The organism is Streptosporangium sp. G12 (genome assembly GCF_052983175.1).
Genome location: NZ_JBRIQO010000005.1, coordinates 170,882 through 227,205, shown reverse-complemented (window position 1 = coordinate 227,205; position 56,324 = coordinate 170,882). Strand labels below are relative to the sequence as shown.

The following is a 56,324-nucleotide window of genomic DNA, read 5'->3' as shown; positions in this document are numbered from 1 at the left end:
GGCGCGCGGCTCGTCGCGCACGATGTCGACCTCCACGCCGTCGTCGAGGTCGTCCACGTTGATCGTCGCAGGCGCGCGACGCTCGTGCAGCGCGAGGACGGTGAAGACGGACTCGATGCCGCCGGCGCCGCCGAGCAGGTGACCGGTCATCGACTTGGTGCCGCTGACCAGGGGGTGGTCGCCGATGACCTCCTTGATCGCCATCGTCTCCACCACGTCACCCGCGGGGGTGGAGGTGGCGTGCGCGTTCACGTGCTTGATGTCCTGGCCCGTGAGGCCGGCGTTCTCCAGGACGCGGCGCATGGCCAGCATGATCCCGGCGCCGGTGGGCTCGGGCTGCGCGATGTGGTGGGCGTCGGCCGAGTAGCCGACGCCGGCGGCCACGGCGTAGATCGTGGCGCCGCGCGCGCGGGCGTGCTCCTCGGACTCCAGCACCAGGATGCCCGCGCCCTCGCCGAGGACGAAGCCGTCGCGGCCCTTGTCCCACGGCCTGGAGGCGCGCTGCGGCTCGTCGTTGCGGGTGGACATGGCGCGCATGGCGGCGAAGGAGCCGATGTTCAGCGGGTGGATGGCCGCCTCGGTGCCGCCGGCCACGACCACGTCGGCCCGGCCGGAGCGGATCATCTCGATGGCGTACCCGATCGACTCGGCGCCGGTGGCGCAGGCGCTCACCGTGGCGTGGACGCCGGCGCGCGCGCCGACCTCGATGCCGATCCAGCCCGCCGCGCCGTTCGGCATCAGCATGGGGACGGTGAACGGTGAGAGCCGCTGCCAGCCCTTCTCCTTGAAGGTGTCGTAGGCGGCGAGGATCGTGGTGATGCCCCCGATACCGCTGCCCACGACGACGCCGAGCCGCTCGGGGTCGACCTTGTCGATCGCGGCGTGTGCCCACGCCTCGCGGGCCGCGACCAGGGCGAACTGCTCGGTCCGGTCCAGCCGCCGTGACTCCGGCCGGGGCAGGACCTCGGTCGGGTCCACGGCGGAGAGGCCGGCGAACTTCACCGGGACGGAGTCGACCCAGTCGGCCGTGATGGTGCTTATCCCCGACTGACCGGCGAGGAGCGCCGACCAGGTCGAGGCGACGTCTCCACCGAGGGGCGTGGTCGCGCCGAGCCCGGTGACGACGACACGTACCTGGTCTGTACTCACTGCTGCGCTCCTTGTGAATCGCTGGTCAAATCGGTCGGGGGAGAAAGCCTGGACGTCTCAGTTCTGGATGAAGTTGATGACGTCCTTGACGGTCTTGAGGTGCTTGAGCTGGTCGTCCGGGATCTCGACGCCGAACTCGTCCTGAGCGGCGACGGCGATCTCGACCATGGACAGCGAGTCGATGTCGAGGTCGTCGACGAAGCTCTTCTCCGGGGTGACCTCGGTGGCCGGGATCCCGGTGATCTCATTGATGATCTTGCCGATACCGGCGAGGATCTCCTGCTCGGTCAGAGCCATGTCGCGTGTTCTCCTTGCGATCGGTTTTCTTCTTTGTTTCCCGTGCGGCGGGGCCGCGCGGAAGCTCTAGGGGATCTCGATGACCTGGCCCGCGTAGGTCAGGCCCGCGCCGAAGCCCAGCAGCAGGGCGAGCCCGCCCGACCGCACCTCGCCGCGCTCGATCATCCGGGACAGGGCCAGCGGGATCGAGGCGGCGGAGGTGTTGCCCGCCAGGACGATGTCCTTGGCGACGACGGCGTTGTCCGCGCCGAGCCTGCGGGCGATCGCCTCGATGATGCGGAGGTTGGCCTGGTGGGGCACGAAGGCCGCGAGATCGGCCGGGTCCACCCCGGCGCGGTCGCAGATCTCCTTGGCGATGGGGTGGAGTGCGGTGGTCGCCCAGCGGAACACGGTCTGGCCCTCCTGGTGCAGGAAGGAGTCGCGGTCCTTGATGATGATCGCGTCGAACTTGTCGCCGGCGCTGCCCCACACGACGGGGCCGATGCCCGGGGTGTCGGAGGGACCGACGACCGCGGCGCCCGCGCCGTCGGCGAAGATCACCGCGGTGGCCCGGTCGGTCCAGTCGATCCACTGGGAGAGCTTCTCGGTGCCGACGACGAGCACGTGGGTGGCCGAGCCCGCGCGGATCGCGTCGTTGGCGACCGCGAGCGCGTAGCAGAAGCCCGAGCAGGCGGTGTTGACGTCGAACGCGCCGGGGGCGTCGATGCCGAGCCGCGTGGCCACCCGGCCGGCGGCGTTGGGGATCTGCGTCTCCAGCGTGCAGGTGGCGACGATCACCAGGTCGATGTCGGAGGCCGCCAGGCCGCTCGCGGCGAGGGCCTTGCCGCCCGCCTGTACGGCCAGGTCGATCTCGGACTCGCTGTCCGGGGCGATCCGGCGTTCCTTGATGCCGACGCGGCTCTGGATCCAGGCGTCGTCGGTCTCCATGGTCGCCGACAGGTCGTCGTTGGTGACCACGTTGGAAGGCTGGTAGTGACCGAAGGCCAGGATCCTCGCGCCCGGCGCGCCCTGTGAGATCTTCATTCGTCGATCACCGTTCCTCATGCGACCCGAGGGCGGCTCGCGCGGCCTCCAGGTCGTCGGGGGTCTTCAGGGCGACGGTCGTCACCCCGCGCAGAGCACGCTTGGCCAGGCCGGTGAGCGTGCCGCCGGGGACAAGTTCGATCATCGTGGTGACACCGCGCTCGGCCATCGTGGCCATGCAGGCGTCCCAGCGCACCGGGTTGGCGACCTGGGTGACCAGGCGCTCCATGAACTCGGCGCCGCTCGTGACCGCCGCGCCGTCGCTGTTGGACAGCAGCGTGACGGAGGGGTCGGCCGGCGTGAGACCCGCGGTGGCCTCGCGCAGGTGGCTCGCCGCGGAGGCCATGTGCTCGGTGTGGAACGCGCCGGCGACCGACAGCGCGATCACCCGGGCCCGCGCGGGCGGCTCGGCCTTGAACGCGGCCAGCTGCTCCAGCGTGCCGCCGATCACGATCTGCCCGGCGCCGTTGATGTTGGCGGGGGTGAGCCCCTTGTCGGCGATGGCCGCGAGGACCTCCTCCTCGACGCCGCCGAGAACGGCGGACATGCCGGTCTCGGTGATCGTCGCGGCCTTGGCCATGGCCTGGCCGCGCTCGCGGACGAGGCCGACGGCCTGCTCGGGGGTGATCACTCCGGCCAGGGCGGCGGCGGTGAACTCGCCCACGCTGTGCCCGGCGACGATGTCGGGAGAGGCCCCGAGAACCTCGGCGACCGCCAGGCCGGCGGCCACGAGCAGTGGCTGCGCGACGGCGGTGTCACGGATCTCGTCCGCGTCGGCGGTGGTTCCGTAGGCGATCAGATCGAGGCCGGCCAGCTCCGACCAAGCGGTCAGCCGATCGGCCACGCCCGGGAGTTCGAGCCATGGACTGAGAAAGCCTGGAGTCTGGGCACCCTGGCCCGGAGCGACGATGACGAGCACAAAATCCAGCCTGCCCTGTAGGGGTTCACTACATGGATAGAGATCCAGACGAAGTTTGTCCCTACTTCTTTGTAGGGAAGCTACAGCGAGAGTTTCGCAAAGGTTGAGTAAAGAGCTCTAAGCCAACGGCGTTTCGGACAGACGCCCGAGAATCAGCCCCACCTGGAGGGTGAAGGCGGATCGCCCCTCGGTCGGCTGGTAGCCGGTCAACTCCGTGATCTTACGAAGACGGTAGCGCACCGTGTTCGGATGGACGAACAACAGCCGGGCCGTCGCCTCCAGGGAGGTGCCCTGCTCCAGATAGGTCGCGAGGGTGTCGAGGAGCGGCGTGCCGATCAGCGGCAGGTAGACGTTCTCGATCAGCTGCGCCCTGGCGTCGCCGTCGCCGTCGATGGCCCGCTCGGCCAGCAGGTCCTCGGCGTGGACCGGCCTGGGCGCGTCCGGCCACCCCGCGGCGGCCCGCAGCCCGGCCATCGCCGCCCGCGCCGAGCTGGCGGCCGAGTGCAGGTCGGCCACCTCCGGCCCGATCACGATCGGGCCGGGGCCGAAGCGCGGCACCACGTGCCTGGCCGCCGCGGCGACGCTGTCCGCCCCGCCCACGATCACGATCAGCCGGTCCCCCTGCACCCCGGCCAGCATGTCCAGGCCCGACCTGCGGCCCCGGTCGCGCAGCGCGTCGATCACCGCCTGCGGGTCGTCGTCCGGGGTCTGCCCGGCCAGCACCACGACGGGGGCGGAGGTCCAGCCGAGCGCGGCGGCCCACGAGTGCAGGCCGTCGTCGACCTCGCCCCTGACCAGGGCGTCCACGATCAGCGCCTCCAGCCGCGCGTCCCAGGCCCCGCGGGCCTCGGCCTCCCGGGCGTACACCTGCGCGGCGGCGAACGCGACGTCGCGGGTGTAGCGGAGCATCGCCTGCTGGAGCTGGTCCTCCCCGCCGGGCGCGGCCAGGTCCCCGGTCTGCGCCTCGACCACCTCGACCACGACCCGCACGATGTCGACGGTCTGCTGCAGCGAGATGGACCGCTTCAGCTCCCTGGGCGCGGTGCCGAAGAACTCGATGCTGGGCGTCGGGCGGCCCTCGCCGGCGTGCTGGAACCACTCCACGAACGCGGCGATCCCGGCCTGGGCCACCAGCCCGACCCAGGATCTGTCCTCGGCCGACAGGGCACGGAACCACATGAGCCGGTCGTCCATCCGGGACATGGCGGCCGTGCCCAGCGTGCCCATGGCCCGCTCCAACCGGCGGGTGGTGTCCTCCCGGATCCGGTCGGAGTCGAGATCACTCCCGTCTTCCCCGGTCACGACGTCGCTGTTGCTGAACCCTCGCTCGTTCCGCTCCCTCACGCCACTAAGAGTGCCAGGTCGCGCGAGATGCGCCAGCCGCGGCCACGGACAGCGCGCGCTCCCCGGTCTTGTACGTCCCGCACGAACCGGTCTCGTACGTCCGCCGGGGCGCGGACGTACGGAACGGGGTGGGCGCGGCCGGACGGCCGGTACGGGGGCTCAGATGACCGCGACGGCGGTGATCAGACCGATCGCCAGGTGGGTGACCGCGAGCAGCCGGGCGCCCGGCTGGAGCTCCGGCTCCGTGACCAGCTCGCGCACCGAGATGCCGGCCACCTTGTCGAACGCGAGCATCGCCACGGTCTGCACGGCGATGCCGACCAGGCCGAAGACCAGCGTCGCGAGCAGGCCCTCGTGCAGGGCGCCGCCCGAGGACCAGATGGAGGCCGCCACGATCAGCCCGACGGCCGCCAGCCCCGAGCCGGTGAGCAGGGTCGCGTTGGGGTTGCGCTCCTCCTTGATGAGCTTGCTGAGCTTGCCGGGGGTGACCAGGTCGATCACGTAGAAGCCGACGATCAGCAGGATCACGCCGAGCGCGGCGTACGAGGCGATCGCGAGCGCGCCGCGCCCGAGGGTCTCGGCGAGCGAGATCGTCACGTCGGACAGCGCGGGCGGCGTGGGCGGCGCGGGGGTGGGACTCATGTGTCGTTTCTCTTTCCGGGACTCAGAGCTCGATGCGGTGCGGGACGAATGACGACGTGTCGTCGGTGATGAACCCCGAGGTCTCGCGGATGCCGGCACCCGCCGCCTCGTCGTGGACGACCCAGGCGCCGAGCACGGGGCGCCAGCCCTCGAAGACGGGCAGCGCCTGGAACTCCTGGTAGACGTATCCCTCGGCGCCGTAGCCGCCGGGGGTCTCGACGTGCTCGCCGGGGGTGACGATCCGCATGCCGGCGCCCTCGCGGCCGAGCAGCGGCTTGACGATGTACGAGGACATGTCGCGGGGACCGTCGAGGTAGGCGGGCAGCAGGTTCGGATGCTGCGGGTACAGCTCCCAGAGCACCGCGAGCAGCGCCTTGTTGGACAGCAGCATCTTCCACAGCGGCTCGATCCAGGTCGTCGAGGCCTGCTGGCGCACCGCCCGCGTCCCGAACGGGTCGGCGACGGCCCACTCCCACGGGTACAGCTTGCAGAGCGAGCGGATCACCCTGCGCTCCATGTCGACGAAGCGGAGGTTGAGATCGTCCCAGCCGATGTCCTCCATGGCCACCGCGACGGTCTTGAGCCCCGCCTGGTCGGCGGTCTCCTGCAGGTAGGCGAGGGTCATCACCTCCTCGCCCGACTCGTCCATGTTGGTCCAGGCGAAGTGCGTGGGCCCGGTGGGCAGGCCGGTCGAGATCTGCTGCCACCTGGCGATCAGCCGCTCGTGGATGGAATTCCACTGGTCGTCGTCCGGGTAGCGGTCGCGCAGCCAGAACCACTGCACCACCGAGCTCTCCAGGAGGCTGGTGGGGGTGTCGGCGTTGTACTCCAGCAACTTGGCGGGGCCGGTCCCGTCGTAGCGCAGGTCGAAACGGCCGAACAGGTGCGGGTCGTTCCGCTCCCAGGAGGCGGCGATCTCCGGGGCCAGCCACTCGGGGATCGCGAAGTCGGCGTAGCGGCCCTTGGCGACGACGTGCTCCACGGCGTGCAGGCACATCCGGTGCAGTTCCTCGACCTGGTTCTCCAGATCGAGGACCTCGTCCATGGAGAAGACGTACTGGACGGTCTCGTCCCAGTACGGGCGGTCGAGGCCTGCCGGATGGGCCGAGCGGTGGTAGGCGAGGCCGTGGCCCTCGATGACGCTCTCCCAGTCGTCGCGGGGGAGCGAGGTCTCGCGTCTCATCTCCTGCTCACCTGCTGCTCATCGGGCCGGATCAGCTTCCGCCGCCCGATCCGCCGCGCCCGCCGAAGCCGCCCCGCTGGATCACCGTGCCCTTACGGGTGGTGATGTGGACGTCCGAGGGACGCACGGTGGTGCCCTTCCGGATGTGGGCTCCGGACCTGATGCCACCGTAGTACCAGCCGTAGGCGCCCCGTGACCCGTAGTAGTGCCTGTCGTCGTCGCAGTGGTCCTCGTCCACGACCGCGTAGGTGCCGTCCGGCTGGCGGCTGTTGAGGTCGACGCACTCGGCGCCCACCTCCTCGTAGTCCTCCTGCGCGGAGCAGTAGCCGATCAGGAGCAGGGAGACGACACCGATCCCGGTGATGGTGACCGCCTTGGAGGCCTTGAAACCCGAGGACTTGGGAGGCGTTTTCCCCGAAGGGTTCCGCGGTGCGGCCATTGGGTGTTGTGGTCGTGCGGCCATCGAGCTCCAATGAGATACGTCGCCACAGGTTATCGAGGTGGTTTTGTCTGTTCAACCGTCATCCGGATCTTTCGCGGGAAATCGCCGGGGCCCGGGCTCACAGCCGTACGGTGACCACCAGCCCTCCGCCGGGACGGGGACGGGCCTCGGCGGAGCCGCGGTGGGCCTGGGCGATCGCGCGGACGATGGACAGGCCGAGACCGGCGCCCCCGGCCGAGCCGGTGCGGTCGTGGTCGAGGCGGCGGAACGGCTCGAAGAGGTCCTCGACCCGACCCGAGGGGACGACGCGGCCGGTGTTCTCCACGGTGACGACGCTTCCCCAGCGGTCGCCGCGGGTGCGCAGGACGACCAGGGCGCGCTCGTCGTTGTACTTCACGGCGTTGTCCAGCAGGTTGCCGATCATCCGCTCCAGGAGCACCGGGTCGCCCTCCGCCGGGGCCGGGCACAGGTCGGCGGTCGTCTCGGGAACCGAGGCCATCGCGCTCGCCGCGAGCTCGGCGAGGTCCACGGGCAGGCGTTCCACCGGCTCGCGCTCGCTCTGCGCCAGCAGGAGCAGACCCTCGATCAGCCGCTCCTGGCGGGCGTTGGCGTTCAGCAGCTCGGTACCGACCGTCCTGACCTGCCGGGGCAGCTCGGGGTCGGTCATGGAGACCTGGAGCAGCGCCCGGTTGATCGCCAGGGGGGTGCGCAGCTCGTGGGAGGCGTTGGCGACGAACCTGCGCTGGCTGTCGAAGGCGCGGCTGAGGCGTTCCAGCATGGAGTCGAAGGTGTCGGCCAGGTCCCGGATCTCGTCGCGGGGGCCTCCCAGGGCGATCCGCTCGTGCAGGGTGCTCTCCGACAGGCGGCGGGCCGCCTCGGTCATCGTCTGCAGCGGGGCCATCGCCCGGCGGGCCACGACCCAGCCGATCCCCAGCCCGGCCACCCCGACGATGGCGACCGCCAGCAGGGACCACTGGAGCATCGATCCCATCACGTCCTCGCGGTACTGGGCCCGCGCGTCGCTGACGGCCCGCAGGAAGAGCGTGTCCTTGGGCACCGACATCATCACGGACGGCTGCGCCGACGGTTTCAGGGCCGCCAGCGCCTCCGGGACCCCCTGGATGGTCATCTTCGCGGGCCGGGAGAGCACGTCCCGCACGAACAGGTAGTTGACCCCGACGAGCACGACCCCCACCCCGAAGAACAGGCTGCCGTAGACCAGGGTCAGGCGCAGCCGCACCGAGACGCGCCGCGAGGTCAAAGCCGGTATCCCGACCCGGTCACCGTCTCCACCACCGGCGGGGCGCCGAGCTTCTTGCGCAGGGTCATCACGGTGACCCTGACCGAGTTGGTGAAGTAGCTGATGTTCTCGTCCCATGCCTTCTCCAGGAGGTCCTCGGCGCTGACCAGGCCGCCGTCGGCACGCATCAGGATTTCCAGTACCGCGAACTCCTTGGGGCTCAGCGCCACGTACCGGCCGTCGCGGAAGACCTCGCGGCGGCCGGGGTCCAGGGTGATGCCCGCCCTGCTCAGCACCGGCGGCACCGACTGGGGAGACCGGCGGGCCAGCGCGCGCAGCCGGGCGACCAGTTCGGGGAAGTCGAAGGGTTTGGTGAGGTAGTCGTCGGCGCCGATCGACAGGCCCTCGACCTTCGAGCGCAGGTCACCGGCGGCGGTCAGCATGATGATCCTGGCGGGGATCCGGCCGGCCACGAGGCGGCGGCAGACCTCGTCCCCGTGCAGCACCGGCAGGTCCCGGTCCAGCACGATCACGTCGTAGTCGTTGACCGCCGCCCGCTCCAGCGCCGCGTCGCCGTCGTAGACGACGTCCACGGCCATGGTCTCCCGGCGCAGGCCGGTCGCCACGATGTCGGCGAGCACCCGCTCGTCCTCCGCAATGAGCACTCGCATGGGTGTCATCCTGCTTTTCCGTGGCTAAACACCGGATAAAGGGTCCCCGGCCCGCGCCGTTCAGGCGGTGCTGAGGGCGAGGGTCGGCGACATGCGCGCCGCGCGCATCGCGGGGTAGATCCCCGCGACGGTCCCGACCAGCAAGGTCGCCCCGGCACCGCCCGCCAGGGCCCAGAGGGGAACCACGGCGGGCAGGCCGCCCACGGCCGCGTACCCGACCGTCACCAGCGTCCCCAGCACCGCTCCCGCGGCGCCGCCCGCGCCGGACAGCAGCAGCGACTCGGCCAGGAACTGGGCGCGCACCTGGCCCCTGGTGGCGCCGAGCGAGCGCCGCAGGCCGATCTCCCCCCGGCGCTCCAGTACCGAGATGACCATGGTGTTGGCCACCCCCACCCCCCCGACCAGCAGCGCCACCCCGCCGAGGCCGAGCAGCAGGCCGGTGAGAGCCCCGTCGGCCGCCGCCTTGGCCACCAGCGCGTCGGACGGCCGGCTGACCTCCACCTCCTCGGGGTTCTCCGGGTTGACGGTCCTGGGCAGCACCTCCCGTACGTCGCCGACGGCCTCGTCGGCCGAGCGGGTGTAGAGCGTGGTCGGGTGGCCGTCGAAGCCCAGGTGGGTACGGGCGGCCTCGAAACCGGTCAGTACGGACCGGTCGATCTCCGGGGCGAGCGGCGAGGGGGCCAGCACTCCGACGACCGTCCACCACTGCCTGCCGATCCAGACCTGGTCGCCCACGTCCCGCAGGCCCAGCCGCGAGGCCGCCACCGCTCCGAGCACCACCGCCCGCTGCTCCGCCGTCGCCCGGTTGAGCCAGGCGCCTCGCTCGACCCGGGTCTGGAGCGTGGCCGGCAGGTCCAGCGAGGCCGCCCGGACGGCGATCCCGCCGGTGTGCTCCCGGGGGATCGCGGCGGTCCGCCGTACGCTCTCGCCGGTGTCGCCCGTGGCGCTCGCGCTCGTCACAGGGCCGATCCCGGCGGCCATGGCGACCGACCTCTCGGGCAGCGTGGCCGTGTCGCCGAAGAGGGTCCGGCCGGGGGTGACGGTGAGCAGGTTCGTACCGAGCCGGTCGAGCTCGTCGAGGAGCCTGGCCTTGCTGGAGGAGGAGATCCCGACGACCGAGACCATGGTGGCGACGCCGAGCGCGATGCCGAGCGCCGACAGCACCACCCGTCCCGGCCGGGTCCGCAGCCCGGACGCCCCCACCCGCAGCAGGTCCGCCCAGCCGAGCCGCCCCGGCACCAGGTCACGCCCGGTCCCGGCGCTCATGCCGTACCCCCCGTGCTCCCGGTGCTCCCCGCGAGGGTCACACCGGGAGGCCGCTCGTCGGCGACGATCGAACCGTCGCGCAGCCTGACGCGGCGCGGGGCGGCGGCGGCCACCTCCTCGTCGTGGGTGATGATCGCCACGGTGGTGCCGGAGGCGTTGAGCTCGCGCAGGATCGCCAGCACGTCCTGGCCGGAGGAGGTGTCGAGGTTTCCCGTCGGCTCGTCGGCCAGCAGCAGCGACGGTCCTCCGGCCACCGCCCTGGCCACCGCGACCCGCTGGCACTCGCCACCGGACAGCTCGTGCGGCCGGTGGGCCAGCCGGTGCCCGAGACCGACGCGCCCGAGCGCTTCGGCGGCCCGTTCCCGCCGTTCCCGGCGCGGGGTGCCGCCGTACAGCATCCCGTCGGCGACGTTGTCGAGCGCGCTGACCCCGGCGGCCAGGTGGAACCGCTGGAAGACGAAGCCGATGTGCCGGGCGCGCAGCGCGGACAGCTCCCTGTCGGGAAGCGTTCCGGCGTCGTGCCCGGCGATGCGGACGGTCCCGGCCGAGGGGCGGTCGAGAGTGCCGATCAGGTGGAGCATGGTGGACTTCCCCGATCCCGAGGGGCCGACGATGGCGACGAGCTCGCCCGCGTCCACGCGCAGGTCCACACCCCGCAGGGCGCGCACCCCGCCCGGGTAGCTCTTCTCCGCCCCCGACAGCTCGATCACCGGCCGTCGCCCGGCCCGCGCGGCGGGGTCCTGGGAGATGGGGTCCTGTGCGGCCGGTGCCTGCGCGGCCCGGTCCTTTACGGCGGGGTTCCGGGAGGCCGGGTCCTGCGCGGCGGGGAGAGACGGTCGTTCGAGGTTCCGGCTCATGACCGCGGGACCTCGGCCTTCATGCCCTCGGCGAGACCGCTCCCCGAGACCTCGACGCGGCCCGCCGCGAACAGGCCGGTCTCGACCGGGACGATCCGGCCACCCGCCAGGCGCAGGCCGTACCCGCCCTCGCGCAGGGCGAGCAGGGCCTCGACCGGTACCGACAGCACGTCCGCGCGCCGCTCGCTGCGGAGGTTCACCGTCACGGGGGCCTGGTCGAGGCGGCCGAGGTCACCGGGGTCGTCCAGGGTGACGTCGAGGTCGACGGTGGACTCGCCGGTCGGCTGCCCGTTCTGTTGCACGGGCTCGGCGACCGTGCCGACCGAGGTGATCCTGCCCCTGCCCTCGCCGCCGCCCGGCAGGTCCACCGTCACCCGGGCGCCGATCCTGGCGAGCCGCTGGTCGTCGGAGTCGAGGTCGACGTGGACGACCCTGCGGGTGCTCGTCGTGGTCACCACGGACCGGCCGGCCGCGGTCCCGGCCTCCGCGACCACCTCGGCGATCCTGACCGGGCCCGAGGCGACCGCGACCTGCGCCGCGCCGACCGTGCCGGTCTCGGCCAGGCCCGCCTCCTCCTGCCACTCCCGTACGGCCTGCTCGGTCCGCCAGGAGAAGTCGCCGTCGACGGTCCCGGGGTCGTGGCCGAGGGCTTTGAGGTTGCGTTCCAGCTGCTCGACGTCCTTGCCGCCGGTCCCGGAGGACAAGGTGCGGTATATCGGTATGTCGCCGTACATGAGGATCACCGGTCTGCCGTCCACCCGGTAGAGCCAGCCGCCCCGGCGCACGACGGCGCCCGCCTTCCTGACCCGGGTCACCGTTCCGGGGGCGTGGTTGGGCAGCTCTCTGCGGCCCGCGTAGCCGAGCATGCCGTCCACCGCCTTGGTGTCCACCAGATCCGAGCGGGTGATCTCGGCCACCGGCGCCGGGGCCGCCGAGGCGGCGGCCGGGGCTCCGTCCTGGCCGGTCAGCGCGACCGCGGTCACGCCTCCCGCGCCGAGGAGGACCGCCGCGGCCGTCCCGGCGAGGACCCCGCCCCGCCTCACGGCCGCCTCCCGAGACCGCCGCCGGGCAGGTGCTCCTGGCAGGCGTCGATCGCCTTCCTCGTCCGCGGCGACTGCGGGTCCATCCCCTCGCCCCCCATGCGGACCGGCCCCCCCGAGAAGTCGGGGTCCTTCATGTCGACCCCGTTCTCCCGCATGCACCGGGCGAACCTCAGGAGGGCGTCCTGGGTCTTCGGGTCGTTCAGCATTTTCTTTCCGGAACCGATCGGATTGTATTTCCGGCAGGCATCCGACGCCTTTTTCAGGGTCGCTTCGTCGGTTTTTCCGTGCAGCATCACGTTGCCGCCGCCCGGTTCCGGATCGGGCATGTCGACCCCGTTCTCCCGCATGCACTGGGCGAATTTCAGCCCGTCGGCCTGCGACGACGCGGAAGACGACGCGGAGGGGGCGGCCGAGGCGGCCGTTTCCCCGGCGGAGGCGACCTTCGCGCCCTCCGCCTGCCCGCACCCGGCCAGCGTCGCCAAAGAGATGAGCGCCGCCGCTGTCACGTATTTGTTCATCGCCATTCCCTTCGTATGGGAACAGGTATAGCGAAGACCCTGTTAAACATTCCTTAAGCGAATTCGCTTAACTCGCCTTTACGTCCGCCGTCCGGTGGAGGAGGGTGATCGCCGCCGTCCGGGTGTGTAATGTTCTGGCAAAGCGCAGGGGGCGAGGGGTTCGCGGTGCCGGAGATCAGACCGTTGCGGCCGGGGGACCCGCCGCGACTGGGGAAGTACGAGCTCAGGGGCAGGCTGGGGGAGGGCGGGCAGGGGGTCGTCTACCTCGGGGAGTCCGAGGACGGCGAGCGCGCCGCCGTCAAGCTGCTGCACGTGCGCTTCACCGAGGAGACCCACGCGCGCTCCCGCTTCGCCCGCGAGCTGGCGGCGGCCCGCAGGGTGGCCGCCTTCTGCACCGCCCGGGTGCTCGCCGCCGACCTCGACGGCGAGGCGCCCTACATCGCGAGCGAGCTGATCGAGGGCCCCTCGCTGCGCGAGATCGTCGAACGCGACGGGCCACTGGCCGGGGAGGCGCTCGAACGCCTCGCCGTCGGCACGGCCACCGCCCTGACCGCGATCCACCACGCGGGCATCGCGCACCGCGACTTCAAGCCCGACAACGTCATGCTCGCCACGGACGGCCCCCGCGTCGTCGACTTCGGCATCGCGAAGATCATCGACGAGAGCGGGACGATCACCACCCGCGCGGTCGGCACCCCCGCCTACATGGCGCCCGAGCAGATCGCCGGAGAGCGGGTGGGGTTCCCCGCCGACGTGTTCGCCTGGGGCTCGACCATCCTCTTCACCGCCACCGGCAGGGCTCCCTTCGGGAGCGACACGATCGTGGCGACACTCAACCGGGTCATCAACCACGAGGCCGACCTGAGCGGCCTGCCCGACGGGCTGCGCGAGGTCGTCGCCGCCTGCCTGCACAAGGACCAGAGGCTCCGGCCCACCTCGGACGTGCTGCTGAAACGCCTGCTCGGCCACCCGGTGGACGAGGAGGAGACCCCTCAGGCCTCGCAGGAGGAGCTGGCCGAGGGAGCGAAGGCCGCCACCGGGGACCTGACCCGGCAGGAGGAGCCGGCCGGGTCAGGTCCCCGGTGGCGGCGCCGGTCCGCGGCCGTCGCCGCGATCGCCGGCGGGGTCGTGGTCCTCGGCGTGGCGGGTGTCCTGCTGGCCGTCGAGCTCGGCATCGCGCAGGGCGACCGGATCGAGCCCACCCGTCCACCGGCCGCCCAGCCGTCGGCGTCCCCCTCGCCGTCGGCGGCCCCGGAGGTCTCCACCGGCTCGCCGCTGCTCGACCGGATCAGGGACACCGGCAGGCTCCGGGTGGGGTTCAGGAAGGGCCTGCCGGGGATCTCGCTGGGGGAGGACCCGCCCCGGGGGTTCGAGGCCGACGTGGCCGCCCACCTCGCCACGGCCCTGGGGGTGCCCGGCGGCGGGCTCGAATTCCTGCCCGTGGGGTTCGGCGACCGCGAGAGGGACGTGGAGAGGGGCAGGGTCGACCTCGTGATCGCCAACTTCTCGATCGACGGCGCCGACCGCGGCCGCGTCGCCTTCGCCGGGCCGTACTACATCGCCCACCGCGACGTGCTCGCCCGCGCCAGCGAGAGGATCGACACGCTGAAGGACCTGCGCGGCAAGAGGATCTGCCTGTCACCGGGCCAGACCACGGGCACGATGATCCGCGAGAGGGGCGTCGACTTCGTCGACGTACGGGGGCTCGACCCCGCGCAGTGCGCGTCCCAGGTGGCCGACGGCAGCGCCGACGCCATGGTCGGCGACGACCTGCTGATCGCCGGCTTCGGCGCCCGGCTGCGCGACGTCAAGGTCGAGATCGCCGGTCTCAGGCTCACCACCGAGAGGTACGGCGTCGCGCTCAGGTCCGGAGACCCCGTGGCGTGCCGGAAGATCAACGAGGTGATCACCTCGATGTACGCGGACGGGACCGTGGAGCGCCTGCTCGAAGAGCACCTGGGCAGGGTCGGCTTCCGCTTCGAGACCGCGCGGCCGCGCCTGGAGACCTGCTGAGGTACGCCCGCTTCGAGACCGCGTGACCCCGCCTGGAGATCTGCTGAGTCCGCCCGTCTCGAGACCGGGCCGTTCCGCATGGAGACCCGCCGAGGCCCGGCGGGGATCCGCCGGGCGCCTCCCGGGAAGTCGCGTCACGAGCCGGTGCAGACGACCCCCCTGTCCGGGACCTTCCCGTCGATCAGGTAGGCGTCGATCGCCTTCTTGACGCACGTGTCACCGGACAGATAGGCGCCGTGTCCCTCGCCCTTGTAGGTCACCAGCACGCCCGTCCTGAGCTCCGCCGTCAGCTTCGGCGCCCACTCGTACGGCGTGGCGGGGTCGCCGGTGCCGCCCACCACCAGGATCGGCGCCGAGCCCGTGGCGTTGATCCGCCTGGCCTCGTCGCTGCCGGGGACCGGCCACATCGAGCAGATCAGGCCCATTCCCGCGCCGCCGAACAGCGGGGAGACCTTCAGCGTCTCGTCCTCCAGCGCGTTCAGCTGCTCGGGGGTGGGCCGCTCCGCGGTGTCCGCGCAGCTGATCGAGGGGAAGCTGCTCATGAGCGTCGTGTAGCTCCCGTCGGGCTGGCGGCCGCTGTAGCTGTCGGACAGCGCCAGCAGGATCCGCCCGTCGCCCTTCGCCGCCTGGTTCAGCGCCTGGTCCAGCAGCGGCCAGGTCATCTTCGAGTACAACGCGGCGGCGATGCCGGTGCCCGCCAGTCCCTGCGTCAGGAGACGCTTGCCGACCTTGAGCGGCTTGTCGTTCAGCTCGTCCATGAGCTTCATGACGTTCTTGTCGGCGATGGTCGCGTCACTGCCGATCTCGCACTCGCGGGGCTGCTTCACGCAGTCCTTCAGGAAGGCCTCGTAGGCGTGCTGGAACCCCTTCGTCTGGACCATCGTGCGCGTCTCCAGGGTGACGCTCGGGTCCAGCGGGGCGTCCAGCACGAACCGGCCCACGTTCTTCGGGAACCTGGTCGCGTAGACCGCGCCGAGCTGCGTCCCGTACGAGATGCCGAAGTAGTCCAGCTGCTGCTCGCCCAGGGCCGCGCGGAGGCGGTCCATGTCCGCGGCGGCGTTCACGGTGCCGATGTAGGGCAGCAGCCTGCCCGAGGTCTGCCGGCAGGCCGTCACGAACTCCTTGGTGGTCTCCCGGCTCTTGGCGCGCTCGGCCTCGTTGGCGGGCAGGGTGTCCATCGCGGTGAACCGCTCTATCACCGCGCTGTCCCCGCACCTGACACCGGCGCTGCGGCCGACCCCGCGCGGGTCGAAGCTGACCAGGTCGTAGCGGCTGTTCAGGGTGGTGAAGGCCTTGGCGGCCTGGCTCATGGTGTCGACGCCCGAGGCGCCGGGGCCGCCGAAGTTGAAGACCAGCGAGCCGATCCGTCTGCCGGGGTCCGTGGCCTTGACGCGGATGACGGCGATCTCGATGGACTCGCCGCCCGGTCTGGCGTAGTCGAGCGGGACCTTGAGCTTCCCGCACTGCTGGGCGATGTCCTGCTTCGAGGGGGTCGCACCGCCGGGCCGCTTGATGTCGGTGCACCGGCCCCAGGCGATCGTCTCCGCGGGGGTGGCCGTCGTCGGAGTGGCGACCGGTCCGGAGGTGTCCGAGACGGTCCCGCCCTCGACGGTCCCGCCTCCGCCGGCCCCGTCCCCGCCGGAACCGCCACCGCAGGCGGAGAGCACGGTCGACAGGGCCGTGACCGTCGCGGCCACTCTAAGGATTCTTGCCATGGAACAGCTCTCCCCTGGAATCGTTCGCCGGGGGGAGCGATTAACACTAACCGGGCGGGCCCTCCATGGAAAAGGAGAACCCGCCCGGGGACGATCAAACTCCCATGGACTGGGTGTCGTTGCTCTCGGCGCCCGCGGCCTCGGTCACGCCGTTCTTCAGGTGGTACATGGAGATGGCGTCGCCCAGCACCTCCTGGTCGAGCTCGCCCCGGTTGACCAGCTGGGTGAGCACCGCCAGGGTGATCGAGGCCGCGTCCACGTGGAAGTGGCGGCGCAGCGCCGACCGGGTGTCCGACAGGCCGAAGCCGTCGGTGCCGAGCGAGCTCCAGTCACCGGGAACCCACTGGGCGATCTGGTCCTGGACCGCCCGCATGTAGTCGCTCACGCCCACGAACGGCCCCTGGGCCCCCGACAGCGCCTGCGTGACGTACGGCACGCGCTTCTCGGCGTCGGGGTTGAGCATGTTGTGCTCCTCGGCGGCGAGCGCGTCGCGGCGCAGCTCCGCCCAGGAGGTGGCCGACCACACCTCGGCCGCCACGCCCCAGTCCTCGGCCAGCATCCGCTGGGCCTCCATGGCCCACGGCCCGGCCACGCCGGACGCGAGGATGTTGGCCTTCGGCCCGGACACGGACGGAGCAGGGGCGAACCTGTACAGGCCCTTGAGCAGGCCCGCCACGTCCAGGTCCGCGGGCTCGGCGGGCTGGAGGTAGGGCTCGTTGTAGACGGTCAGGTAGTAGAAGACGTTCTCCGGCTCCTCGCCGTACATCCTCCGCAGGCCGTCCTTGACGATGTGGGCCACCTCGAACCCCCACGACGGGTCGTAGGAGATCGCCGCCGGGTTCGTCGAGGCGATCAGCGGGGTGTGGCCGTCCTCGTGCTGCAGGCCCTCGCCGTTCAGCGTGGTGCGGCCGGCGGTGGCGCCGAGCAGGAAGCCCCGGCCCATCTGGTCGGCGAGCTGCCACATCTGGTCGGCGGTGCGCTGCCAGCCGAACATCGAGTAGAAGATGTAGATCGGGATCATGTGCTCGCCGTGCGTGGCGTACGACGAGCCGACCGCGATCGTGGAGGCCATCGAGCCCGACTCGCTGATGCCCTCGTGCAGGATCTGACCCTCGGTCGACTCCTTGTACGACAGCAGCAGCTCGCGGTCGACCGCCTCGTACGTCTGACCGTGCGGCGAGTAGATCTTCGCCGTCGGGAAGATCGCGTCGAGACCGAAGGTGCGCGCCTCGTCCGGGATGATCGGCACGAACCGGTGGCCGATCTCCTTGTCGCGCATGAGGTCCTTGAGCAGGCGGACGAACGCCATGGTGGTGGCGACGTTCTGCTTGCCGGAGCCCTTCTTCAGCTGCGCGTAGGCGGCGTCGCCGGGAAGCGTGACCGGCTTGGCGCGCATCACGCGCTTGGGCAGGAAACCGCCCAGAGCCGCGCGCCGCTCCTTCATGTACTGGATCTCGGGGTCGTTCTCGCCCGGGTGGAAGTACGGGGGGAGGTCGCCCTCGAGGGCGGAGTCGGGGATCGGCAGGTAGAGCCGGTCGCGGAACTCCTTCAGGTCGGCCTTCGACATCTTCTTCATCTGGTGCGTCGCGTTGCGCGCCTCGAAGTCCTTGCCGAGGGTCCAGCCCTTGATGGTCTGGGCGAGGATGACCGTCGGCTGGCCGACGTGCTCGCGGGCCGCCTTGTAGGCCGCGTACACCTTGCGGTAGTCGTGGCCGCCGCGCGACAGCTTGCGGATGTCCTCGTCCGACAGATGCTCGACCATCTTGCGCAGGCGCGGGTCGTCACCGAAGAAGTTCTCGCGGATGTATCCGCCGGTCTCGACGGAGTACGTCTGGAACTGGCCGTCGGGGACGGTGTTCATCTTGTTGACCAGCACGCCGTCGACGTCGGCCGCCAGCAGCGGGTCCCAGTCGCGGCCCCAGACGACCTTGATGACGTTCCAGCCGGCGCCCCTGAAGTAGGACTCCAGCTCCTGGATGATCTTGCCGTTGCCGCGCACCGGGCCGTCGAGGCGCTGCAGGTTGCAGTTGATGACGAAGGTGAGGTTGTCGAGCTCCTCACGGGCCGCCAGGCCGATCGCGCCGAGCGACTCGGGCTCGTCCATCTCGCCGTCGCCGAGGTAGCACCAGACGTGGCTGCGGCTGGTGTCCTTGATCTTCCGGTTCAGCAGGTAGCGGTTGAACCGGGCCTGGTAGATCGCCCCGATCGGGCCGAGACCCATGGAGACCGTGGGGAACTCCCAGAAGTCGGGCATCAGGCGCGGGTGGGGGTAGGAGGGCAGGCCCTTGAACCCGTGCGAGAGCTCCTGCCGGAAGGCGTCGAGCTGCCCCTCGTTGAGGCGGCCCTCCAGGAAGGCGCGGGCGTAGATGCCCGGCGCGGCGTGGCCCTGGAAGAAGACCTGGTCGCCGGACTCGCCGTGATCCTTGCCGCGGAAGAAGTGGTTGAAACCCACCTCGTAGAGGGACGCGGCGGAGGCGTAGGTGGCGATGTGCCCACCGACGTTGGTGCGGGCGTTGGCCCGGGTCACCATCACGGCCGCGTTCCAGCGCGTGTAGGCGCGGATCCGGCGTTCGACGTACTCGTCGCCGGGGAACCAGGGCTCGCGCTCCGGCGGGATGGTGTTGATGTAGTCGGTGCTGCGCAGGCCGGGCACCCCGACCTGGTGTTCGCGGGCGCGCTCCAAGAGCCGGAGCATCAGATAACGGGCCCGAGTGCGACCTTCCGTCTTTATGACGTTGTCGAGCGACTCGAGCCACTCCTGGGTCTCGCTGGGGTCGACATCAGGAAGCTGGCTGGGTAGGCCGTCGCTGATGATCGAGAAACGCTGGCGTCCGGAAGCCACTGGGTCTCGCCTTCCGAGGATGGACTTTTGTCTGGTGTAGGTCGTCTTCCATCCTGGTCGCTTACCCCGGAAAGTGCATCTCTACTTACCGGTAACCAGGAGATCCCTGCTGGCAGTGATACGAAAGTGGCCTAGACCACCGATGGTAGGACGAATCGCCACCAAAGGTTACATCGAGGTTCCCCCTTTTTTACAGGTTCCCGTACCCCTGGGAATCCGGGACCCGCCGTCTCGTCTGTCCTGTCGCCCGTTCTGTAAGGTCCTCCGGGGTGCCAGGGAGCTCCGTGAGGTCCTCCGGGAAGCGTTGCGAGGCCCTCCCGGGAGCCGGGTGAGGTCCTCTCGGAAACTCCGTGAGGCCCTCCGCGGAGCGGAGAGTGCCCTCCCGCCGCGCGATGTGCTCGGACATCGTGGTCGAGACCCTCACTTGTACGCAACGTACGATCCTCTCCTGAAGTGCCCTTCCGGGCGCCTTCCGCACCGGCTTTCGCCCTGTTTCCCGCTACTTTCCCGTTACCTCTTCCGGTCGAAGGCCGGCCGCGGCTTCCGGTGAGGGTTCGGCCGCGGCGGGATCGGGCTCGCCGTCCCGTGGCTCTCCCCTTGGTTTTCTCATGGTTTTCCTCGCGGGGGGAGTGCGGAGGAGGCAAGGAGGGGGCGGGGATGAGGGCAGGGGTGGGCACCCGGCCCGCGGTGCCGCGTGCCGAACTGGTAACGATTCGTCCACCGGCCGGGAGCGGTTCGCGGACGGCATCCGGGAGGGGAAAGCCGCGGACCACTCCCCGGGTCGCCCTCGACCGCGGCGAGACCCCTGTCCGGCGAGTCCTCGCCGGCCGGAACCGACCGGAGCCGACCGGAGCCGACCGGGACCGGATGGGGCCGGTTGGGACCGGATGGGGCCGGTGCCGCGCGATGCGAGACCGGCGGATCGGTGGCGCCGGCCCGCCCGGAGAGGGAGATCCCGATCGAGGCCGCGCCGGGTATCCGCGCGCCGCGACCGCCCTGTTCCCGTAATCGATCCACCTGATCCGCCCCGGTGAACGCCGGGCCGGCGGAGAGGGCCGCCACGACCGTCACGGCATCTGCGGCGGCCGGCGCGCGAGGCCGTCGTCGGACCCCGTGGCCCGGACCCGCCACATCCGGCCGGGACATCCCGAAACCGCACCCGGCTTCTCCTGTCGGCTTCTCCTGCCGGGGGAACGGTCCAGGCGCGGGCATTCCGGGAACCGGACACGGCGATCTTGCCGCCGTGCCGGCAGGGCATCGGGCGGCGGCGGGGACCACCCGTCGCCCCCGGGACAGGGTGCGGTCGTCATCGCAGCTCACGATGGATCGTAGGATCGGTATGTGAGATCTCAGACGATCGAGGTGGTAACGGGTTCCCGGGAACGGGTGCACGACATCACCTCCGAGTGCGAGAGCTTCGTCCGGTCATGTGGGGGCGACGGCCTGTTGAACGTCTTCGTGCCCCACGCGACCGCGGGGGTCGCGCTGCTGGAGCTGGGCTCAGGCAGCGACGACGATCTGCTCGCGGCCCTGGAGGCTCTGCTTCCGGCCGACGACAGATGGAGGCATGCGCACGGATCACGAGGGCATGGACGGTCGCATGTCATGCCCGCCCTCATTCCGCCGTACGCCACCGTCCCGGTTCTCTCCGGGCGGCTCGCGCTGGGAACCTGGCAGTCCATCGCCGTGGTGGATCTCAACGTCGACAATCTGGAACGCCAGGTCCGTTTGTCATTTTTGTCGGACTAATTCATACGTAGCCCAGTCGTTGCCGTGGCGACCGTTGACGACTGAGGGTCACAGCGTGTGGACTGTGCCGAAGCACTCTGAGCACCGTGTGATTGCGGGGCCATTCAAGCAGGAGGGACAAACGTGAGCGCGACCGCGGGTCAGGCGCAGGGCGAACGCGGCCTGGCCGAACGACTCGGCCTCAAGCCGGGTCAGGTGGTGCAGGAGGTCGGATGGGATGAGGACACCGACGACGATCTGCGCGACTCCATCGAGGAGCTGACCGGTAACGAGCTGGTCGATGAAGACTTCGAGGACGTCGTCGACGTCGTGCTGCTCTGGTGGCGTGACGGTGACGGCGATCTGTTCGACGCCCTGAGCAGCGTGGTGACCAACCTCACCGACGGCGGCCAGATCTGGCTGCTCACTCCCAAAGCCGGCCGGGACGGGCACGTGGAGCCGAGCGACATCGGGGAAGACGCGACCACTGCGGGTCTTTCGCAGACCAGCAGCATCAGTGCCGCTCCCGACTGGTCGGGGACGCGTCTGGCGACGCCCAAGGCGCGCCGCTAAGGGTCCGCCCTGCCGTACGGCTCACGCGGGCCGTACGGCAGGATGATGACGCCTGCCGTCAGCCGAGGAAAGGAGCCCCGATCATGGCGATCGAGGTGGGTGGCCAGGCTCCCGACTTCGAGCTGAGGGACCAGCACGGCACCCCGGTCAAGCTTTCCGAACATCGGGGCAAAAAGATCGTGCTGATCTTCTACCCTCTCGCCTTCAGCGGCGTCTGCGGCAACGAACTTGACGCCGTCCGCGACGAATTCGGCGCCGACATGCCGGAAGACATTAAAATTCTTACGATTTCAGTTGATTCAATCTTCGCTCACCGCGCGTGGGCGGATCAGCGGGGCTACGCCTTCTCACTGCTCTCCGACTTCTGGCCGCACGGACAGGTCGCGCGGGCATACGGTGTATTCGACGACGAGAAGGGCTGCGCGGGACGCGGGACCTTCATCATCGACGGCGAGGGTGTGGTCCGCTGGCGTGTCGTGAACCCGGTTTCGCGGGCCCGCGACGTCGCCGAGTACCGCAAGGCGCTCGCCGAACTTCCCTAAGCGGTGATCCGGCGGACGCCCGCTCGCGAGGTGCCTGCCGGTCCGACCTCTCGGAGGCGATCATGCCCTGCTTCTCCTGCGGGGCCAGGCAGACCGACCCGATCCGTGGTGCCAGTCCGTGGACGCGCGGGGTGCGCGACGAGACACAGGTGCTGATCTGCCCGGACTGCCGGCGCACCCACGAAGCCGACCTCGACACGTGCTCCTCGTGCGGCTCCGTCGCACTCATCTGCCGGTTGGGCGAGGTGGAGTGCCGCTCCTGCGGCTCGGTGCGTCCGGCGCGAGGCGACGGCAGCCTGGCCGCCTCCTACGCGCCCGGCCTGGCCGACGAGGTGGAGGCCGCCCTGGCCAGGGTCCTGCGCCGGGTCCCCTGAGGACCCACCCGGCCCCGGCCGTTCCCGGAGCCGTCCGGGCGCGCATCGGACGCGGGCGTGTCCCTGCCAGACGGGGGCGGATCCCCGGGCGGCGGGCGGCCCGCCGGTACCGCTCGCCTGCCCGCCCGTACGGGGGAGATCCCTCCGTTCCGACGTGCCGGGCGTGCGCTAGTGTCGGGCTCGGTCCCGCCCCTTCGACCCGCTGGACAGGTGCATGAGCTCCTTCGTTGTTGCCCTTGACGTCGGTGGAACGTCGATGAAGGGCGGCCTCGTCACCCGTTCCGGCGAGATCCTCCGCACCGACCGGCGCGCCACCCCGCGCGACAGGGGGCCGGCGGCCGTCATCGCGACGATCCGGTCCTTCATCGACGACCTCGCCGCCGCGGGGGGCGGCACTCCCGAGGGGGTCGGTCTCGCCGTACCCGGCCTGGTCACCGCCGAGGCGGCTCTCTACTCCGCCAACATCGGCTGGCGCGACGTCCCGGCGACGGACCTCGTCCCGCTGGACGTCCCCGTCATGCTCGGGCACGACGTCCGCACCGGTGGTCTTGCCGAGAGCGTCCTCGGTGCGGGCCGAGAGCTCTCCGACTTCCTGTTCCTGCCCATCGGCACCGGTATCGCGGGTGCCGCGATCCTGCACGGCGAGCCGTACGGCGGGAGCGCGGGATGGGGTGGCGAGATCGGCCACATCCCGGTCTTCCCGGAGGGCGAACCGTGCGCCTGCGGCCAGATCGGCTGCCTGGAGACCTACGCCTCCGCCTCCGCCGTGGCCCGTCGCTACTCCACCCGCGCCGCCTCTTCCCCCGCCCTTCCCTCCTCCACCGGTACCTCACCCGTCGCCGTCCCGGTAACCGCTGAGCGGGTCGCCGCCCTGACCGCCTCCGGTGACCCGCTCGCCACGGAGATCTGGGGAGACGCGGTCGAGGCGCTCTCCCTGGCCCTGGCCACCTACACGCTTCTCCTCGACCCCTCCGCCATCGTTCTCGGCGGCGGCCTCGCCGAAGCGGGCACCCTCCTCTCCGCCCCCTTGGCCGAACGGCTCCGGCAACGCCTCGCCTTCCGTCAGGCCCCACCCCTGCGCCACGCCGCCCTCGGCGTGTCCGCCGGCATGCTCGGTGCCGCCCTCCTCGGCTGGCGCGCCGCCGGCTTCACCGACGCGGGAACCACGTGGTCTCTCGATGTACTGAAGTCCCCCCGGGTGGCGTAAAGTGTTATCCCGTCTGTCCAACGGGATTCCCCGGGCGCTTAGCTCAGCGGTAGAGCGCTCGCCTTACAAGCGAGATGTCACTGGTTCGAACCCAGTAGTGCCCACCAGCCAAAACGCCCCGTATCCGATCTTCGGAACGGGGCGTGAGTGACTAACTGGGTTACTAACTCCCGAAGATGTCGTCCATGGCCTCCGCCCCCTGCATGAGCACCGGCCGGATCTGCTTCCGATAGACGGTCTCGGTGACCACCGTGTTCCGGTGCCCGACGAGCCGGGAGATGTCCTCGATCGGGACGCCCGAGTCCGACAGCAGCGAGACGAAGCTGTGCCGCATCTCGCGGGGAGTCCAGTCGGTGCCACGGAGTCCCGCCTTCTCAATGATCTTCCGTACGTCGCGCCGCACGTTGCCCGCGCTCATGGCGGTGCCCTTCGAGGTGGAGAAGACGAGATCCGTCTCCGTCCCCGCCTTCTCCTGCTCTTCCCGGAGCGTCCGCAGCGCGTCCACGCACCGCCGGGGGAGCTTGAGGGAACGGCGCGACTTGACGGTCTTGGTGTCTCCCTTCTGCCGCACGGACCGCCACACGTAGATCGCGAACTGCTCGTTCTCCCACCCTGTCTCGGTGACGGGACTGTACGGTTTTCGGTGTAACTCCTGATCAAGGAGATACACCTGATGAGTACTGTGATTCAGGCATCCGCAGACACGGACCTGGAGGAAGCCGCGGTGACGCGGAAAGACGAGACCTCGGACCGAGAGCTGGTCGGCCGACTGGTCGACCAGGCCCGTGCCGAGGGGCTGGAACTGGTGGGCGAGAACGGACTGCTGGGCCGGCTGACCAAACTGGTGCTGGAATCGGCGCTGGAAGGTGAGATCACCGACCATCTCGGCTACGACAAGCATGATCGGGCCGGTCGCGGTGCAGGCAGCTCCCGCAACGGCGCCCGCTCCAAGACGGTGCTGACCGATGTCGGCCCAGTGGAGATCACTGTGCCGCGGGATCGGGACGCCAGCTTCGAGCCGAAGATCGTGCGCAAGCGCCAACGGCGGCTGTCGGGCGTTGATGAGATGGTCATCTCCCTGTCGGCCAAGGGGCTGACCACCGGGGAGATCTCCGCGCACCTGGCCGAGGTCTACGGCGCGGAGGTCTCCAAGCAGACCATTTCCACCATCACCGACAAGGTGCTGGAGAGGATGGCCGAGTGGCAGAACCGGCCGTTGGATCCGGTTTACCCGGTGATCTTCATCGATGCCATCCATGTCAAAATCCGCGATGGTCAGGTCGCCAACCGGCCCATCTACGTGGCGTTGGCGGTCACCGTCGACGGCGAGCGCGACATCCTGGGACTGTGGGCCGGCGATGGCGCAGAGGGCGCGAAGTTCTGGCTGCACGTGCTGACCGAGATCAAGAGCCGAGGCGTGGCCGATGCGCTGATGGTGGTCTGTGACGGGCTCAAGGGCTTGCCGCAGGCGATCGAGACCGTCTGGCCCTTGGCCGTCGTGCAGACCTGCGTGGTGCACCTGCTGCGCGCCTCCTTCCGCTACGCCGCCCGCCAGCACTGGGACGCCATCGCCAAAGCGATGCGGCCGATCTACACCGCGCCAACCGAGGCTGCCGCGCTGGAGCGGTTTTATGAGTTCGCCGAGCTCTGGGGCGGCAAATACCCGGCGATCGTGAAGTTGTGGGAGGACGCCTGGGCTGAGTTCGTGCCCTTCCTCAACTTCGATGCCGAGATCCGCCGGGTGATCTGCTCGACCAACGCGATCGAGTCGGTCAACGCCCGCATCCGTCGGGCGGTCAAGGCTCGTGGCCACTTTCCGAACGAGCAGGCCGCGCTCAAGTGCGTCTACATGGCGATCATGAGCCTGGATCCCACCGGCAAGGGCCGCAAACGCTGGGTCACCCGGTGGAAGACCGCGCTGAACGCCTTCGCGATCACCTTTGAAGGTCGCCTGTCCCCGGCTTCCCGATAGAACCAATCAAAACCGAGATACACCGTTAACTGGACAGACCCTAGCACCGGGTGCTGGCGACCGAACCGGCCAGCGATGCCACCGAGGTCCCTCTGGACTCTCAGATCAAAGTAACGTTCACCGAAGAAGTCAGCGAACCCGTGATCGCGGTGAAGACCGTGCAGGGCGCCGATGTCCAGGGCGCCGTCGCTACCGACAGCACCGGAAAGATCGCGACCTTCACCCCTGCACAGCTGCTCCACCCCGGCATGGGGTACACCGTTGATGTGTCGGAAGCGATCGACGCGTCGGAAAACGTCATGGAACCGTATACGTGGTCGTTCACCACCAGCGGGCCGGACACGACGGCACCGACGGTGACTGCGACGAACCCTGCCACGGGAGCGGCGGACGTTTCGGTCACTACGGCGGTTAGCGCGACCTTTGGGGAGCCGATCTCTGAGGCTCAGATCACTCTGGAGGATCCGGCGGGAGCAGCGATCCCGGGGACATCGGCGATGGACGGCACCGCCAGGATCCTGACCTTCATTCCCAGCCAGCCGCTGGCTCCGAACACCGCGTACTCCGTTGAAGTAAGCGGTGCCAAGGACGCCGCTGGTAACGTGATGGCGGCCCCGTATAGCTGGTCGTTCACGACGGCACCGCCGGACACGACGGCGCCGACGGTGACCGAGACCGTTCCGGGTCTGGACGCCTCTGGGGTGGCGGTCACGACCGCCGTGAAGGTCACGTTCAGCGAACCAGTGTCGGCGGCGCAGGCTGCGGTGAAGGACCCGGCGGATGCGCCGGTTGCGGGTAACGCCGTGATGGACGCCGAGAACAAGGTGCTGACCTTCACCCCCGCGCAGGCATGGACCCCGGCCACCAAGTACACGGTGGCCGTGAGCGCGGCCAAGGACGCCGCAGGCAACACTATGGCCCCGCACAGCTGGTCGTTCACCACCGTCGGCAATCCCACCGGCACCAATGGGACCGACTATTCCATCACCGACAATGCCACGGTGGAATCCCCCATCACAATGTCGGGCTACTCCGGTAACGCCTCGACCACCTCCACTGTGGAGGTGCATATCGCCCACACCTACATCGGTGACCTCCAAGTCGACCTGGTCGCACCCGACGGCAGCACCTACCCCCTGCACAGCCACACCGGCGGCGACACGGACAACATCGATCAGACCTACACCGTCAACCTGTCCAGTGAGCCGATCAACGGCACCTGGAAACTCCGCGTCAACGACAACGCCAGCGGCGACACCGGAAAAATCGACTCCTGGAAACTCACCCTGGGCGGTCCTGCACCGGCCGGGCTACAGGCCCAGACGGAACCGGAGCAAAGGGCAGCTGCGTCGACATTGTCCCGGGCACCGGCCGAAAACTCCCAGCCCTCCCAGGTCGGAGCGGCCGCGGATCGGACTGCGGCCGCGACTACCAGCGGCACCTTTGACTATGAGCACTCCAGCTTAGAGGACTGCAGGGTCAGCCCGCGCGGAACTGACTATGCCGAATATGACGCTCGCATCGAGGAGCTACCCTACAGCTCATGCTGGTCCGCCTACCTCTATCTCCAGGACTACGAATACGACCCTGAGACAGGCAAGATGAGGAAAGCGAACACGAGGAGCAACGTCTTTAAGATATTTGCTGATCATGTAAAGGAGGACGTTACGGAGCTATTCGATGACGACGACGCTTTTCGCTTCCGCGCCACATGGGTTATTCATAGCTACCTAGGCGACAAGACCGGCACCAGCGTAGTCAACGGCGCGGGAAGCGGACTGAAGCCAACCAACATAAAAATGTTCCTCCGTCTCGATGACTTCGCAGTTGTCGATGATAGTGACGGCGGAGAGGTTAAGTTCTCAGGGAATAGAATGGGCGGCCTGCCCATCACTGCAGGGCTGCTGGCCGGCGCCCGGAGTGGTAGTAATGGCGAGTGTGCCCCTGATGACGAAACAAAGCACAAGGATGTTTCGGAATGGTATTCCAGGCCTGACGAGACGTTCCTCATCAGCGCATCAGTTCCCTCCGCCAGCACAATGATCTGTTCATTCACGCCAAGCCTTCTGCTTCATACAGATGACGGAATAACGGTCCTCAATCTCTGGAGCCAAGAGGTCAAGGACGAGCACGGCCTGACGATTGGCGTGCGGCGCCACGGCAGCGAAGAACCCCATAATTTCAAATGGGTGCCAAATTTCCGGTGCGATAGGAAGACTTTCGGTGCCGGTAATGATGATGTCCCGGACCACACCGGCGGCTGTGTCAACACTCGATCCAAGCGTGTGTTCATTATGTCCAAGTCCAGGGACAAGAGATTCATCGAGGTCATCGAGCATATTGAGGAAGCGCTGAACTCTAGCAACTCTCAGACTTTTCCGCCGCTTCGGCCGGGCCATAATTGGGGTAATGCAAGTTATCCGCCCAGCCGATATCTCCCAGTAGGCGGGCAGAACAAGGCGATCCCCGGCAACTGGGGGGCTCCTGGTGCCAACAACCCGGCAGGGAAGCCGCTGACCCGTGGCATAACCAAGACCGAGGCCGACGCTGAAGGCACAATCCCGACCTATGACCACAACAGAAATTATTTCTCTAAGAGAGAGCTGCATATGGATGTGGGGACGGAAAGGGAAATGCACTGGCTTCTCCCGCCGTCCCTATCGGTCCCGCCGGCGACCGAGGCTGAATACGAGAGTCGCGAGAAAGAGCGTGCTCGCCACGCCTGGACCATAAACTACTGCAAATACTACATGCCGGAAAAGTATCGTGCGCCGAACACGCCAGATAAACTACCCAGGGGAATGGGCAACTCCTGCGACGAGTACCCGTTCGCGTCAACCCTCCAAGGAGCCGCTTATGCTCAAGGGAATTTTTCCTTGAAAGCTGTAAATGCCGTGCAAAACGGCTTGCACGGGACGGAGCTCGAAAAGTTCTATACACAATTTCGAGTAGGACGAGGCACTAAATTCTGGGTTCTCATCGAATCTTAAGATTCGCCAGATGAACCTGTCCTAGGAGGCGGGCGAGGAGTGGCGTTGCTAAACTTCTCGCCCGCCTTCCTCTCGCCGTCGTCGTACAGAATCTGGATATCTTCTATGAATGCCCTTCCTACCGAAAATCAACATAGTCTCCTGCGTGAACATGGACTCCATGACTTCTTTATGGCCCAATGGGTCAGCATCGAAGACATCGGCGAGGTGGCCCGGCGGCTGCACATCGAAGCGGAGACGACAGTCGTGTGCGACTTTCAGGATGCTATGGAATTCTACGGTTCTACGTCCGAGGGGTCGCATCGGGCTTGGATTACCCGCCTTGCTCCCGGCTGGTCCCTAGTTCTTTATCTCAATGGATTTAGGTCATCTCCGGAGGCCCTCAGCCTAGGCGGCCAGCGCGTTTTCGATGTCTCATGCATCTACGGTATTGGAGAAATCGATGAACTCTCCTACATCCACGATGGTGTATGGGATGGAACCATCTATGATGAGGAAGAATATCGCATTTACTGGGAGGATCTGAGATATGACATTAATTCACTAGAAGGGCAGCTAGAGGAGTATCTATGTGTTTTGGGAAGAGTCAGTGGGCGGTTTCTCGACCGCGATTGGTTTTCATCGCAGGGGCTGCTGGGCATCATTCCCGAGTAAATGCGCATGTCTCATTTGCGAGCAAAGGATGTGTAAATCTCTTTGTGAGGGATGTGAGACTCTCTGGCCTTGATAGCCCGTGTCGCATCGAACTGTTCAGGCGACGCAGCCGTGGCGTGAATCAATCTTGTGGATTTCGGAAACAACCTGGCCGTAATGCCAGGTCAGAGTAAGCGTTGGTAGGGATCAACAGCGGTCTTGAAAGCCGCTAGAAGATCAATGAAGATCTTGGGTTCTGGCTCCGCTACGTGATCGGCGGGGCCAGACTCATGTCTCGTGGTGATGGGGCAATGGGCCGGGGAGACAATTGGGCCGGATGTGTGGCAGACCTGCCGGGAGCTGATCCCGCCCGGGAGCGTGTTCGCGTTCCTGGCCGAGCACCGTGATCGGCTGTTTCCCGCGTCGATGTTCGCCGACATGTACCCCTCGGCCAACGGTCGCCCCAGCATGCCGCCTCAGGTCTTGGCGGCCGCGATCACGTTACAGGCCCTGCATGGCTTATCGGACTTCGAGACCGTCCAGGAACTGCGTTGTGACCTGCGATGGAAGGCCGCTTGCGGGCTCGGGTTGCACGACACCGCCTTCGACCCCTCGCTCCTGGCCTACTTCCGCCGCCGGCTGGCCCGCACCACGCGCCCGGACCGCTTCAATGCGTCGGTCTACCCGCCTCGGAGAATTATCGGCAATAAGTAAAGATCAGTAGACATGAGCACGTCCATAAGTTCACGCCCTACCTGTGCTGTAGAACGCGGTCGGCCATGCCGGAAGTGAGCTGGACGGATCCACGCTAAGAGGTTTCCTGGGTGACCAACTGAGTGACAACGACCATGGACGAGGCTGGACGTCGGTAGACCACCGTGGACTGTATCCGCAGGTGAGGGCGGGTATCAGGCATGGTCTCGCCCCCTCCTGGGTTGCCTTACAAGCGAGATGTCACTGGTTCGAACCCAATAGTGCCCACCACAAGCCCTTGACCTGCGTTAATAGGTCAAGGGCTTATCTTTCGATCCAGCCTTCTCTGCCGCATCGTTCAGTCACACCTCGCTTAGGTGATCGAGCCGTGTGAGCGCGCACCTGTGCCATTCCGCTGTCATCCGGCTCATCCGGCGTGCAGGAATCTCACCCAGGTAGTGCCGGGTCTCGTACGACGGCCGTCGTGCCGCAGGCGGGGCTTCTGTCGTGGAGAGATGGCCCGGCGACGCCGGGAGGGAGGGGGCGGTGGCATCTGACGGCTGGTGGCCACGGCGTGCCGGACGGGTGTCACGGGCGGCTGCTGCAGGTGAGGGAGGGGGTCGACGGAGTACCGCCGGCCAGGAAGCCGAAGGTGGTCGTGCCGGACGCCGGGATCGAGCCGTTGTAAGAGGCGTTCGTCACCGTTACCGCGAGGCCGTCGGCGGCCAGCGTGCCGTTCCACACCTGGCTGACCGTCTGGCCGTTGCCCGGCGTCCATCTGACGGTCCATCCGCTGACCGCCGAGCCGCCTGCCCGCACCGTGACCTCGCCCTGATAGCCGCCCGGCCACGAGTTCGTGGTGCGGTAGCTCGCGGTGCAGGCGCCCGCAGACGGGGAGGGCGAGGGGGTGACCGAAGGCGAAGGTGACGGGGTGACCGAAGGCGAGGGCGACGGGTCGCCTGGCGGCACGTATGGGCACTTGCTGCGGTACATCGAGATGCCGGTGGAGTCCATCAACGGGCACAGGAACTGGGTGTACCGGGTGTCGTTGTCAACGAAGATCTTCAGCCACGGGATCAGCGTCCGCATCTCGGTCGTGTTCGCCCTCGTCGCGAACAGGTGGTCCACGCCGGTTATCTCCACCCAGGCGCTCTGTGCCGTGGCCGGGAGAGTGCTGTACAACCCGTTGAGGTAGGACGGCGTGACCACCGTGTCCCTCTGCCCGGAGATGAACATCGTGGGCACCTGGTCACCGGCCAGGTTCAAGTTCCCCGTGGGCGAGCCGGGTGCGAGCCCGACCGCGGCCTTCAGCGAGGGGCGCCGGAGCGCCGCGATGAGGGCGCCGGCGCCACCCGCGGAGTGGCCGACCACCGACAACCGGCTGGAGTCGACGCGGTCGCGTACCGGACTCCGCTGGGTGAGATAGTCCAGCGCGGCGAGCAACTGGGTCGCTCGGGGGTCGGCGCCGTCGGTGCGGCTGTTGGTCTCGATTCCGATGACGACGAAGCCGAAGGAGGCGAGCCAGGGGCCCATCCAGGCCTCTTCGTCGGCGAACAGGGCGGAATAGCCGGGCACGATCGCGACCGCGCCGAAAGTCCCCTGGCCGGTGTCCGTCGGATAATAGATCACCCCGCCGCCGAAGCCGTTCCCGGGCGGCACGCTGATCTGCGCGGTGGCGAAGCTCCCCCTGGTGGCGGCCACACTGGCCAAAGTAGGGTCGGGACCTCGCTGATAGGGATTGTCGGCGGCCGATGCCGGCCGAGTCGCGACGGTCACCGCGAGCAGCCCAAGGACGACGAGCGCCGCGGCCATCGCACGCTTCACCCACCCGTCCCGCGGCCCGGGCACTGATCGGACTCTCCTGGCGGCACGAGGCGCCGGAGTCTCACTCACACGTCGTCGCACTGTGGTGTTCCTTCTCTTCGGGTGAGCCCCTCATCGGGATCAGCACGTGACGGCCATCTCCGAGTGGTCTTCGGTACGGCGGCTCCGCACCGCACCGCTCGCCTCCTCGTCCCGGCACCGGAACGCGTACCACGAGGGCGTCGTGATCGGCGGCCCCTGCATCACCACCCGGCAGTGGAAACCGCTCCGGGGACTTAGTGTGGAAACATCTCCGAAACGTGTCAAGATCCGTGTAAAACTTTCGGCGACTCGCTCCGGGCATATACGCGTCCTATGGTGTGTCGGCGCAGAATGCCGACGATAAAAGCACCTGAAACTTTCATCACGATCTTGGAGCCGGCCGAATGTGGATCGCTGCCTGCCAAGGGCGCGCATGGTGACCGGAGTTCCGTGAACCACGGACCGACACTGCCACTTCACCCTCACCGGAGCTGACGTGATGTTCCCGGGCCGCGTGAAAAGGGGGCCGAGCCTGGCGGGCCATGGTCGGATCACCTGGAAGGGCCGGTCTGGTCACGCGCGTGCTTCCGCGGCTCTCGGTAGTGTGGACATCAGGATCTTTGAGCGGCGATGTCGCTTGTGATCCGGATATTTCTGGTGCGAAGTCGGAGGTGATCACGGTGCATCCGGTCTTGTGACAGCCCCAGCCCGGGGCGTCACGGAGCCGAAAGGTGACCGTATGAGCAAGACCGACAAGACCCGGCCCTGGTGGGTGCGAATCGCCGACGCGCCGATGGTGACCTGTCGTGCCGTGCATGATCATCGGTTCGGGCCGTGCACCCTGCCCGACGAGATCACCGCCGACAGCGTGGATTTGGATCACCGTACGGGCGGCTGTCACTGGCGCGCCAGTATCTACTTCTGGTGCTGTTACGGCGGCAGTGACGGGAGCCGGGAGTGGAACTACTTCCGCCGCGAGGAGCGCCGCCGCAGCCGTCGCCAGGCACGCCGCGAGCTGCGCGCCTATTACGGCGAAGACTGAGCGAACGCGGGGGGCCGGGGTCCGCGATCTCCTCCGAGGGCTTCGTCCAACGCCTCCGTGCCTGTAGGTGCGCTGGGCGGATCCTGAAGCCAGACGCAAGATCGGTCTACGGCAGGAGGATGTCGCTCAGGAGATGGGCGTGTCACAGGCCCGCGTCTCACAGATCGAGAGCGGAGTGATCAGCGAAGTGGCCACCCTGGCCGCTTACGTGACGGCGCTCGGGGAGCAGCTCAAGATCGTGGCTGACTTCGGCGACTCGGCCATGGTGCTCGATACGCCTCGCGGTCGACGTACGGGGTGATCGTGCCCACGATGGATGCCGCAGGTCCGGTGTTCTTCTCTCCCTTGCGGGCTTTCGCGTTGCCGCCGCGCCGTCTGGCCGCGTTTCATATCTGAGTGACCAACTGGGTGACAACGACCCCGGACGGGGGCGGACGCCGGTGGACGGTCGTGGATTGTACGCCCAGGCCAGGGTCGGTATCCGCCCTGGTCACGCCCCTGCTCGGATCGCCTTGAAGGCGAGATGTCACTGGTTCGAACCCAGTAGTGCCCACCGGCCGGAACGCCCCGTATCCGATCTTCGGAATGGGGCGTGAGTGATTAACCCCCGAAGATGACATTCACGGCCTCCGCCTCAAGCCACCACTGACGCGGTGGAGGTGCCGTCTCAGGCCGGAGGAGCGAGGGAAGCGGTACGGCGGAGGGAAGAAAGGCGCTCTGCGCCGGACGATGACGATGAAGCAGGACGGGGTTCGCAGCAGGGAAGCGGGAATACCTGCCGGGCGGAGGGAGGGGGTGGCGGAGACGGCGAAGGGCGAGAAAAAGGGGAAGGGAGGCTATCAACCGGGCCGGAAACCGAGTTCTCTCTGCTCAGAGCAGATCTGCCCCAGGCGGATCGTGTCGACGCTGATCCGGATCGCCCCACATGATGGACGCATGGGCGAAGAATCGAAACTTCCACTGTTCAACGCGCGGGTGAGACATCAGCTTTACGAGCGGCGTGTTCTCGTTCTCGACGGCCCTCTCGATGATGACAACGGGACGTTGCTCGCCACGCAATTGATAGCACTCGCCACGCAGGATGCGTCGACCGATATCGCATTGTGGATTCACTCCCCGGGCGGCTCGGTTCCATCGATGCTTGCGATCCGTGACATCATTCGACTCATTCCCTGTGACGTATCGACCCTCGTGCTGGGCATCGCCTACAGCGCCGGGCAGTTCTTGCTGTCATCGGGTGCCCGAGGGAAGCGCCGCGCCCTGCCGCACGCACGTGTCCTGATGCACCAAGGCTCCGCCGGAATCGGCGGCACCGCGGTCGACATCGAACTGCAGGCCGACGATCTTCGGCATACTCGCGACACGGTGCTCGGTCTTATCGCCGAGGACACGGGTCAGTCCGTAGAGCGCATATTCGAGGACTCTCTGCATGACCGCTGGTACACGGCGCAAGAGGCACTGGACTACGGCTTCATAGACGCAATCGTCCAGAGCTTCACCGAAATCGCGCCACACGATCGCCCGCGGCCCGGATTCGGCGTCACCGAAGGAGTCGGCCAGTGACCACATACACGATCCCCAATGTCATCGCCCGGAATCCTCGTGGCGAGCGGATCATGGATGTCTACTCGCACCTGCTCACCGAGCGAATCGTCTATCTGGGAACCGCAATTGATGCGGGCGTCGCGAACGCGCTCGTCGCACAGCTTATTTTCCTGGAGTCAGACAACCCCGATGGTGCCATACAGTTCTATATCAACTGTGAAGGCGGGGATCCGAGCGCAATGCTCGCGATATACGACACCATGCGCTATATCCGCCCGCGGGTTGAGACAACCTGCGTTGGACAGGCCATCGCGGTGGGTGCCGTCCTTCTCGCCGCGGGCGCCGAAGGAAAACGTGCCGCTCTCCCGCACGCACGAGTGATCCTGCACCAACCGGCTGCTCAGGGGCGCGGAACGATCCCCGATCTCATCTTGCAAGCCGACGAGGTCGTACGTGTCCGAGCGGACATCGAGCGCATACTGTCACGGCACACGGGCCAGACCATCGAGACCCTACGCGCCGACACCGATCACGATCGCGTGTTCACCGCGACCGCGGCCTTGGAGTACGGGCTCCTCGACGAGATCATCGAGGAGCGTTCATAGGCTCGCGGATGATCCCGGCAGGCCACGCTACGCGGCCAGAGCATATGCCGCCGAGCAGGTGGCCCCTCTGGACGTGCTGCTCTGAGCAGGCCGCAAGCTCTCGGCAACGGCAAGGGTCAGATCGACCAGGGTGACATCCAGCGCGCCGGCGACCGCAGCGATCATTTCGCTCGACGGCTCTTTGAGGCCTCGTTCCATCTCGGAGAGATACTGCGGCGAGACGCCGGCGCGCCGCGCCGTCTCACTCAACTTCTCGCCCCGCTCGTGACGAAGACCTCTGAGACACTCACCGAGCGCGTGCCGCCACAGCGGCTCGCGAGCCGAGGACGGCTTGGGATCGGTCCGATCGATCGCCGGACGCAGCGGCGGGACAGAGGAGGCCATGCCTCACCATAGGTAGACGGCGCGTTCGAGTTCTGCCGGCTTCGCGCAGAGCAGAACCCTCCCCGGCTCCTCCGTCCCGCCCCGCGGGGTCGGTGAGGATCGCACATCGAACTCTGGTGTGCGATCCGAACCGATATCGCCGGAGGGCGAGCAGCACGTCTCGGGTGGCGTACCGATGTGCTCCGGATAGGACGATCGTGTTGCTCACGGTTTTCCGTAAGACGAAGCAGCATGATCAGCGACAGATCGGCAGGGCGGGGTCACCGAGGCCGGTTGCCCTTCCTCTTACGGCCGGCCGGCACGGCCCGGCGGCCGGAGCCGTTCTGCGCGGGTTTTTGCGCTTGCCGCTGTGCCGGTTTCCGCACAGGGATCGCAGGGGTCGCAGGGGTCGCGGGGGCGGCGGGGGTACGACCCCGCGAGCTGTTCACCGTCCGGCCGCGGACGATGCCGATGAAATCTTCCACCAGGTCAGTGGTCGCGTCCGTGGGCCAGGTCAGCGCGATCTGAGACTGCGGCGCGTCCGGCACCGGCCGGTAGGTGAGGTCCCTGCGGTGGTGGAGGCGCGCCAGCGACAGCGGGACCAGGAGAATCCCGGTGCCGGCCGCCACCAGCTCGACCGCGTCCTCCGTCGTGGCCGGGCGGGTGAACGCGGGCAGTCCGGGCCGGACCGTCCACTCGATGCTGTCGTCCAGAGGATGGAACACCTCTTCGTCGGCAAGGTCGGCGACGGACACCTCGTCGGCGGCGGTCACCGCGTGGTCCTTGGGAACCACGACCACCGTGGTCTCCAGGTAGAGAGGAATCACGCTGAGCCCGTCCCGGTCGACCGGCAGCCTGACGAATCCGGCGTCGGCGCCGCCGTTCCGCAGGAGCCCCACCGCCTCGGCGGCGGGAACCGCGACCAGGGTAACCGGCACGCCGGGCATTCTCTCGGTCCAGACGTTGACCCATTTCGCGGGTGTCACCCCGGGCACGTAAGCCAGTCGGAACGTCCTGCCGGTCTCTGCATCAGTCACTTCCTCAGGGTACCGATGACGAGGGAACCTGTTCCGGCTGACTATTCTTGACGCCATGACCTCGTCCAAACCGAAGACCATCCAGACGATGAAGCCCGCGACCGCGGCCAAGAAGCTGGGTGTCCCCCTCTCGGCCACTCCCGCCGAGTTCCAGGCGGGTGTCGTCTCCAGGGACGAGCTGAACGAGTTGCAGTCGACGCCACCCGCCTGGCTCGTCGACCTGCGCCGCAACGGCCCGCACTCCAAGCAGGTCATCGCCGCGAAGCTCAGGGTCTCCGTTGCGGGCCTGCTCAGAGGTGGGATCACCGGACCGCTCACCACCGCTGAGATCGATGCGCTGAAAGCGGAGAACCCGGCGTGGCTGGAGCGTGAGCAGGCCCTCCAGGTCGAGGTCCGCAAAGAGGCACTCCGCCTCAAGCAACGCTAGACAGCTGAGACCCGCACGTCTCCGATCCCGGACGCGTCTTTGAGCACTGGCCGGATCGGCTTCCCGCGGACGGTCTCGGTGGCCACCGTGTTCCGGTGGCCGACCAGGCGTGAGACGTCCTCTTGGACCCTGCCGGTGAACGACCTCCCTCATGAAGATCCGGAACATACACGGAACGATCCCTGCTCGCCATGTCCGGTGAGGCGGAAGAGCCCAGATCACCGCACCACGCGACGCACGAGACGCCTTTGACCTTTAAACCGCCGGCTCAGCCCCGACCGCCGGGGCTGTTTGCGCGCCCGGTCAGGGTCGCCGGGAGGCGCGCCGCCCGGTGAGGAACCGGCCCCGTTCCCTACGGGATGATGATCTCCAGGTTGGTCTGCCAGTTCAGGGGGAGTCGCCTGATGGACAGCGCCTGCTCGCCGGGCCTCCAGGTGGCGATCATGCTGGTGTGGTCGCTCTCCTGCGGATAGGCGGCCGTGGTCGTGACGAAGGCGCCCGCGAGCACCAGCCGCCCGTTCGGTGTCCAGCGCATCCTGCGGGTCTTGACGTCGACGGGCACGGGCGTCGACGGCAGGTGCGCCCATCGCAGGGTCTTCGTGTCCAGCACCCAGACGTCGAGATGTTCGTGGGCCCCCGTGGTGGGGGAGAGGAACGGGACGGCGATGTACCTGCCGTCGGGGCTGACCTCGCCGTCCTTGATCTCGCCCGCTCCGGTCGGCCTGCCGACCGGCCGCTCCTCCTCGGTGCCGGGGGTCACCAGGGCGAGGTTCCCGTCTCGCTGCTTCACCAGCAATTCCTGGGACGTCGCCGCGATGATCTGGGGGTATCTGCCGGTCTTCCGCAGGCTGTCATGGGTCAGGAGGATCGACTCGTCCCTGTGTTTGGCGTGCAGGCCGTACGGGGTGTCAAGGAAAGGTAACGCACCGCAGTGGCTCCAGCGGGGACGGCGTAGGACCTTCCCGTCCTCGGCCTGCTTCCGCACGGTGCACGGACCGTCGTGGACCGGCCGGTCCGTGATCCAGAAGCCGGAGTCGTCGAAGGTGGGGAACGCGTACCAGCCGGTGGCCAGCTTGCGCGCCTCGGCGCCCTTGAGCAGGTACAGCCGTCCTTGGTCGACCGCCGGTCCGCTCACCACGATCACGGTGTGCCTGCCGTGGACGAAGGTCGAGAGGGTGAGGCGCGGGTCCGGATCCGGCAGGCCCGTGACGGGCGTCGAGGCGCCGGTGTCGACGCTCAGTATCGCCGGGACCAGGCCGGCCGGGCCGTCGCCGCCGACGAGCAGACGAATCCCGCTACCGGGGCCGAGCGGCTGTCCGGAGAAGGGGCCATAGCGGCTTTGTGCGGCGCTCGCCGTGACCTGCGGGGTCGCCGCGGTGGGCCACACGGCTCGAGGTGTGGAGGTGCAGCCCACCAAGCACGCCAGGACCAACACCGGAAATTTCCTGATCCCGGACAAGCTCCGCGTCATGGGCAGAAACTACATCCTCCTTCCAGGAGGCCAGGGAAGACCACGTACGGCCGGCGAGCCGTCACCGCCGGACGCGTTTCATGGATATCGCGTTGACCCGATGCCTGCGCAGGGCGATCGGTTGGATCCGCCCTGCTCATGGAGGCGTGCCGGCCCGCACTCGCAGCTGTGAGAGCCAGGCGTGAGGGAGCGCGTCCCCGGCGGGCCGGCTGAACCGCGCCGTGTTCGTGGCCGGGCACACCGGGGCCCCCATCGGTCCCGGCGCGGTTCAGTGTGTTCCACGGCGCCATCTGGACTGGTCACGACCCTTGGCGGCGTTGGAGGGCCGGCGTGGTGTCAGCGGCCGGGGGCCCGCTTCTTGACCTCCTGGAGCACCCAGCCATTGCCGTCCGGGTCGCTGAAGGTGGCGTAGGAACCGTAGTCGGCATGGTCGGGGTGCGGGCCGGCCATCGGCCCCTGGCCCTCGATCTGGTGGGCGACCTCTCCGCCGTCGTGGCCGTGGTAGAAGAGCCCTCCGGCATCGTGGAAGATCTCGCTCACCTCGATGCCGCGGCCGACGAGCTCGGTGCGGGCCTCCTGGATGTCGGAGACGACGAGGTAGAGGCCCTGGACCGAGCCGGGCGCGGCGGAGGTGATCCCCTCGCCGAATATGATCGAGCACTCGGAGCCCGGCGGTGTGAAGTGCACCGCGCGCCAGTTCTCACTGACGGCCTTGTCGAGATCCAGACGGAATCCCGCCGCCTCGTAGAAGGCCTTGGCCCGGTCGACGTCGGATACGGGCAGCACGATGAGTTCGAGTTTCAGGTCCATCTGGGGTCCATCTTTCTTGACGTCGGTGAATCGCACGCCGTGCGTCACCGGTTCGACAGGTGATTGCGATCGGCGGCGCGGCACATGCCGCCGCCGTGCGGTTTCTCTCTTGATTCACAGCCGTGTCCTGTGCGCGGCTGTGGTGCTGATTGCCGGACAGGGCCCGGCCCGATGCGCCGTCCCCTGCTGCGAGCGACGGTTCTTGCCGGTCATCTGCGTCACGGCGGCCACTTCGGCCTCCGCTCCGCCGGCTGATCACGGCTCTGGCGCGCGCCGCCGGCAGTCAGGGATGTCGTTGAGGGATATGTCACCGGTGTCGGACGGCGATATCTTCAAAGGCTGGACGGTTTTTCCAGAGAGGCGGCGATCGGCCGGAGTCCTCGACGTAAGTGCTGACCCGCGCCCTTCTGCTCGCCCAGGGTCGGCGACATGTTCCTTGATGGCGTCGCACGCCGGCGAATCCACCGTCAACAATCTAGATATATTTTATCCAGATCAACCTCCGAAAAGATCGCGCGATCACGTCGCGTGGGAAAAGGGTCAGTCGTGCCCGAGCGCCTGGCGAACATGTGCCCCCACGGTGGGAGCGTGTTCTTCGGCCGCGGCCTGCACGTCGGCGAGACTCTGCTCGGCCAGTGTCTGCCGCCAGGCTGCTTCGGCTCGCCCCATGGCGGTCTTCACCGCACACGGCTGGGCAAATCCGGCCTCGGGGCATCGCTCACCGATGGTGCCGCACCGGCGGATCTCGGTGCAGCGGAAGAGCGGCGCATCCCCCTCAACGGCGAGGACCACATCCAGCACCGACACCGCCGCCAGGGGGCGGGCCAGGCGAAAGCCGCCCCGCGCACCTGGAACGGACTCCAGCAGGCCCCCCTTGACCAGTTGCTGAAGCTGCTTGTTCAGGTAGGACGCCGACAGGTTGTGACCGGCGGCCAGCTGCGCGGTCGCCACCGGCTCGCCGTCCCCCAGCCATGCCAGATTGAGCAGCGTATGCATCGCCCACTCGACACCCTTGCCCGTTCGCACAACCTGGACATTAGACATCCAGTTTCAATCTGTCAAAAAATGCCTGCTCATCGGCCACGGCATGCCGCCCGGGCGTTGTGGATGGCCTCGAGGTGCTTGTCGGTCCAGCGCGCGACCCGGCCGATGATGGCCGGCAGCTTCCCGCCCGGCGTCGGTGAGGTCGTACTCGACCTGGGGCGGGACGGTGGGGTGGCCCACCCCGAGCAGGAGGAGACCTTCTACATGCTCGACGGCGAGCTGGAGTTCCTGGACGGCGACCACCGGTTCACCGCCGTCGCGGGCGACTGCGTCCACGTTCCGCGGGGCCTCCGCCACAGCTTCCAGAACAAGCGCATGCACGCCGTGAGGATGCTCTTCATGTTCACTCCGCCCGGGCCCGAGCAGGTCTTCGTCGACCATGCGACGCCTGCCAGGGACGGCGAGACGCCGCCGCCCCTGGACGATGAGCAGCTCGCCCGGCTCGAGACGATGGCCAGGTTGATCAAGCCGATCAGGCTGTGGATTCCGGGGCGATCCGGTAGCCGAGAGCCTCGAGCCGGCGGACGTGGTTGCGTTTCCCGCGTCCGGGGCCAAGGCGATTGTCGCAACGGCCGGGGCCGAGGTCGATGGGGCGGGCGCCGGGGTGGAGAGAAGCCACCCGCCGAGGGAGCGGGTGGCGGAGTGGAGAGAGGCCGCCAGCCGATGGAGCGGCCGCCGGCGGCGACGGCTCGTTGCTCGCGGCGTCGGCGGGTGACGCGTCGACACCGATCAGCTGATCAGGCGCGGAGCCCACAAGAGCGTCGAAGCCCTGGAAAAGGACGTCCGCGCCTGGATCAGCCAGTGGAATGACAACCCTCGGCCGTTCGCGTGGGAGACCGCCGAAGGGATCCTCGAATCACTGGCCCGACATCGCCGGTGAGTTTCCGGCGCAGGACACTAGGCGTCGACGCAGACCCGGTCCACCTTGTTGTTGCTGGCCGAGCCCAGGTTTCTTGTCGAGCCCCTGGGGACCGACTCCAGATAGTCCCAGTAGCCCAGCCAGTTGTAGAGATGGACCGCTCCGTTGCCCCTGTTGTAAACGGAGGAGACCCGGTCGTTGAGGCCCATCGTCCCCAGGTCGAAGCACTTGCCGCCGCTGGGCGCGATCCAGATCCTGTTCACTCCGTTGGCGCTGTCGTAGTAGCAGGAATATCCCGACGCGCATTCCCACGCGAGGGCGTTGGCTTGGGCCGGGGTGGCAATGCTCATCGCCGCGGCCGCGGCCGTCGCCAGCAGCACGCTGATCGTACGTCGTTTCGTCACCAAGATCGCTTCCCTTTGGGGTTCGGTGATGGGTGGTGAATGGCCATTCCGCACCGGCGGGCTTCGGTTCGTCATTCCTTCGGCCCGTTCGTTTCTTCCGGGTGCAGGGACATCCTGTGACGAGGGTCCGTATTCCGTAACCTGTAAGGTTATAGGGCGGAGACGAAGCGTTTTCACATCGTGAGACCGAGTGGTGGCGGCCGGTGAGTCGCCTGCGGGCTCGCCGGCGCGGGCCGGGTGCCGAGTCGGCGTACCTGCTGTCGTCTCCCGCGACCGCGGCGGTCCTGGCGTTCCATATGGTCGCGGCACCGGGGGCGGGAGGACTCTGCCTCTCACGTCGCGAGGCGTGATTCACCCCTTCCCGGACGGGATATGCGGATGCCGGAAACCCGGTCGCCTCCGTGGAGTGCGGGCGTCGCCCAGGTGAGGCTCGGCAGGTCGGCTTCTCGGACTCGTGCCCGGCCAGGCGCGCAGAACATTCGTGAGAGACGGCTGAGGGGGATCTGCACCGTATCCTCACATTCCCTGCGCTCAACGAGCATGGGCGTCTGTTTTGATTGCGCCGTGACTGAGCGAGACGCCCCGGGGGCGAGTGATGTGCTCTGGGCCACGGGCTGTGGGATATCGGCGTTTATCGCGTTGGCGTGCGCGACATCGGGAACCTGTCTGGACATCGCGCTGGTGGCCAGGACGCAAGGTTACTGTCTTGGTGATTCAAGTGCCGGAGAGAGTTTGGCCGGCTTGATGTGGGCGGCGAGCCGGTTCGTTGTCTTTCCCGTCCTTTCCGGTGTCTTCCTGCTCGCCTCGCTGCCGGTCATTCTGCTCGCCCGCCTGCCCTGGTTCGCGAAACACGACCGGCTGAAGGCGACTCTGATGCTTCTGGCCGCCATGGTCTCGATCGTCGGGCCAACGGTTATGATCGTTTACGACGTGGCCACCGAAGGGATCACAGGTGACTGCGAACCGCCCTGGTGGCCGTCCTGGCTCCCTTCTTAATATGACTTCCTTCTTGATGCGACTTCGGCGATTTCGCACCCTGAGGGTTTTCTTCACGCTTTCTGGATCCTGTGACAACCCCGGGTCTTCGCGCTTATCGCGATCCGTGCGTGCATGAGCCCGCGCCCGCGCGGTTCCGCCCTCGGCGACTCGGACAGGACGGGACGGGTTTCACAGCCGTCACCGGGCAGTCGTCGGGTCCCGTAGATCAAGATCTTTCAAAGCGTCTTCGTCATGAACACGCTGTACGGGTCGGGCCGGTAATCCGCGAACGGTTCGCAGTAATCGAACCCGAACTTCTCGTACAGCTTCCGGGCGGGCAGGAAGAACTCGGTCGCGCCGGTCTCGAGGCTCAGCCGGGTGAACCCCATGCGTCTCGCCTCGATGATGATGTGCTCCAGCAGCAGGGACGCGGTCCCGCTCCGCTTGCGCGCCGGCGCGGTGCGCATCGACTTCACCTCGGCGTGGTCCGTGTCCAGCCTCTTGATCGCACCGCAGCCCACCAGGCTGTCACCGTCCATGACCGACCAGAACGTGATCTCGGGCCTGCGAAGCCCGTCCAGGTCAAGGGCGTGCTTGCTCTCCAGGGGCGTGGTGGATCGCATCTCCTGGACGTGCTCGTCGAGAAACCCGGCGATCTCCGGACCGGAGAGGTCGTCGAGGACGATTTTCATGTGCCGGCCTTTCCTCGGGCTGTGGAACCGATGGACATGTCGTCACGGGCCGACACGGGAAGGAGGGCCTTCCGGGTACCTGTCAGATCACCGAGCGGACCGTACCACCGTCCACGCGGAGCGTGGCACCGCTGACGTAGTCGGCGTACGGGCCGGCCAGGTACGCGACGGCGTTGTTGACCAGGATGTCGACCTCGCCGGCGGTGGCGGCCACCGCGTCGGCGCCCTCGTCCGTGGCGAGGTCGCCGATCGTCACGGCGATGCTGGTCAACCGCTACTTCGGTTCCAAGGAAGGGCTCTTCGCCGAGGTGGTGGAGGCGTCCATGGCCGACCGCACCGTCCTCACCGACGATCCGGCCACCCTCGCCCGCGACGTGGCCGCCGCCCTGGTCCGCCGCACCGCCCCGCACGCCGAGGGCCTCGACCCGTTCCTGCTCATGCTGCGCTCGGCGCCCAACCCCCGCGCCGCGAAGATCCTGCGGGTCGGCATCGAGAACCACGTCGAGGCCCACCTGCTCGACCTCGCCCCGGAACTGCGCGGCACGGACCGCGCGGCCATGGTCCTCTCGGTCGTCGCGGGCTTCTGGCTGATGCGTACGGTGATCGGCAGCACCGCTCTGGACGGCGCCGACGAGAGAACGCTGGCTCGGACGCTGGAGCAGCTGTTCGCGCTGCTCATGCGTCCCGGATAGCCGCTCGTGCGTCTTGTGCCGCTTCTCGCCGCCGGCCGCCGGGACCCGGACGGCCGGACCGGAGGTCAGCCGGGGATCACCCCGGTGGTGACGAGATCGCGGTACCAGAGGGCGCTGTCCTTCGGCAGGCGCCGTTGGGTGGTGAAGTCGACGTGGACGATGCCGAAGCGCTTGTGGTAGCCCTCGGCCCATTCGAAGTTGTCGAGGATGGACCAGACGAGATAGCCGCGCAGGTCCACGCCCTCGGCCAGCGCGGCGTGGGCCGCCCTGAGGTGGGAGTCGAGGTAGGCGACGCGGTCCGGGTCGGCGACCCGGTCACCCGAGGGGGCGTCGTCGTCGAAGGCCGCGCCGTTCTCGGTGATGAGCAGGCCCACGGAGGGGTGGTCGCGGGACAGGCGGGTCAGCAGGGTGGTGAGGCCCGCCGGGTCGATGGGCCAGCCCATCGCGGTGCTGGGGCCGCCGGGGTGGACGAAGGAGACGTCCTCGCTGCCCGGCCAGGCGGGGTCGGCGGGGGTGCCGGGGGCGTCGGCGACGTACTGGGGGCAGTAGTAGTTGATGCCGAGCAGGTCGATCGGCTGGTGGATCAGTGTGAGATCGCCGTCGCGCAGGTGGTCGAGGCCCGCGTGCCGATCGATGATCTTCAGGAGGTCCTCGGGCATCTCCCCGCACAGGGCCGGGTCGAGGAACTGGCGGTTGAGCAGCAGGTCGACGCGTTCGGCCGCGGCCGGATCGCCGATGACGGGCGAGAGATTGAGCGTCAGGGCCAGCTCGCCGGCACCGGCCTCGCGCAGCGCCCGGGCGCCGAGGCCGTGCGCGAGCAGCAGGTGGTGGGCGGCGCGGAAGGCGTCGCCCGCGTCGGTCCTGCCGGGGGCGTGGACGCCGCTGCCGTACCCGAGGAAGGCCGCGACCCAGGGTTCGTTGAGCGTCGTCCAGGTGCGGACGCGGTCGCCGAGCCGGGCGTGCACGGCCGTGGCGTAGTCGGCGAAGCGGTACGCGGTGTCGCGGGCCGCCCAGCCGCCCCGGTCCTCCAGCGCCTGGGGCAGGTCCCAGTGGTAGAGCGTCACGTACGGGTCGATGCCCGCGGCGAGCAGGGAGTCGACGAGGCGGTCGTAGAAGTCGAGACCGCGCGGGTTGACCGGGCCCGAGCCGTCCGGCTGGATCCGCGGCCAGGCGACGGAGAACCGGTAGGCGGCCAGGCCGAGCGACTTCATGAGCTCGACGTCGTCCACGTGACGGTGGTAGTGGTCGCAGGCGACGTCGCCGGTGTGCCCGGAGACCACCCGTCCCGGCGTCCGGGAGAAGGTGTCCCAGATCGACGGCCCGCGCCCGTCCTCACGGGCGGCGCCCTCGATCTGGTAGGCGGCGGAGGCGGCGCCCCAGACGAACCCGGCGGGAAAGGCCGGGCCGGTCGCTGCGGTCATGTCAGTCCTCCACGAGCTGGGGTACGGCGGGCTGGCGGCCGCACGGGGTGGTCCTGATCTCCTGCGACCAGGCGAGGGTGACGCCGAGGGTGCCGGTGAGCGTCCGCTGGAAGTCGGCGAGCCGGGCCGGATCGGCGCGGATCTTGCGCGGCGGCAGGTCGGCGGCGAGGGCCTGGACGGCGAGCGCGCCCACGGCCTCGCCGATGCTCCACTCGACGGGGTGGAGCCGGTAGCAGCCGTTGGTGACGTGGGTGGTGCCGATGTTCTTGTTGGCGGGCAGCAGGTTGTCGACGCGCTGGGGCAGCAGCGCGCCGAGCGGGATCTGGAAGGGGTAGCAGTCGACGTCCACGTAGGTGCGGCCGGACGTGCTGGGGTGCAGGTCGATCCGGTAGGAGCCGATACCGACCGAGTCGGCGAACACCTCGGACCCGGTGAGCGGGCCGCGCGCCTCCACCCCGACGTGCTGCTCCAGCACGGTGAACTCGGCCTTGATCCGCCGCGACTCCCGGACGTACACCGCCTTGGCCAGGCCGTCCTCGGTCCCGACGAGGTCGGGACGTAGTCGCAGGCCCGGGTATCCGGCCTCGGTCTGCATCCAGTACAGGAACGACAGTGACAGGTCGCGGGCACCCGCCAGCGCGCCCTCCCGGTCCGCCCCGGGACCGATCAGCGGCTGGTCCCAGTAGTCGATCTGCGGCCAGTTGACCAGGGTGACGTCGTGCGAGATGGTGCCGGGCTCGTACTGCTCCGCGGCCACGATCCGGCGGAAGTGCCACAGGTCATGCTTTCCAGGGATGTGCCCGTTGTCGTGGAACAGGCCGCGCGAACGCACCGACAGGTCGATCGGCTCCACGTCCGTCCACGACAGCTGGGGTCCCGGCCAGAACGGGGCCCGGTGGGTGCTCCAGTGGTCGTAGCCCGCCGGGCGGTCGATCGTGTGGTCCTCGCCCGGCCGGTACTCCAGCGGGAAGCACCAGCTGACGGCCTGCTGGTCGAGGGGGTTCGCCACGGGAGCGGCGTGCGGCTCCCCGGTGTCGGCGACGCCCTCCGCGCCCACCACGTGCTCGACCCCGGCCATGGGGAGCAGGTCGCCGAGCTCGGTGGCGTCCACGACGTAGTCGGCCGCCACGACCAGCTCGGTCCCGTCGGGCCGGGTGAAGGTGACCGCCTCGACCCGGTCGCCCGTCACCTCGACCGCCACGGGCGTGTGCCGCAGCAGGACGGTGACCAGCCCGGCGGTCCGGTACGGCGCGAGCATCTCGTCGATCACGGCCAGCGCCGCCCGCGGCTCGTGGCACAGCCCGCTGACCACGCCGAGCCCCGGATTGAGCAGGCGCTGCGCGGCCACCGAGGCGCGGAGCGGGTAGTTGCGGCGGTAGTGATCGCGGATGCCCTGTCGCAGCCTGCGGTAGCTCGACGAGGCGTACCGCGACTCGATCCACGGGTTCTCGTCCGGCGGGACCGCCTGGCTGGTCAGCTGGCCGCCCAGCCAGTCGGTCTCCTCGGTGAGCACCACCCGCCGGCCGAGCCTCGCGGCGGTCAGCGTCGCGGCGACACCGCCGAGGCCCCCTCCGACCACCAGCACCGGCGTGTGCGTCTCCTGCATGATCATCCCTTCACGCCGCCCTCGGACAGGCCGGCGACGAAACTGCGTTGGTTGAGGACGAAGACGGCCAGGATCGGCAGCAGCACCAGCACCGAGCCGGCCATGGCGGGCCCGTAGGCGACGTTTCCGCCGGTCAGGAACTTGCTCAGCGCCAGCTGGACGGTCTGCGTCCCGGGCGAGCTCGTCACGACGAGCGGCCAGAGGAAGTCGTCCCAGACGGCGGTGAAGGCGAACACCGCGACGGTCGCGACCAGGGGCCTCGCCAGCGGCAGATAGATCTTCCAGAAGAGCCTGAACTCGCTCGCGCCGTCGACCCGGGCGGCCTCGCCCAGCTCGTCGGGGAGCCCGAGGAAGTACTGCCGGGCGAGGAAGACGTTGAGCGGCCCGATCAGGTGCGGCAGGGTCAGCCCGGCCAGCGAGTCGAGCAGCCCGGAACCGCCCTGCCCGGTGATGTCGTTCCCGCCCGCCAGCGGGATCCCCTTCGCGATCAGGAACAGCGGGATGAGGGTCACCGCCACCGGCACCATCGTGGTCGCGACGATCGTCATGAAGATCGCGTTGCTTCCCCGGTAGGGGAGTTTGGCGAAGGCGTACCCGGCCGACAGCGCGAACACGCAGTTGGCGAGGACGACCAGCAGGGCGACGATCAGCGAGTTCGTCATCGCCGTACCGAGGTTGCCCGCGTCCAGGGCGGTCGAGAAGTTGTCGAGGACCGGGTTCTGCGGCAGCAGCCGCGGCTCGGCCGAGAACACCTCGGACTCGGGCTTGAAGGCGATCGAGACCATCCACCAGAACGGCACGAGCACCAGCAGCGTGGCGATGACCAGCGCGAGGACGGATCCTGGTCTCCGCATCACTTCCGCCCGTTCCCGCGCATCGCGACGAGCGCGAAGGCGAAGATCGCCGCGAACAGCACGAAGGCCATGGCGCTGGCGGAGCCGAACCGGTTGTTCTGGAACGCCTCCTGGTAGATCAGGTAGTTGGTGGTCGTCGTCGAGCCGAGCGGCCCGCCGCCGGTGAGGATGAAGATCTCGGCGAACGACTGCGACAGGTAGACGATGTTGATCGTGATCACGTAGACCATGACCGGCCGCAGGCCGGGCAGCGTCACGTGCCGGAACCTGGCCCAGGCGCCCGCGCCGTCCATCTTCGCGGCCTCGTACAGGGTGGCCGGGATCGCCTGGAGCCCGGCCAGGAACAGCACCATGTTGCCGCCGAGGGCCTTCCACACCCGCATGGCCGCGACCGAGTGCAGGGCGGTGTCCTCGTCGAGGAGCCAGTCGCGCGGATCGAGGCCGAGCGAGCCCGCGAGGTCGTTGAACCAGCCGTCGGGGGAGTACATCCACAGCCACACCAGGCTGACGGCCGTCAGCGGGACGATGCGGGGCAGGAACAGCCCGGCCCGGAACAGCCCGATGCCGGGCATCCTCCGGTTGGCCAGCAACGCCAGACCGAGCGCGATGCCGACCGCGAACGGCAGCACCTCCGCGACGAACTGGGCGGTCACCCGCAGGGACTTCAGGAAGTCCGCCGAGCCGAGCAGCGCCGTGTAGTTGTCGGTGCCGACCAGGCGGGGCGCGCCCCGGTCGAGCGGGCTGTAGCCGGTGAAGCTCAGGTAGAACCCGTACAGCACGGGGAACAGCTGGAAGACCGCCATGTAGGCGAGGACCGGGGCGGTGAAGGCGAGTCCGACGAGCTTGCGGCGGCCGGTCGGGCCTCTCCCGCGGGACCCGGCCCGCGGCGGCGGCGCCGCGGGCCGGGTCTTGCCGTGTTTGGTGAGGAGTGCCATCACTGGGTCACCGTCACTGGGCCGCGAGCAGCGGCCCGGCCTCGGCCGCCGCGTCGTCCAGCGCCTGCTTCGCGGTCGCCTTCCCGGCGAGCGCCTCCTCCAGGTGCTTGTCGAGCACGTCACGGACCTGCACCCAGGCCGGGACGTTGGGGCTGCCCACGTAGGCGGGGGCGGCGTCGATGAACGGCTTCAGCAGCGGCTGCCCGGTGACGTAGGCGCCCTGGGCGGCCGAGGCGCGCACCGGCAGCCCGCCGACGGCCTCGGCGTAGCGCTCGTTCACGCCCTTGGAGACCATGAACTCGACGAACTTCCAGGCGAGGTCCTTCTTCGCCGAGTCGGCGTTGACGAACAGGCCGGTGGTCGCCCCGCCGAAGGTCTTGGCGTCGACGGCCTTCAGCGGGGGCAGCACCCCGATCTTCGAGGCGAGGTCGGGCACGGCCTTGACCATCTGGAGTATCTGCCCGGTGGTCGCGGTGACCATCGCCGCCTTGCCGGTGGCGAGCGGGTTCTGCCCGGCGGGCTGGTTGGCGAAGTCGAGGCCGAGCTGGTCGCTGACCTTGCCGTCGCCGCCGTAGAGCCCGGCGAAGTACTCCAGCGCCTTCACTCCCTCGGGCGAGTTCCAGGTGACCTCCTTGCCGTCGGCCGACAGCAGCTCGCCGCCCTCCGACCCGATCAGCCCCTGGAAGCTCTGCACCCGCTGGATCTTGGCGGACTGAAGCATCAGGCCCGCCTGCTGGATCGCTCCACCGTCGCGTACGGTCAGCTTCCTCGCCGCCTCGGCGGCCTCCGTCCAGGTGGCCGGCTCGGTGACACCGGCCTTGCCGAGCAGGTCCTTGCGGTAGGCGACGAGGACGCCGCTGCCGCCCAGCGGGATCAGGTACTGCCCGCCGGCCACCTGGCCGCTCGCCAGATAGGGCGCGAGGTCGGTCCTGTCCGCCTCGGGCAGGGCGGCGATCCGGGCGTCGAGCGGCTCGATCCGCTTGGCCGCGGCGAAGCCCGCGGCGGCGGCCGGACCGTGGCCGAACACGTCGGGGGCGTTGTTGCCGGCGAAACCGGCGTTGAGCTTGGGCGACATCTGGGCCCAGTCGACGAAGGTCACCTGGACCCTCGTCTTGTTGGCGGACTCGAACTCGGGCACCAGCTTCTTGGTGACGAGCTCGATCTCCGGGGCGGAGTTGCCGGGGAACCAGACGGTCAGCGTGCCGGCCGTGTCCCCGCCGCCGCCGCTCCCGCTGCCGCCGCCCGTCCCGCAGGCCGTCGCGGCGAGAAGAACGCCCGCGCCGACCGCGACGGCGAGGAATCCGCGTCTGCCGACGGCTGTCCACCGGTTGGTGATCATGATTTTCTCCTGTTTCGGAGTATGGGGGGTTTCGAGGTGTGGGAGGCCGGCTCCCGGCGCTGGATCGCCGGGAGCTGGGAATGTTCGATTGTGGTCAGGCTCCGGGGGGAATGATCATGTGATCTGCGGTCAGGCTCTGGGCGGGCCGATCATGTGATCGTCGGGGAGGCCGCAGGGCAGCAACCGCTGGTGGTCGCCGGGGGCGTCGGAACCGGCCAGGATCCGGGTGAGCATCTTCACCGCGCCCCGGCCCATCTCGTTGCGGGGGATCCGCAGGCTGCTCCAGCCGCTCTCGGTCATCGTCACCAGGACGACCACCGACATGTCCGCGGGAGCGGCCAGGCCGCGCTCGCCCAGCGCGGCGACGAGCTGCCTGGCCAGGGGCTCGTTCTCGGCCAGGACGGCGGTGACGCCGCCGGCGTGCGCGGCGTCGACCCAGGCGGGGTCGAGCTGCGACGTGACGTACATCAGCTCGGGCAGCCCCGCGTCGGCGCAGCCGGCCCGGTAGCCGGCCTCCTTGTCGAGGAAGACCTCCATCCGGTCCGGTCCCGTGACGTAGGCGATGCGCCGGTGGCCCAGCGCGGCGAGCCTGCCGACGGTGTCCCTGGTGGCGCTGGCGTAGTCGGCGCCGACCCAGGCTATCTCGGTGCCGGGCACGGTCCTGCGCCCTATGTGAACGAAGGGGTATCCCTCGGCGGCGAGTCTGGCCAGCTCGGTGGAGCCGGGCTCGACGCCGAGCAGCACGCTGCCGTCGGCGAGCGCGAGCCGGTTCACCCCGTCGCTGTAGACCCGGCGGCGGCCGTCGAGATCCTCGGTGGAGGCGAACAGCACCAGGTCGTAGCCGTCCGCGACGGCCTGCTGCTCGATGCCGACCAGGAACTCGTGGTAGAAGTCCAGCTGGTCGAGCGGGAAGATCGACTCGAAGGTGTAGACCCCGAGCAGCCGGTTGCGCTTCCCGCGCAGGCTGCGGGCCGCCGGGTTGGCGACGTAGCCGAGCTGGCGCACCGCCTCCAGGACGCGCTGGACGGTCTGCTCCGGGATCCCGGTCTCCGGACCCCGGCCGTTGATGACCGCGGAGACCGTCGCCTGGGAGACGCCCGCGAGCTTGGCCACGTCGGCCTGACGGGCCCGGCGCCGCACTCCGTCCATCGCGATCTCCTGATTCGTATCAGTTGAGGGGGAACAGCCAGGAGAGGGTGGCTGGCTGATTCGTATTGGCGAAACCGTTGCAAGTCGGACGGGGCGCTGTCAACACTCTTGGCGAAAGAATCTTGAAACGTGCCGGAAATCTGCTCTTGACGATCGTGAAGGCTGCGGATTATCTTCCCGTTACGAATCGGGGGAGCTCATGTTTCTGCAGGTCAAGTATTACTAATACGAATCAGAGGTATCAGTGTGGGGCTCCCCGAAGCCGCAGTCGTCCTGGCGCTCGCCGCCGCCCTGCTCCTGCCCCGGCCCGCCCACGCGGCCGGGACCGTCCACCACGCCGGCGCCGGCACGGCCGGGACCGTCCACGGCGCCGTCGTCGACGTGACCGGGAACGTCCACGGCACCGGCACCGGCGCCGCCGCCGGGACCGCCTACTACGTCGACGCGACCGGCGGCTCCGACGGCGCGGCCGGGACCTCGCCCTCGGCCGCCTGGAAGACGCTCGGCAAGGTCAACGCCCAGACCTTCGGTCCGGGCGACAGCGTCCTGCTCAGGTCCGGCGGTGTCTGGACCGGCCAGTACCTCGACCTGCACGGCTCGGGTGCGGCCGGGGCGCCGATCGTCCTCGGCCAGTACGGCACCGGCGCGAAGCCTCGCATCGACTTCGCCGACACGGCCGTCGACGGAGAGGGCTTCGGGGTGCGGCTGAAGAACGTCTCGCACTGGGAGATCGGCGGGCTCGAGATCACCAGCGGACAGCAGCCCACCGACCGGCGGCGCAGCGGAGTCCTCGTCGTCGGCGAGGGCGCCGGCGCGGGGGACTTCACCCACATCCACGTCAAGAACACCTACATCCACGACGTGTTCGGCACCGACCGGCGGACCGGCGGGATCAACTTCCACGCCCGCGGGACCTCCACCGGGCTTGAGAGCACCTGGACGGACGTGCTCATCGAGGGCAACACCGTCGACAACGTCGCCGACACCGGCATCCAGACCATGACCGACGCGCTGCTCAACACCACGTGGGCGCACGACCTCGACGCCTTCCGCGACCTGGTGATCCGCGGCAACACCGTCACCCGGATCCACCGCGACGGGATCCTCGTCCGGTCCGGGCTGGCCCCGCTCGTCGAGCGCAACACCACCGACCGGATCGGCGAGTCCACCACCTCGACCCTGCCCTACCTCGACGACATCGCGGTCGTCGCCGCGCAGTGGATGTACGCCACGACCGACGCGGTCTTCCAGTTCAACCAGGCCTTCCGCACCCGCAGGCTCGACGGCGACGGCCAGCCCTGGGACTTCGACCAGCGGGTCTACCGCAGCGTCTACCAGTACAACTACAGCCAGGACAACGAGGGCGGCACGCTGCTCGTCATGGACCAGACCGACGACAACGTGTTCCGCTACAACATCTCCCAGAACGACCTGGACCGCAGCGTCGGAGTGTTCCACCTGGTCAGCGGGTCGGGCGACCTGAAGGTCCACAACAACGTCTTCTACCGCTCGGCCGGGCAGACGGGCCAGATGACCGGGACGTCGACCGGCAAGGTGGCCTACACGAACAACATCTTCGTCAACCAGGGGAGCGGGGCCTACAGCATCAGCGGCAACGTCACCTACGACCACAACCTCTACTCGGGCACCAACGCCGCCCAGCCCAACGACCCATACAAGATCATCGCCAGCCCGCGGTTCGTCGCGGCGGGCGGCGCGTCGGGACTGGCCTCCGCGGGCGCCTACAAACTCCAGCCGGGCTCGCCCGGGATCGACAGCGGTGTCGCGGTCTCCTCACCCGGCGCTCAGGACTTCTTCGGAACCGCGCTCTACCAGGGCTCTCCCGACCGGGGCGCGCACGAGTCGGCCGCGGCGCCCGCCACCACCCTGCTGTCGGACGACTTCGGCGACGGCGACGCGGCGGGCTGGACGAGCACCGGCGGTTCGTGGTCGGTCGCGAACGGCGCGTACTCCCAGACCTCCACCGCCGCCGCGGAGAGCCTCTCCGTCACCGGCTCCGCCGGCTGGACCGACTACACCGTCCAGGGACGGGTCCGGCTGGACAACGCGAGCGCCAACGCGGGCCTGGTCCTCCGGTACGCCGACGCCGCCAACTTCTACCTGTTCCGCCTCAACGACGGAACCGACACCGCCGACCTGTACAGGAAGGTCGGCGGTACCCTGACACAGGTCGCCGGCGCCTCCGTCCCGATCACTCCCGGCGTGTTCCGCACGCTCAAGGCGACCGTGTCCGGCTCGACCGTCACCGGCTTCGTCGACGGGAACCAGGTGCTCACCTGGACCGCCCCCGCCACCGAGCTGACGACCGGCAAGGTCGGTCTCCGCATGCACTCGAGCACCGCGACCCTCGACGACCTGCGGGTCACGGCGCCCTAGGACTCCCGGCGAAGCGCGTGCGTGACCATCCGGACGTACGTCGCCGGGAGTTCCCGGGGCGCCGCGGCGATCGGCCGGGCGCGCGGGCAGATGCTCGCCTTGAAACGCCACTGGACGATCGGTCCCAGGGGTTGGTGGTCGTAGGCGGTCGGCGAGCGCAGCACGGGCTGTCCGTTCTGGTCGTCGTGCGGGAAACGGCGGGAACCACCTCTCCGGTGAGATCGCCCGCGCTTTCGGCGACCACCGATCGTCCGCGCGCCCGTACCGGAGTTCCGCGCCCGTACCGGAGTCTCACCTCTCCGATCGGCCTGACAACTTGCCGTGCCTATCGAATATCGATACATTCCCATCGTTAGTCGATTGAAGGGGAGACGATGGGAAAGTTGACAGTGCTCGCGCTGCGCGCCGTGCTCGTGGTGCTGCTCGCCGGCTCGGTGTTCGTACAGGCGGTGATGGTGCCGTTGCTGGCCATCGACATGGAGCAGCTCAACCCGGACTACGCGTACCTGCGCACCCCGTTTCTCGTGATCACGGTCCTGGGTGTCGTGACGGTCCAGGTCGTCCTGGTCTGCGTGTGGCGGCTCGTGACGATGGTGCGACGCGGAACCGTGTTCTCCCACGCCGCCTTCCGGTACGTGCACATCGTGATCGGCGCGCTCGTGGCGGCCGCCCTCGTGGTGTTCGCGTACGCGGTCCTCCTGGCGCCCGGCGAACCCGTCGCCCCGGGGGTGGTCCTCCTGATATGCGGGGTCGTCGTGGCGATCCTGGGGGTCGCGCTCATCGTGCTCGTGCTGCGGATGCTGCTCGCCCAGGCCGTCGCGCGCGACGTCGAGGCGGCGCGGATGCGGGCCGAGCTGGAAGAGGTGATCTGATGCCGATCACCGTCGACATCGACGTGATGCTGGCCAAGCGGAAGATGTCCGTGGGCGAGCTCGCGGACCGCGTCGGTATCACGCCCGCCAACCTGGCGGTGCTCAAGAACGGCCGTGCCAAGGCGGTGCGCTTCACGACGCTCGCCGCGCTCTGCGAGGTGCTGGAGTGCCAGCCGGGCGACCTGCTGCGCTGGGAGGTCAGGGAGGACGGTGACGCGGCGGACGGGTGACGCCGGCCGTCGGCGACGGTGGTCATGACCGGTGCGTCGTCACCGCTTCGGGCGAGACCTGTTCGAAGACGGACCCTGATAAAGGCTCTGACCTGTGTCGACAGGTCAGAGCCTCTTGCGTTTCCGGGAACGGTGTCGGGTGGCTCCGGGCCCGGGCGCCGGGTCCGCGGTGCCTCGCCGAGCCGGCCGGCGGGCGGCGCGTGCCGTCGGTGGTCGTTCCCCGCTCGATTCCTCCTGCCAGGCCGAGGGCGCCGCTGAGCCCGGCGAGGAGGAGCGGCGGGCTCGCGATGGAACGACCGGTGGAACCGGATGGAACACCTTAGGGGTGTCCGGCTCGTCAGCCCTTCTCCCGAGGGGAGATCGGCGCGTTCCACGGGCGCCGAGGTGATCCGGGCCGAGACGCGAGCCGGGGAACACCTCGCAGGCTGCCCGGTCCGGGGCCTTCGCCGGCCTCTCTCCGCACGGAGAGCGGGCCGTACGGCAGGTGATCCACACAAGACCATCGAAAGGAACACAAGTGAGTGAGCACATTCCCACCGCACGCCAGATGGCGGGCGGCACCGCGTACGAACCCCGCAGGCCGGGGACGCTGCTGGCCGCGACCCTGGCCACCGCGGTGGCCGCGGCGTCCATGCTGTCGTCGGCGGCGGTCTCCCTGATCGCGGGCAGAAGCCTGCTGCGGAGCTACGTGCACGACGAACTCGGCGTCGAGGTCGGCTCGGATGCCGTGGGCTCCGTCGTGGACGCCGCGGTGGAGGCCGCCTTCGGCTCCCTCCAGGCTCGGGCGTACGTCTGGCTCTTCTTCGCGGTGATCTTCGTCCTGCTCCTGCTGCCCGTCCGCGACGGCAGGACGTGGGCCCGGGTCGCGCTGAGCGTCCTCACCCCCGTCGCCGTCCTTCTCGGACTGCGGGACCTCACGGACATGGTGTCCCCGATCACCGGATTCCTGGCCGCCCTGGCCACCCTGGGCGCGCTGCTGGCCGTCGTGGCGTGCTGGCTTCCCGCGACCAACCGCTACGTCAGGACGCGCAAGCAGTCGCGTCGGTCCCAGCCCCGATGAACAACGGAGGAACGATGATGTCCGCAGTCAAGAGAGTCGCCCGCCTGGCCGCCGCGCTGGGCGCCGCCACGGCGCTGACCGTGGGTCTCGCGGCCGCGCCCGCCCAGGCCGCCGACGTACCCGGCGCCCTGACCGCCCGGCTGACGATCACCAAGGAGGCGGCCGGCTGCAGGGTCCTCACCTTCGGCAAGGTCGGCATGACGCAGGCCCAGGCGCAGTACCTGGTCGACAACGGCGCGACGGCTCAGGTCGAGATCTGGGGCGAGGACGCCGTCTACGACAACCGGCTGTACAAGGCGGGCAACGCGCAGTTGAGCGCGGGATCGGATCGGAACGGGGGAGGGCTGATCATCATCTCCGCCCCCACGATCCGGTGCTCTCTCCTCGACGAGGACGATTCCTCGCTGGAGGGAGCCGGTGACGAGATCTACGCCAAGGTCGTCTTCAACGCCCCCGGATACTCCCGCATGACGAAGAGGACGAACACGGTGCACGGCCGTTACTGATCCCGGATCCCGGGCCGGGGGCGCGGGGCCACCCTCTGGTGAGCGGCCGGAAGGCCACGGGGGCGGGGCCGGTGGTGGCCGCCCCGCGGGCCCGGGCGGCCGGAGCCCGTGAGGCGGTCGCGGCGGGGCGTCGCCGAGACCGCGAAACCGGGCCGGGGGTGGGTGCCACGGGGGGTCGGACCCCGGTGAGGTCATGCGGCGGGTACGGCGATTCGCACGCAAGGATGTTGCAAGACGAGTGCAACCGCCCGGCGGCAGCCTGATC

The 56,324-nt window shown here is 68.7% G+C and carries 56 protein-coding genes and 1 tRNA gene (1 of these 57 cut by a window edge); 24 read left to right on the top strand and 33 right to left on the bottom strand.

The features are described from left to right. The 14 genes from fabF to ACVCAG_RS10060 form a co-directional block, all read right to left on the bottom strand. Positions 1–1,149, bottom strand: partial view of a beta-ketoacyl-ACP synthase II gene (gene fabF / locus ACVCAG_RS10125; protein WP_440085115.1) — the 5' portion only. It extends 84 nt beyond the left edge of the window; 1,149 of the gene's 1,233 nt are visible here — the first part of the coding sequence; its start codon is at positions 1,147–1,149; the stop codon falls past the left edge of the window. 57 nt (positions 1,150–1,206) lie between these two features. Continuing rightward, on the bottom strand, positions 1,207–1,446 hold the full coding sequence (locus tag ACVCAG_RS10120; protein ID WP_350945978.1) for an acyl carrier protein: 240 nt from the start codon (positions 1,444–1,446) through the stop codon (positions 1,207–1,209). 66 nt (positions 1,447–1,512) lie between these two features. Then, positions 1,513–2,469, bottom strand: a complete 957-nt coding sequence (locus ACVCAG_RS10115; protein ID WP_440085114.1) for a beta-ketoacyl-ACP synthase 3 — start codon at positions 2,467–2,469, stop codon at positions 1,513–1,515. A 7-nt stretch (positions 2,470–2,476) separates the two neighbouring features. Continuing rightward, on the bottom strand, positions 2,477–3,388 hold the full coding sequence (locus tag ACVCAG_RS10110; RefSeq protein ID WP_440085113.1) for an acyltransferase domain-containing protein: 912 nt from the start codon (positions 3,386–3,388) through the stop codon (positions 2,477–2,479). 117 nt (positions 3,389–3,505) lie between these two features. Continuing rightward, a complete protein-coding gene (locus tag ACVCAG_RS10105) occupies positions 3,506–4,615 on the bottom strand; it encodes a helix-turn-helix domain-containing protein (RefSeq protein ID WP_440085233.1) in 1,110 nt (369 codons plus the stop codon). A gap of 276 nt (positions 4,616–4,891) precedes the next feature. Next, positions 4,892–5,374: a DUF350 domain-containing protein gene (locus ACVCAG_RS10100; RefSeq protein ID WP_440085112.1), complete on the bottom strand. Its 483-nt coding sequence runs from the start codon at positions 5,372–5,374 to the stop codon at positions 4,892–4,894. A 22-nt stretch (positions 5,375–5,396) separates the two neighbouring features. Beyond that, complete coding sequence (locus ACVCAG_RS10095) at positions 5,397–6,557, bottom strand: glutathionylspermidine synthase family protein (RefSeq protein ID WP_440085111.1); 1,161 nt, start codon at positions 6,555–6,557, stop codon at positions 5,397–5,399. 31 nt (positions 6,558–6,588) lie between these two features. Beyond that, on the bottom strand, positions 6,589–6,996 hold the full coding sequence (locus ACVCAG_RS10090; RefSeq protein ID WP_440085110.1) for a hypothetical protein: 408 nt from the start codon (positions 6,994–6,996) through the stop codon (positions 6,589–6,591). A gap of 121 nt (positions 6,997–7,117) precedes the next feature. Continuing rightward, positions 7,118–8,260, bottom strand: a complete 1,143-nt coding sequence (locus ACVCAG_RS10085; protein WP_440085109.1) for an ATP-binding protein — start codon at positions 8,258–8,260, stop codon at positions 7,118–7,120. After that, positions 8,257–8,910 (bottom strand): response regulator, encoded by a 654-nt coding sequence (locus ACVCAG_RS10080; protein WP_440102059.1) that lies wholly within the window; start codon positions 8,908–8,910, stop codon positions 8,257–8,259. The genes ACVCAG_RS10085 and ACVCAG_RS10080 overlap by 4 nt, the downstream gene beginning before the upstream one ends. 60 nt (positions 8,911–8,970) lie before the next feature. After that, positions 8,971–10,176 (bottom strand): FtsX-like permease family protein, encoded by a 1,206-nt coding sequence (locus ACVCAG_RS10075; protein ID WP_440085107.1) that lies wholly within the window; start codon positions 10,174–10,176, stop codon positions 8,971–8,973. Further along, on the bottom strand, positions 10,173–11,033 hold the full coding sequence (locus ACVCAG_RS10070) for an ABC transporter ATP-binding protein (protein WP_447189761.1): 861 nt from the start codon (positions 11,031–11,033) through the stop codon (positions 10,173–10,175). The genes ACVCAG_RS10075 and ACVCAG_RS10070 overlap by 4 nt, the downstream gene beginning before the upstream one ends. Further along, complete coding sequence (locus tag ACVCAG_RS10065; protein WP_440085105.1) at positions 11,030–12,076, bottom strand: peptidoglycan-binding protein; 1,047 nt, start codon at positions 12,074–12,076, stop codon at positions 11,030–11,032. The genes ACVCAG_RS10070 and ACVCAG_RS10065 overlap by 4 nt, the downstream gene beginning before the upstream one ends. Then, complete coding sequence (locus ACVCAG_RS10060) at positions 12,073–12,582, bottom strand: hypothetical protein (RefSeq protein ID WP_447189760.1); 510 nt, start codon at positions 12,580–12,582, stop codon at positions 12,073–12,075. Before ACVCAG_RS10060 ends, ACVCAG_RS10065 begins: the two co-directional genes overlap by 4 nt. 177 nt (positions 12,583–12,759) lie before the next feature. Here ACVCAG_RS10060 and ACVCAG_RS10055 point away from each other — a divergent pair, with 177 nt between their 5' ends. After that, entirely contained in the window at positions 12,760–14,607 is a 1,848-nt protein-coding gene (locus ACVCAG_RS10055; protein ID WP_447189759.1) for a protein kinase domain-containing protein, read from the top strand. Between the two features lie 134 nt (positions 14,608–14,741). On the opposite strand, the gene ACVCAG_RS10050 is transcribed toward ACVCAG_RS10055, so the two are convergent. Both ACVCAG_RS10050 and aceE read right to left on the bottom strand, forming a co-directional pair. After that, positions 14,742–16,322, bottom strand: a complete 1,581-nt coding sequence (locus ACVCAG_RS10050) for an alpha/beta hydrolase (protein WP_447189758.1) — start codon at positions 16,320–16,322, stop codon at positions 14,742–14,744. A 94-nt stretch (positions 16,323–16,416) separates the two neighbouring features. Beyond that, positions 16,417–19,164, bottom strand: a complete 2,748-nt coding sequence (gene aceE / locus ACVCAG_RS10045) for a pyruvate dehydrogenase (acetyl-transferring), homodimeric type (RefSeq protein WP_440085101.1) — start codon at positions 19,162–19,164, stop codon at positions 16,417–16,419. A gap of 1,341 nt (positions 19,165–20,505) precedes the next feature. On the opposite strand from aceE, the gene ACVCAG_RS10040 reads away from it, so the two are divergent. From ACVCAG_RS10040 to ACVCAG_RS10015, 6 genes are all read left to right on the top strand, one after another. Beyond that, complete coding sequence (locus ACVCAG_RS10040; protein WP_343967721.1) at positions 20,506–20,913, top strand: secondary thiamine-phosphate synthase enzyme YjbQ; 408 nt, start codon at positions 20,506–20,508, stop codon at positions 20,911–20,913. Positions 20,914–21,036: 123 nt separating this feature from the next. Beyond that, positions 21,037–21,465, top strand: coding sequence for a DUF3052 domain-containing protein (locus ACVCAG_RS10035; RefSeq protein WP_329084203.1), 429 nt, complete (start codon positions 21,037–21,039; stop codon positions 21,463–21,465). A gap of 83 nt (positions 21,466–21,548) precedes the next feature. After that, positions 21,549–22,007 carry a redoxin domain-containing protein gene (locus tag ACVCAG_RS10030; RefSeq protein ID WP_440085100.1) on the top strand — a complete coding sequence of 153 codons (459 nt, stop codon included), beginning with the start codon at positions 21,549–21,551 and terminating at the stop codon, positions 22,005–22,007. Between the two features lie 62 nt (positions 22,008–22,069). Beyond that, on the top strand, positions 22,070–22,381 hold the full coding sequence (locus ACVCAG_RS10025) for a hypothetical protein (protein ID WP_440085099.1): 312 nt from the start codon (positions 22,070–22,072) through the stop codon (positions 22,379–22,381). Between the two features lie 214 nt (positions 22,382–22,595). Next, positions 22,596–23,588: an ROK family protein gene (locus tag ACVCAG_RS10020; protein WP_440085098.1), complete on the top strand. Its 993-nt coding sequence runs from the start codon at positions 22,596–22,598 to the stop codon at positions 23,586–23,588. Positions 23,589–23,620: 32 nt separating this feature from the next. Next, positions 23,621–23,695, top strand: a tRNA-Val gene (locus ACVCAG_RS10015). Between the two features lie 56 nt (positions 23,696–23,751). Here ACVCAG_RS10015 and ACVCAG_RS10010 read toward each other — a convergent pair. Then, on the bottom strand, positions 23,752–24,258 hold the full coding sequence (locus tag ACVCAG_RS10010) for a tyrosine-type recombinase/integrase (protein WP_440085097.1): 507 nt from the start codon (positions 24,256–24,258) through the stop codon (positions 23,752–23,754). Between the two features lie 3 nt (positions 24,259–24,261). Between ACVCAG_RS10010 and ACVCAG_RS10005 the strand changes: the two genes are divergently transcribed. From ACVCAG_RS10005 to ACVCAG_RS09990, 4 genes are all read left to right on the top strand, one after another. Then, entirely contained in the window at positions 24,262–25,560 is a 1,299-nt protein-coding gene (locus tag ACVCAG_RS10005; protein WP_440085096.1) for an IS256 family transposase, read from the top strand. A 50-nt stretch (positions 25,561–25,610) separates the two neighbouring features. Next, positions 25,611–28,550 (top strand): Ig-like domain-containing protein, encoded by a 2,940-nt coding sequence (locus tag ACVCAG_RS10000; RefSeq protein WP_440085095.1) that lies wholly within the window; start codon positions 25,611–25,613, stop codon positions 28,548–28,550. 39 nt (positions 28,551–28,589) lie between these two features. Then, on the top strand, positions 28,590–29,204 hold the full coding sequence (locus tag ACVCAG_RS09995; protein WP_440085094.1) for a hypothetical protein: 615 nt from the start codon (positions 28,590–28,592) through the stop codon (positions 29,202–29,204). A 282-nt stretch (positions 29,205–29,486) separates the two neighbouring features. Then, positions 29,487–29,897, top strand: coding sequence for a transposase (locus ACVCAG_RS09990; protein WP_440085232.1), 411 nt, complete (start codon positions 29,487–29,489; stop codon positions 29,895–29,897). 567 nt (positions 29,898–30,464) lie between these two features. Here ACVCAG_RS09990 and ACVCAG_RS09985 read toward each other — a convergent pair. Then, positions 30,465–31,700 (bottom strand): poly(ethylene terephthalate) hydrolase family protein, encoded by a 1,236-nt coding sequence (locus ACVCAG_RS09985; RefSeq protein ID WP_440085093.1) that lies wholly within the window; start codon positions 31,698–31,700, stop codon positions 30,465–30,467. Positions 31,701–32,460: 760 nt separating this feature from the next. Between ACVCAG_RS09985 and ACVCAG_RS09980 the strand changes: the two genes are divergently transcribed. From ACVCAG_RS09980 to ACVCAG_RS09965, 4 genes are all read left to right on the top strand, one after another. Further along, positions 32,461–32,763, top strand: a complete 303-nt coding sequence (locus tag ACVCAG_RS09980) for a hypothetical protein (protein WP_440085092.1) — start codon at positions 32,461–32,463, stop codon at positions 32,761–32,763. Positions 32,764–32,830: 67 nt separating this feature from the next. Continuing rightward, positions 32,831–33,064, top strand: a complete 234-nt coding sequence (locus ACVCAG_RS09975; RefSeq protein ID WP_440085091.1) for a helix-turn-helix domain-containing protein — start codon at positions 32,831–32,833, stop codon at positions 33,062–33,064. Between the two features lie 596 nt (positions 33,065–33,660). Next, positions 33,661–34,326, top strand: a complete 666-nt coding sequence (locus ACVCAG_RS09970; protein ID WP_440085090.1) for an ATP-dependent Clp protease proteolytic subunit — start codon at positions 33,661–33,663, stop codon at positions 34,324–34,326. Then, complete coding sequence (locus tag ACVCAG_RS09965) at positions 34,323–34,913, top strand: ATP-dependent Clp protease proteolytic subunit (protein ID WP_440085089.1); 591 nt, start codon at positions 34,323–34,325, stop codon at positions 34,911–34,913. Before ACVCAG_RS09970 ends, ACVCAG_RS09965 begins: the two co-directional genes overlap by 4 nt. A gap of 27 nt (positions 34,914–34,940) precedes the next feature. Here the strand turns inward: ACVCAG_RS09965 and ACVCAG_RS09960 are convergent, their stop codons facing one another. Both ACVCAG_RS09960 and ACVCAG_RS09955 read right to left on the bottom strand, forming a co-directional pair. Beyond that, on the bottom strand, positions 34,941–35,297 hold the full coding sequence (locus ACVCAG_RS09960) for a helix-turn-helix domain-containing protein (protein WP_440085088.1): 357 nt from the start codon (positions 35,295–35,297) through the stop codon (positions 34,941–34,943). Between the two features lie 260 nt (positions 35,298–35,557). Then, positions 35,558–36,313 carry a LysR substrate-binding domain-containing protein gene (locus ACVCAG_RS09955; RefSeq protein ID WP_440085087.1) on the bottom strand — a complete coding sequence of 252 codons (756 nt, stop codon included), beginning with the start codon at positions 36,311–36,313 and terminating at the stop codon, positions 35,558–35,560. Between the two features lie 55 nt (positions 36,314–36,368). Here ACVCAG_RS09955 and ACVCAG_RS09950 point away from each other — a divergent pair, with 55 nt between their 5' ends. Continuing rightward, positions 36,369–36,740, top strand: a complete 372-nt coding sequence (locus ACVCAG_RS09950; RefSeq protein WP_440085086.1) for a DUF5997 family protein — start codon at positions 36,369–36,371, stop codon at positions 36,738–36,740. 352 nt (positions 36,741–37,092) lie between these two features. On the opposite strand, the gene ACVCAG_RS09945 is transcribed toward ACVCAG_RS09950, so the two are convergent. From ACVCAG_RS09945 to ACVCAG_RS09935, 3 genes are all read right to left on the bottom strand, one after another. Continuing rightward, the gene (locus ACVCAG_RS09945; protein WP_440085085.1) at positions 37,093–38,127 is read right to left on the bottom strand and encodes a hypothetical protein; all 1,035 of its coding nucleotides are present in this window, start codon (positions 38,125–38,127) and stop codon (positions 37,093–37,095) included. Between the two features lie 420 nt (positions 38,128–38,547). Further along, entirely contained in the window at positions 38,548–39,021 is a 474-nt protein-coding gene (locus ACVCAG_RS09940; RefSeq protein WP_440085084.1) for a VOC family protein, read from the bottom strand. Between the two features lie 540 nt (positions 39,022–39,561). Continuing rightward, complete coding sequence (locus tag ACVCAG_RS09935; protein WP_440085083.1) at positions 39,562–40,047, bottom strand: Rrf2 family transcriptional regulator; 486 nt, start codon at positions 40,045–40,047, stop codon at positions 39,562–39,564. Between ACVCAG_RS09935 and ACVCAG_RS09930 the strand changes: the two genes are divergently transcribed. Next, the gene (locus ACVCAG_RS09930; protein WP_440085082.1) at positions 40,012–40,875 is read left to right on the top strand and encodes a cupin domain-containing protein; all 864 of its coding nucleotides are present in this window, start codon (positions 40,012–40,014) and stop codon (positions 40,873–40,875) included. The two genes, ACVCAG_RS09935 and ACVCAG_RS09930, sit on opposite strands and share 36 nt — an antisense overlap. Before the next feature lie 87 nt (positions 40,876–40,962). Here ACVCAG_RS09930 and ACVCAG_RS09925 read toward each other — a convergent pair whose 3' ends face one another. Beyond that, positions 40,963–41,328 (bottom strand): peptidase inhibitor family I36 protein, encoded by a 366-nt coding sequence (locus ACVCAG_RS09925; protein WP_440085081.1) that lies wholly within the window; start codon positions 41,326–41,328, stop codon positions 40,963–40,965. Positions 41,329–41,892: 564 nt separating this feature from the next. Between ACVCAG_RS09925 and ACVCAG_RS09920 the strand changes: the two genes are divergently transcribed. Next, entirely contained in the window at positions 41,893–42,324 is a 432-nt protein-coding gene (locus tag ACVCAG_RS09920) for a hypothetical protein (protein WP_440085080.1), read from the top strand. Between the two features lie 218 nt (positions 42,325–42,542). Here ACVCAG_RS09920 and ACVCAG_RS09915 read toward each other — a convergent pair whose 3' ends face one another. Beyond that, positions 42,543–42,998 carry a GNAT family N-acetyltransferase gene (locus tag ACVCAG_RS09915; protein ID WP_440085079.1) on the bottom strand — a complete coding sequence of 152 codons (456 nt, stop codon included), beginning with the start codon at positions 42,996–42,998 and terminating at the stop codon, positions 42,543–42,545. An 82-nt stretch (positions 42,999–43,080) separates the two neighbouring features. Next, positions 43,081–43,269, bottom strand: a complete 189-nt coding sequence (locus tag ACVCAG_RS09910) for a hypothetical protein (RefSeq protein WP_440085078.1) — start codon at positions 43,267–43,269, stop codon at positions 43,081–43,083. Between ACVCAG_RS09910 and ACVCAG_RS09905 the strand changes: the two genes are divergently transcribed. Continuing rightward, positions 43,259–43,690 carry a TetR/AcrR family transcriptional regulator gene (locus ACVCAG_RS09905; RefSeq protein ID WP_447189757.1) on the top strand — a complete coding sequence of 144 codons (432 nt, stop codon included), beginning with the start codon at positions 43,259–43,261 and terminating at the stop codon, positions 43,688–43,690. The two genes, ACVCAG_RS09910 and ACVCAG_RS09905, sit on opposite strands and share 11 nt — an antisense overlap. Positions 43,691–43,755: 65 nt before the next feature. On the opposite strand, the gene ACVCAG_RS09900 is transcribed toward ACVCAG_RS09905, so the two are convergent. From ACVCAG_RS09900 to ACVCAG_RS09875, 6 genes are all read right to left on the bottom strand, one after another. After that, a complete protein-coding gene (locus ACVCAG_RS09900; protein WP_440085076.1) occupies positions 43,756–45,111 on the bottom strand; it encodes a GH1 family beta-glucosidase in 1,356 nt (451 codons plus the stop codon). A 1-nt stretch (position 45,112) separates the two neighbouring features. After that, positions 45,113–46,717 (bottom strand): FAD-dependent oxidoreductase, encoded by a 1,605-nt coding sequence (locus ACVCAG_RS09895; RefSeq protein ID WP_447189756.1) that lies wholly within the window; start codon positions 46,715–46,717, stop codon positions 45,113–45,115. A gap of 2 nt (positions 46,718–46,719) precedes the next feature. Then, positions 46,720–47,571 carry an ABC transporter permease subunit gene (locus ACVCAG_RS09890; RefSeq protein WP_440085074.1) on the bottom strand — a complete coding sequence of 284 codons (852 nt, stop codon included), beginning with the start codon at positions 47,569–47,571 and terminating at the stop codon, positions 46,720–46,722. Further along, positions 47,571–48,506 (bottom strand): carbohydrate ABC transporter permease, encoded by a 936-nt coding sequence (locus ACVCAG_RS09885; RefSeq protein ID WP_447189755.1) that lies wholly within the window; start codon positions 48,504–48,506, stop codon positions 47,571–47,573. Before ACVCAG_RS09885 ends, ACVCAG_RS09890 begins: the two co-directional genes overlap by 1 nt. A gap of 13 nt (positions 48,507–48,519) precedes the next feature. Further along, entirely contained in the window at positions 48,520–49,845 is a 1,326-nt protein-coding gene (locus tag ACVCAG_RS09880) for an extracellular solute-binding protein (protein ID WP_440085072.1), read from the bottom strand. Between the two features lie 129 nt (positions 49,846–49,974). Then, on the bottom strand, positions 49,975–50,994 hold the full coding sequence (locus ACVCAG_RS09875) for a substrate-binding domain-containing protein (RefSeq protein ID WP_440085071.1): 1,020 nt from the start codon (positions 50,992–50,994) through the stop codon (positions 49,975–49,977). Between the two features lie 246 nt (positions 50,995–51,240). Between ACVCAG_RS09875 and ACVCAG_RS09870 the strand changes: the two genes are divergently transcribed. After that, positions 51,241–53,391, top strand: a complete 2,151-nt coding sequence (locus ACVCAG_RS09870) for a family 16 glycoside hydrolase (protein WP_447189754.1) — start codon at positions 51,241–51,243, stop codon at positions 53,389–53,391. Here ACVCAG_RS09870 and ACVCAG_RS09865 read toward each other — a convergent pair. Further along, complete coding sequence (locus ACVCAG_RS09865) at positions 53,388–53,555, bottom strand: hypothetical protein (protein WP_447189753.1); 168 nt, start codon at positions 53,553–53,555, stop codon at positions 53,388–53,390. The two genes, ACVCAG_RS09870 and ACVCAG_RS09865, sit on opposite strands and share 4 nt — an antisense overlap. A 210-nt stretch (positions 53,556–53,765) precedes the next feature. On the opposite strand from ACVCAG_RS09865, the gene ACVCAG_RS09860 reads away from it, so the two are divergent. The 4 genes from ACVCAG_RS09860 (at position 53,766) to ACVCAG_RS09845 (ending at position 56,059) form a co-directional block, all read left to right on the top strand. Then, positions 53,766–54,263, top strand: a complete 498-nt coding sequence (locus ACVCAG_RS09860) for a DUF2975 domain-containing protein (protein WP_440085068.1) — start codon at positions 53,766–53,768, stop codon at positions 54,261–54,263. Next, on the top strand, positions 54,263–54,493 hold the full coding sequence (locus ACVCAG_RS09855; protein ID WP_440085067.1) for a helix-turn-helix domain-containing protein: 231 nt from the start codon (positions 54,263–54,265) through the stop codon (positions 54,491–54,493). Before ACVCAG_RS09860 ends, ACVCAG_RS09855 begins: the two co-directional genes overlap by 1 nt. 517 nt (positions 54,494–55,010) lie before the next feature. Continuing rightward, positions 55,011–55,553 carry a hypothetical protein gene (locus tag ACVCAG_RS09850; RefSeq protein WP_440085066.1) on the top strand — a complete coding sequence of 181 codons (543 nt, stop codon included), beginning with the start codon at positions 55,011–55,013 and terminating at the stop codon, positions 55,551–55,553. Between the two features lie 17 nt (positions 55,554–55,570). Beyond that, positions 55,571–56,059: a hypothetical protein gene (locus ACVCAG_RS09845; RefSeq protein WP_440085065.1), complete on the top strand. Its 489-nt coding sequence runs from the start codon at positions 55,571–55,573 to the stop codon at positions 56,057–56,059. The last annotated feature ends 265 nt before the right edge of the window (positions 56,060–56,324 follow it).

Bases quoted from the DNA above. Each gene is read 5' to 3' on its own strand.
- ACVCAG_RS10120 (WP_350945978.1), bottom strand. From the start codon at position 1,446: ATGGCTCTGACCGAGCAGGAGATCCTCGCCGGTATCGGCAAGATCATC.
- ACVCAG_RS10115 (WP_440085114.1), bottom strand. From the start codon at position 2,469: ATGAAGATCTCACAGGGCGCGCCGGGCGCGAGGATCCTGGCCTTCGGT.
- ACVCAG_RS10105 (WP_440085233.1), bottom strand. From the start codon at position 4,615: ATGGGCACGCTGGGCACGGCCGCCATGTCCCGGATGGACGACCGGCTC.
- ACVCAG_RS10100 (WP_440085112.1), bottom strand. From the start codon at position 5,374: ATGAGTCCCACCCCCGCGCCGCCCACGCCGCCCGCGCTGTCCGACGTG.
- ACVCAG_RS10095 (WP_440085111.1), bottom strand. From the start codon at position 6,557: ATGAGACGCGAGACCTCGCTCCCCCGCGACGACTGGGAGAGCGTCATC.
- ACVCAG_RS10090 (WP_440085110.1), bottom strand. From the start codon at position 6,996: ATGGCCGCACCGCGGAACCCTTCGGGGAAAACGCCTCCCAAGTCCTCG.
- ACVCAG_RS10080 (WP_440102059.1), bottom strand. From the start codon at position 8,910: ATGCGAGTGCTCATTGCGGAGGACGAGCGGGTGCTCGCCGACATCGTG.
- ACVCAG_RS10075 (WP_440085107.1), bottom strand. From the start codon at position 10,176: ATGAGCGCCGGGACCGGGCGTGACCTGGTGCCGGGGCGGCTCGGCTGG.
- ACVCAG_RS10070 (WP_447189761.1), bottom strand. From the start codon at position 11,033: ATGAGCCGGAACCTCGAACGACCGTCTCTCCCCGCCGCGCAGGACCCG.
- ACVCAG_RS10050 (WP_447189758.1), bottom strand. From the start codon at position 16,322: ATGGCAAGAATCCTTAGAGTGGCCGCGACGGTCACGGCCCTGTCGACC.
- ACVCAG_RS10030 (WP_440085100.1), top strand. From the start codon at position 21,549: ATGGCGATCGAGGTGGGTGGCCAGGCTCCCGACTTCGAGCTGAGGGAC.
- ACVCAG_RS10025 (WP_440085099.1), top strand. From the start codon at position 22,070: ATGCCCTGCTTCTCCTGCGGGGCCAGGCAGACCGACCCGATCCGTGGT.
- ACVCAG_RS10020 (WP_440085098.1), top strand. From the start codon at position 22,596: ATGAGCTCCTTCGTTGTTGCCCTTGACGTCGGTGGAACGTCGATGAAG.
- ACVCAG_RS10005 (WP_440085096.1), top strand. From the start codon at position 24,262: ATGAGTACTGTGATTCAGGCATCCGCAGACACGGACCTGGAGGAAGCC.
- ACVCAG_RS09990 (WP_440085232.1), top strand. From the start codon at position 29,487: ATGGGGCAATGGGCCGGGGAGACAATTGGGCCGGATGTGTGGCAGACC.
- ACVCAG_RS09980 (WP_440085092.1), top strand. From the start codon at position 32,461: ATGAGCAAGACCGACAAGACCCGGCCCTGGTGGGTGCGAATCGCCGAC.
- ACVCAG_RS09960 (WP_440085088.1), bottom strand. From the start codon at position 35,297: ATGGCCTCCTCTGTCCCGCCGCTGCGTCCGGCGATCGATCGGACCGAT.
- ACVCAG_RS09950 (WP_440085086.1), top strand. From the start codon at position 36,369: ATGACCTCGTCCAAACCGAAGACCATCCAGACGATGAAGCCCGCGACC.
- ACVCAG_RS09940 (WP_440085084.1), bottom strand. From the start codon at position 39,021: ATGGACCTGAAACTCGAACTCATCGTGCTGCCCGTATCCGACGTCGAC.
- ACVCAG_RS09930 (WP_440085082.1), top strand. From the start codon at position 40,012: ATGCATCGCCCACTCGACACCCTTGCCCGTTCGCACAACCTGGACATT.
- ACVCAG_RS09915 (WP_440085079.1), bottom strand. From the start codon at position 42,998: ATGAAAATCGTCCTCGACGACCTCTCCGGTCCGGAGATCGCCGGGTTT.
- ACVCAG_RS09905 (WP_447189757.1), top strand. From the start codon at position 43,259: ATGCTGGTCAACCGCTACTTCGGTTCCAAGGAAGGGCTCTTCGCCGAG.
- ACVCAG_RS09900 (WP_440085076.1), bottom strand. From the start codon at position 45,111: ATGACCGCAGCGACCGGCCCGGCCTTTCCCGCCGGGTTCGTCTGGGGC.
- ACVCAG_RS09895 (WP_447189756.1), bottom strand. From the start codon at position 46,717: ATGCAGGAGACGCACACGCCGGTGCTGGTGGTCGGAGGGGGCCTCGGC.
- ACVCAG_RS09890 (WP_440085074.1), bottom strand. From the start codon at position 47,571: ATGCGGAGACCAGGATCCGTCCTCGCGCTGGTCATCGCCACGCTGCTG.
- ACVCAG_RS09885 (WP_447189755.1), bottom strand. From the start codon at position 48,506: ATGGCACTCCTCACCAAACACGGCAAGACCCGGCCCGCGGCGCCGCCG.
- ACVCAG_RS09880 (WP_440085072.1), bottom strand. From the start codon at position 49,845: ATGATCACCAACCGGTGGACAGCCGTCGGCAGACGCGGATTCCTCGCC.
- ACVCAG_RS09875 (WP_440085071.1), bottom strand. From the start codon at position 50,994: ATGGACGGAGTGCGGCGCCGGGCCCGTCAGGCCGACGTGGCCAAGCTC.
- ACVCAG_RS09860 (WP_440085068.1), top strand. From the start codon at position 53,766: ATGGGAAAGTTGACAGTGCTCGCGCTGCGCGCCGTGCTCGTGGTGCTG.
- ACVCAG_RS09855 (WP_440085067.1), top strand. From the start codon at position 54,263: ATGCCGATCACCGTCGACATCGACGTGATGCTGGCCAAGCGGAAGATG.
- ACVCAG_RS09845 (WP_440085065.1), top strand. From the start codon at position 55,571: ATGTCCGCAGTCAAGAGAGTCGCCCGCCTGGCCGCCGCGCTGGGCGCC.